Raw genomic sequence first — 57022 nt, 5'->3', positions numbered from 1 at the left:
CAAAAATGACGAACTTGGCGATCCTCTTTTTAACACAGATCATATCGAAGCTCTTGAACTGGCTGTTCCAAAGCAGCTGGAAGACATGAGAGAGCTTGCGCTCCAGGTCAATACAATACTCACAGCATTTTTTACAGAGAAAAAGGTTAGATTAATCGACTTTAAGCTGGAATTCGGGAACAACGCCAAGGGCGAATTGCTTGTGGCGGATGAGATCTCACCGGACACGTGCCGCCTTTGGGACAGCGAAACGAACGAAAAGCTGGATAAAGATGTCTTTCGCCGTGATCTTGGCAGTTTAACAGAAGCCTATGAAAAAATTTTAGAGCGCTTAGGGGGAAATTTGCATGTATAAAGTAAAAGTATTCGTCACGTTGAAGGAAAGCGTATTGGATCCTCAAGGAACAGCTGTAAAAGGCTCGCTTCACCGCATGGAGTACAACGAAGTTCAAGATGTACGCATCGGGAAGTACTTGGAGCTTACGATTGAAGAAGGCGTTGAGAACCTGGACAAGCGCGTTGCGGAAATGTGTGAAAAATTGCTCTCCAACCCGGTCATTGAAGATTATCGCTATGAGGTGGAGGAGGTCGTCGCACAGTGAGATTTGCGGTTATCGTTTTTCCAGGATCCAACTGTGACATTGACATGTTTCATGCAGTAAAAGACGAGCTTGGTGCTGAAGCAGAGTATGTCTGGCATGATGAAAGCAATCTGGATCGCTTTGACGGAATCCTGCTTCCAGGCGGATTCTCATATGGAGACTACTTGCGCACAGGTGCCATCGCCCAGTTTTCAAACGTGATGGATGAAGTGAAGAAAGCCGCTCAAGCCGGCAAGCCTGTTCTTGGCGTATGCAACGGGTTTCAGATTCTCCTTGAAACAGGCCTTCTGCCTGGAGCAATGCGGCGCAACGAATCATTAAAATTCATCTGCAAGCCGGAAACACTTCAAGTTGTGAACGCCGAGACCATGTTCAGCTCTTCCTATGAGCAAGGGGAAGAAATTACGATTCCGATCGCACATGGCGAAGGAAACTACTATTGTGACGAAGAGACGCTAAAGCAGCTGGAAGAAGAGAACCGAATCGTCTTCCGCTATAAAAATAACCCGAACGGATCGATCTCTGATATTGCAGGGATCATGAATGAAAGAGGAAATGTATTGGGCATGATGCCGCATCCGGAGCGTGCGGTCAGCGGCCTATTGGGCAGTGACGACGGTCTGAAATTGTTTCAATCAATCGTAAAAAGCTGGAGGGAAAACCATGTCTTATCTTCATGAACCTACTGCAGAACAAATTCAGGAGCAAAAATTATACCGTGATATGGGCTTGAACGATGATGAGTTTTCACTCGTGCAATCAATCATCGGCCGTCTTCCAAACTGGACGGAAACCGGATTGTTCTCGGTCATGTGGAGTGAGCATTGTTCGTATAAAAACTCCAAGCCTGTACTCCGCAAGTTCCCGGTAGAGGGAGAACGGGTTCTTCAAGGACCAGGAGAAGGAGCCGGGGTTGTAGACATCGGTGACGGCCAGGCGGTTGTTTTTAAAATCGAAAGCCACAACCATCCTTCTGCCATTGAACCGTACCAAGGTGCAGCAACCGGGGTTGGCGGCATCATTCGCGACATCTTTTCCATGGGCGCACGTCCTGTCGCACTATTAAACTCACTTCGTTTCGGGGAGTTAACCTCTTCCCGCGTAAAATATTTATTTGAAGAAGTTGTAGCGGGTATCGCAGGCTATGGCAACTGTATTGGTATCCCAACAGTTGGGGGAGAAGTACAGTTCGACGCTTCTTATGACGGCAATCCGCTCGTGAATGCGATGTGTGTCGGCTTGATCGACCACAAAGACATCCAAAAGGGACTGGCAAAAGGCGCCGGCAACTCTGTGATGTATGTTGGAGCAAGAACCGGACGCGACGGGATTCATGGCGCAACGTTCGCTTCAGAAGAATTGACGGAGGCATCCGAAGAGAAGCGCCCGGCGGTTCAGGTCGGCGATCCCTTCATGGAAAAACTTTTGCTTGAAGCGTGCCTTGAGCTCATCCAAAATTGCGATGCACTTGTGGGTATTCAGGATATGGGTGCAGCAGGTTTAACAAGTTCCTCTGCCGAAATGGCAAGCAAAGCGGGTATGGGTATAGAGATGAACCTGGATCTTGTCCCTCAGCGTGAGCTTCACATGACTCCATACGAAATGATGCTTTCTGAATCTCAGGAACGCATGCTCATCGTCATGGAAAAAGGAAGAGAGCAGGAAGCGGTTGAGATCTTTGAAAAATGGGGCCTTGAAGCGGTCGTCGTCGGAAAAGTCATCGAAGAAAAACAGCTTCGTCTCCTTCACCATGGAGAAGTGGTTGCTGATGTTCCGGTCGATGCTCTGGCAGAAGAAGCACCGGTGTACAACAAGCCGTCAAAAGAACCAGCTTATTTTTCACAGTTCCAGAACGAAGAAGTTTTCGTTCCGAACGTAGAAAACAAGAAGGATACACTGCTGCAGCTTCTTTCTCAGCCGACGATTGCGAGCAAATCATGGGTGTTTGACCAGTACGATTACATGGTCCGCACAAACACGGTCGTTCCTCCGGGATCAGACGCGGCTGTCATCCGTATCCGTGAAACTGATAAAGCACTTGCGATGACAACAGACTGCAACTCGCGCTACATCTATCTTGATCCTGAAACGGGCGGAAAGATCGCAGTCGCCGAAGCAGCAAGAAACCTCGTTTGTTCTGGAGCAGAGCCGCTTGCGGTCACAGACTGCCTGAACTACGGAAACCCTGAAAAGCCGGAAATCTTCTGGCAGCTTGAAAAGTCCGCGGACGGAATGAGCGAAGCGTGCCGAACGCTGAGCACACCGGTCATTGGTGGAAACGTATCACTCTATAACGAAACAAACGGTGTGGCGGTTTATCCGACGCCGGTTATCGGCATGATCGGTCTTGTCCATCACCTTGACCATATTACGACTCAATATTTTAAAACACCTGGTGATCTCATCTATGTGATCGGTGAGACCCATCAGGAATTCGGCGGAAGTGAACTGCAAAAAATGCAGCTCAGCAAGATCTCCGGTAAATCACCGGAGCTCAATCTTGAAACCGAAGCGAAGCGCCAAAAACAATTGCTTGAAGCCATCCAAAACGGACTGGTTGCATCTGCACATGATGTGGCAGAAGGCGGTCTGTCAGTAGCATTAGCTGAGAGCATGATGAACGGCGGACTCGGTGCTTCCGTTGAACTGGGCGGAGATATCGTTTCCGCGCTATACAGTGAAACACAGTCACGTTTTCTCGTTTCGGTAAAACCGGAGAACGCAAAAGCGTTTGAAGCCATGAACGAAGATGCGAAGCCGATCGGTTTTGTAACCGACACACCGATTCTTCGCATCGACAATGAAACAGGCGAAGAAGTGCTGGCAGCGACTCATGAAGAACTTCATTCCGCCTGGAAAGGAGCAATACCATGCTTGCTGACATCAAAGGCTTAAACGAAGAATGCGGGGTATTTGGGATCTGGGGCCACCAGGATGCGGCCCAGTTAACATATTATGGCCTTCACAGTCTTCAGCATAGAGGACAGGAAGGTGCAGGCATTGTGGTTACAGACGGTGCCAAGCTGAAAATGCACAAAGGACACGGTCTTGTGAACGAGGTATTCAGCCGTGGAGAATTGGAAGGATTAACAGGACATGCGGCCATCGGCCATGTCCGTTACTCCACAGCAGGCGGGAACGAATATGCAAATGTTCAGCCCCTGCTTTTCCGTTCACAGACGTCAAGTCTTGCCCTTGCGCATAACGGAAATCTTGTAAATGCCAACGCGCTTAAGCATCAGCTTGAAGCGCAGGGAAGTATTTTCCAAACGACTTCTGACACGGAAGTACTCGCTCATTTAATTAAACGAAGCGGCTATATCGGATTAAAAGATCAAGTGAAAAATGCGTTAACCATGCTTAAGGGAGCGTACGCTTTTGTCATCATGACCGAGGACAAACTAATGGTGGCGCTTGACCCGCACGGCCTTCGTCCACTATCTATCGGAATTCTTGGAGATGCGTATGTTGTCGCGTCCGAAACATGTGCATTTGATGTAGTCGGAGCCGAGTATTTACGCGATGTGAAACCTGGTGAACTATTAATTATTGATAATGACGGCATGACAGCGGACACGTTCTCTTCACCGATGAACCGCTCCATCTGTTCCATGGAATATATTTATTTTTCAAGACCTGACAGCAACATCGATCAGATTAACATCCACAGCGCACGAAAAAATCTTGGTAAAGAGCTTTATAAGGAGTTTCCGGTAGAGGCTGATGTCGTAACAGGGGTTCCTGATTCCAGTATTTCAGCAGCGATCGGATATGCGGAAGAGTCTGGCATACCGTATGAGATCGGTTTGATCAAAAATCGTTATGTCGGCCGTACATTCATCCAGCCTTCTCAGGAATTGCGTGAATTAGGGGTGAAAATGAAGCTTTCTCCGGTTCGAGGGATTGTAGAAGGCAAACGTGTTGTCATGGTGGATGACTCGATCGTTCGCGGAACAACAAGCCGGCGTATCGTTAAAATGCTGCGCGCGGCAGGAGCGACCGAAGTGCACGTAAGAATTACGGCACCGCCAATCGCCCACCCGTGCTACTACGGAATCGATACGTCCGAAAAAGCGGAATTGATCGCTTCCAATCATACGGTGGAGGAGATCAGAGACATTATCGGTGCAGATTCATTAGCCTTTTTATCACCAGAAGGGCTGTTAAAAGGAATCGGCCGTCCGGACAGCGATCCAAACAACGGACAGTGCCTCGCGTGCTTTACAGGAAAGTATCCGACGGAAATCTACCCGGATACGGTGCTGCCGTATGAAAAAGAAATGGTGTAATGGTTTAAAAAAGTTCTTTTCTAAAAGATTGTTGCTCTGTGGACATTTTTTTTAAAACCTTCATTGATCAGTTGATTGGAGTGCAAGGTGCGAGACTCCAGCGGGACGAGCGTGACAGATGAGACCCAAAGGCGCTTGCGCCGTGGGGCTCAGCGCACGCCCCGCGGAAAGCGAGCAGCCTGAAACGGAAATCAACCGCTCCCAAGAGCATCAATGGTTACGAAAACAGCTTTTAAAAAAGGGAGGAAATACAATGGCAGAGGCATACAGACAGGCCGGAGTAGATATTGAAGCAGGCTATGAAGCGGTAGACAGAATTAAGAAACACGCATTGCGTACACGCCGTCCGGAAGTCATGGCTGGCCTTGGCGGATTCGGGGCAATGTTCGATCTGTCCAATCTGTCTTATAAAGAGCCTGTTCTTATTTCAGGAACAGACGGAGTGGGAACGAAGCTTATGGTGGCGATCATGATGGACAAACATGATACCATTGGAGTTGACGCTGTCGCGATGTGTGTGAACGATATCGTGGCTCAAGGAGCCGAGCCGCTGTACTTCCTGGATTACATTGCATGCGGCAGGCTGGAGCCTGCTAAAGTCGAAGACATCGTAAAAGGGATCGCTGACGGCTGCGAACAAGCCGGCTGTGCCCTTATCGGGGGAGAAACAGCAGAAATGCCAGGCATGTACAGCAACGGAGACTATGACCTCGCCGGTTTTTCAGTCGGCGGTGCTGAAAAGTCCAAGCTGATCCATCCCGATCTTGTAAAAGAAGGCGATGTACTAATCGGACTTTCTTCCAACGGCATTCACAGCAATGGCTATTCTTTGGTCCGCAAAGTGCTGCTTGAAACAGGCCAGCTTGATCTGAATGGAGAGTTTGGAAGTGAAGGCCGGACTCTTGGCGAAGAGCTGCTCGTGCCGACCCGAATCTATGTGAAACCACTGCTTAACGTTTATAAAAACTATCATGTTCACGGAGCGGCGCATATTACCGGCGGAGGTTTCAATGAAAACATTCCCCGTATGCTGCCTGAAGGACTTGCGGCAGAAGTTGATTATGGTTCATGGCCGATTCCAGAGATTTTTGATGTCATAGAAGAGACCGGAAACATCGGCAGAAAAGAGATGTTCACGACGTTCAACATGGGAATCGGAATGGTTCTTGCTGTGGATTATGACGAAGCGTTCGATATTATCCAATCCCTTGAACAGGATGGAGAGAAAGCATTTGTGATCGGCCGTGTGAAAAAAGGCGAGGGCGTTGTGTTCGGCGGCGGTGAACTGAAATGAAAAAGATCGCAGTATTTGCATCAGGGAGCGGCTCAAACTTTCAAGCGATTAACGATGCAATAAACGAAAAGAGCCTTGACGCCGAAATTTCACTGCTTGTCTGTGACAAGCCAGGGGCTTATGTCATCGAGCGGGCAGAAGAAGCGGGAGTGGAGTACTTTACGTTTTTTCCGAAGCAGTACGAAACAAAAGTGGAATTTGAAACGGAGATTTTAAAGCAGCTGAAGGCGAGAGACATTGAGTTCATCGTCCTGGCTGGATACATGCGGCTGATCGGCTGCACGCTGCTGGCGGAGTATGACGGCCGGATCGTTAATATCCACCCGTCCCTGCTTCCGGCTTTTCCCGGCAAGGATGCGATCGGCCAAGCGTTAGAAGCACAAGCGGGAGTATCAGGAGTTACTGTACATTACGTGGACAGCGGGATGGATACAGGGCCGATTATCGCCCAAAAAGCAGTAATGATCAAAAAAGAAGATACGAGAGAGACCTTGCAGCAGCGGATTCAGAAGGTTGAGCATGAGTTGTTTCCTCGTGTTTTACAGGATCTATTCAATCAAGAAAAAGTGGGAGGAGTTCAATCTTGACCATTAAACGAGCATTAGTATCAGTATCGAATAAAGCAGGACTGGTTCCTTTTGTAAAAGCGCTGGCCGATAATGGCGTGGAAATCATCTCAACCGGCGGAACGAGCAAAGCATTGCAGGAAGCCGGAGTGAACGTGACCGGCATTTCAGAAGTGACCGGTTTTCCTGAAATCATGGACGGACGCGTTAAAACCTTGCATCCGATGATTCACGGAGGCCTTCTGGCAGTAAGGGAGAACGAAAGTCATGTTCGCCAGATGGAGGAAAACGGCATTTCTCCTATCGATCTTGTTGTCGTTAACCTTTATCCGTTCAAAGAAACCATCTCAAAAGAGGATGTGGCTTTTGCAGATGCAATCGAAAACATCGATATCGGCGGGCCGAGCATGCTACGTTCCGCAGCGAAAAACCATGCGTATGTCACGGTTGTCGTCGACCCATCCGATTACAGCAAGGTGCTTGAAGAAGTAGAGAAAAACAATGAAGTCTCTGTAGAAACCCGCCGTAAGTTGGCGGCGAAAACATTCCGCCATACAGCGGCATATGATGCGCTGATCGCTGAATACTTAACAAACATGGTAGAAGAAGAAAACCCTGAATCTTATACAGTTACGTATGAAAAGAAACAGGATCTTCGCTATGGGGAAAATCCCCACCAAAAAGCGGCTTTCTATAAAGCACCGCTAGGAACAAAAACATCCATCGCTCAAGCTGAACAGCTTCACGGCAAAGAGCTTTCTTACAATAACATTAACGATGCGGATGCGGCCCTTCAGATCGTCCGCGAGTTCCAAGATCCGGCTGTTGTTGCGGTCAAGCACATGAATCCATGCGGTGTTGGAACAGGAAATAGTGTGGAAGATGCTTTCGCGAAAGCATTCGCAGCAGATCCGATCTCCATTTTCGGAGGCATTATCGCATCTAATGTGGAGATTAGCGAAGCGGCTGCACAAAAGATGAGCGAGATCTTCCTGGAGATCATTATTGCACCATCATTTAGTCCGGAAGCGAAAGAGATTTTAACGAAAAAGAAAAATATCCGATTGCTTACACTTGAGCTCGGTGAAGATAAAAAGCAAGAGAAAAGATCAACAACCGTTCGCGGCGGTCTTCTTATTCAGGACGAAGATGCGTACGGTTTGGAGCAAGCCAATATCTCGATCCCGACGAAACGCGAACCCAACGAAAAAGAGTGGGAGGATTTGAAGCTTGCGTGGAAAGTCGTCAAGCATGTGAAATCCAATGCGATCGTTTTAGCGAAAGATCAGATGACGATCGGGGTAGGAGCAGGGCAGATGAACCGTGTTGGTGCTGCTAAAATTGCGATCGAGCAAGCGGGAGAAAAAGCGGAAGGAAGCGCCCTTGGTTCTGATGCGTTTTTCCCGATGGACGATACCGTAGAAGCGGCAGCGAAAGCCGGTGTTACGGCGATCATCCAGCCAGGCGGATCGGTAAAAGACGAAGATTCCATCAAGAAAGCGGACGAATACGGCATCGCGATGGTCTTTACCGGCGTACGCCATTTTAAACATTAAACCTGTGAATAAGGAGGATTCAGCATGAATGTTCTGGTGATAGGAAAAGGCGGCCGCGAGCATGCCATCGTGTGGCGGTTTGCGAACAGCCCGAGTGTAACGAAAGTGTTTGCCGCGCCTGGTAATCCTGGCATGGCTGAAATGGCAGAGTGTGTCAACATCGAGGAAACCGACCACGAGGGGCTAATCGCGTTCGCAAAAGAAAATCAAATCGCTCTTACCTTTGTCGGAGCTGAAGTCCCCTTGTTAAACGGGATTGTGAATGATTTTAAAAATGAAGGCCTCACCATATTCGGGCCGTCTAAGGAAGCAGCATTGATTGAGGGCAGCAAATCGTTTGCGAAAGGCCTGATGGACAAGCATGGCATACCTACAGCAGCGTCTAAAACCTTTACTTCTTTCCGTGAAGCAAAGGACTATCTTCATGAGCAGGGAGCTCCGATCGTTTTGAAGGCAGATGGACTGGCAGCAGGAAAAGGTGTCATCGTCGCCATGACGCTTGAAGAAGCGGAACAGGGCCTTGATGACATGCTGAACAACGCGCGGTTTGGAGAAGCAAGTGCTTCGGTTGTGATGGAAGAGTACCTGGAAGGCGAAGAGTTTTCATTCATGGCTTTTGTTAATGAAGAAAAGGTCTACCCGATGGTCATCGCACAGGATCATAAACGTGCCTACACCGGGGATAAAGGGCCGAATACAGGAGGAATGGGTGCATACTCACCGGTTCCGCAGATTCCACAGCCTGTCGTGGAGGAGGCACTGGAAACAGTCCTGAAACCAGCGGCACAGTCGATGATGAAGGAAGGCAGACCGTTTACGGGAATTCTGTATGCCGGTCTCATGCTGACCGCTCAAGGCCCAAAGGTTATCGAGTTCAATGCACGTTTCGGTGACCCGGAAACACAGGTTGTCCTGCCCAGGCTTCAAGGTGATTTTGCGGAAATCCTGCTGGCTATTTTAGATAAGAAAGAGATTGAACTGTCTTGGTCAAACGAGGCTGTACTTGGTGTGGTTCTTGCTTCCGGCGGTTATCCAGAAGCATATAAAAAGGGAATCAAGATCACAGGACTGAACAAGCTGAATGAAGATACACTGCTTTTCCACGCTGGAACAAAGCAAGCAGAAGAGGGGCTTGTTACGGACGGCGGGCGAATTCTTCTGGCTGCGGTTAAAGGGGCAGACCTCTCCAAAGCGCAGGAAGCGGTGTATGAGGAGATGGCGAAGATACAGTGTGACGCGTCATTTTACCGTACGGACATTGGTTCAAAGGCTATTTCACGCGCCGCTTTTTAACGAAAGCGAACAAAATCGCAATAATGCCGCCGATGAGCGTCGCATAGATAAAAATGGTATCCATTAAATATTCTTTCATTGCTATAAGCCTCCTTATAGAAAACTCCCCGTTGCAGGGGAGTTTTTTTCTTCTTGGCTGTTTTCGTAACCTTTGTTGCTCTTGAGAGTGGCTGATTTCCGTTCCAGGATGCTCGCTTTCCGCGGGGCGTGCGGTGAGCCCCACGGCGCAAGCACCTTTGGGTCTCACCTGTCCCGCTGCTCCCGCAGGACAAGGAAGGCTTCGGCAGCGTTATATCGCACGAAGAAAATGTGAAATTCATTTTCGAGGAGTCTCGCACCTTGCACTCCAATCAACTGATCAATGAAGGTTTTTCACAAAAATATTCCCAAAGCAACAATTTTTTAGAAAAGAGCCTTCTTCTGAATCAGCTCGGATTAATCGCTGAGCCTTCTTTGGAGAGATCGTCTAAATCCATGTCTTTGAGCTCAGATCCTTGTTTTATCATATCCGTAACAGGGCAGTATCGCAGGATGCCTTCTGCCACTTTCATGGAGGCGAGGATCATCATGAAGACGTAAGATCCGCGGTAAGGCCTGCGTGTGTACTTGGCGGTCAGCATCGCCAGCATGGTCAATCCGCACACGATCCGAATCATGGAGTTTAAGATGCCAATGTTCTGTTTCATAACGGGAATGCTCCTTTTTGTGATGATTTTTTGTGTTTTGCGTAAAGACACCCACGAACCAAAATTGTATGGTATCCTTGAGAAAATGTAATTTACAGAGAAAAAGGTGAAACCTATGTCTAACCAGTTCTTGTTTTGGTCGAAGGCGGACCTTCGCCGCCATCAAGCAGTGATCCTGGGCGAATTAGCGCCGTCGATCGTACTGCAGAATGCAACCTACTTAAATGCTGCCCGGCACTGCTGGACAAAAGCTAACATATGGATTTACGATAACCGCATCGTTTATGTTGGGGATAAAATGCCCAGCCATACGAACGGGACAGAGATTTTGGATATTGACGGTAAATATGTCGTCCCTGGTTACATTGAGCCGCATGCCCATCCATTTCAACTATATAATCCCCAGACTCTGGGCCGTTATGCATCGGCAAGGGGCACAACGACATTTATGTGCGATAATCTTATGCTTTTTTTATCATTGCCAGTTACGAAAGCGCTTACTATTATGGAAGACCTGAACCGGCTGCCTTTTACGTACTATTGGTGGTGCCGTTATGATTCCCAGTCAGAGCTCTTGAATGAAGACTCTTTGTTCTCATTGAGCAACATTAAAAAAATGCTAGCATCTCCTTATGTCATACAGGGCGGAGAGCTGACAAGCTGGCCGAAAGTCCTTCAGGGAGATGATCATATTCTTCATCTCATGCGGGAAACACGCAAGGCCGGAAAGCGGATCGAAGGGCATCTGCCTGGTGCCTCTGAAAAAACCTTGACGCAGATGGCGCTGCTCGGTGTGGATTGCGATCATGAGGCGATGACCGGAGAGGAAGCAATGATGAGGCTGAACCTCGGACTTACCACCTCTCTCCGCTATTCATCCATTCGTCCCGATCTTTCACAGATTTTAAAAGAGATGAAAGAGATTGGAGCGGCTCATTTTGACCGTGTCATCTTTACAACGGACGGATCAACACCGGCATTTTATGAAGAAGGCGTCACGGATAAAATGATTTCTATCGCGCTTGAAGAAGGAATTGATCCGATCGATGCTTATAAAATGGCTTCTTATAATATAGCAAGATATTACGGCAAAGAGCATATACTCGGAATGGTCGCACCGGGAAGAGTAGCACATCTCAATATCCTGGATAGTGTGCAGCACCCGAATCCGGAGTCTGTGCTCGCCAAAGGGCAATGGATCAAGCGTGACGGTGAGGTTATGGAAGCTGGTGCACCGTTTCCTTGGAGCGATTATGGAATGGGGCCGCTCGAATTGAACTGGGATCTGTCGCGGAAAGACTTTCAGTTCAGTTCACTGGCAGGCATTGAGATGGTGAACTCCGTCATTACGAAGCCGTATCAGATTCAGCTCAATCCTACTGAGGAAAAATTGAATATGGAACACGATGAATGCTTCTTCATGCTCGTCGACAAAAAAGGCAAGTGGCGGGTAAACACCCTGGTCAAAGGCTTTGCCAAAGGAGTTTCCGGGTTTGCGAGCTCCTATTCGAGCACGGGCGATCTGCTTTTAATCGGAAAAAGCAAGCGGGATATGCTCGCGGCGTTTAACCGTGTAAAAGAGATGAAAGGCGGCATCGTGCTGGTAGAGGACGGAGAAATCATCAGCGAGGTCAAGCTGCCGCTTGGAGGAGGAATGTCTTCTTCATCAGTCGAAGAACTCATACAGGAAGAAAAGGCATTAACGTCAGAACTGCGAAAAAGAGGATATCACTTCGAAGATCCAATCTACAGTCTGCTTTTCTTTTCTTCAACTCATTTGCCATATATCCGCATTACACAGCTAGGAATCTACGATGTGAAGAAGAAAGTCATACTCTTTCCTTCGATTATGCGTTAAACTAAAGAAGTAAAGCGTCTGGAAAGAATTCGGCCGGGGGGGCCAGGGGGGCAGGGGTGCCTGATGAAAAAATGGCTGCTTAGCTTTTGTGCGGCTCTATTGATCCTGGGCGGTGCAGGCTGCCAGAAGGAAGAAACGGCAAGTAACAAAAAGCCTGCGGAACATACGAAAGCTCCTGAAAAGAAAGAAAAGAAGACAGAGCTGAAAAACACGTATCCGCTGACAGGAATCAAAACGAACAAGGACACCGATGCAAGGGTGTTTGCCGTAATGATCAACAATCACTGGAAGGCTCGTCCGCAGTCCGGGCTTCATAAGGCGGATCTCGTTTACGAAGTTTTGGCGGAAGGGGATATTACACGCTTTCTTGCCGTATTTCAGAGCGAGAAACCAGAGGTGGTCGGGCCCGTCCGCAGCGCACGCGATTACTTTATTGAGCTGAGCCAGGGTTTTCATGCTTTTTACGTTCATCATGGCTGGAGTCCGGAAGCGAAGAAAATCCTTTCCGGCAGCAACAGCAAGGTGGATTCGCTGAACGGCCTGTATTATGACGGCACGCTTTTTCACCGGGCATCGTTCCGGCAGGCGCCTCATAACTCGTATATTAAGTACAAAGACATCATGAAAGGTTTAAAGAAGAAAGGCTATGACAATAAAGATAAAATAAAGCCTCTTCCTTTCTTAAAACCATCGGAGGTCAAAACGCTTACTGGTGACAAAGCCGATAAAGTTCTGATAACATACAATCACGGTGAGACTGTCGGCTATACCTACGACTCATCAACGAAACGGTATGCCCGCTTCAGCAACGAGAAGCCGACCACTGACCGCGAAACCAAAACACCGATCGAACTCGATAACGTGCTGATTGTGGAAGCAAGCCATAAAATCATTGATAGTTACGGACGAAGAGAAATTGACCTTACATCCGGAGGCAAAGCCATTTTACTTCAGCGCGGAAAAGCCAGGGAAGTTAGCTGGGAAAACAAAGACGGTAGAATCATCCCGTCTGGCACAGGTTTCGTTCCGGGAAAAACCTGGATCAACATCATCCCGGCGCAGCCAGGAATCAGTAAGAGCGTTTCTATTGAATAGAGCAGAAGGAGTGCAAGTACATGCAAATTGATAAATTAAGAGGAAAGGCGCTTGATCAGCTGTTTGAAGCCGTCCTTTCACTAAAAGATCTGGAAGAATGCTATATGTTCTTCGATGATCTGTGCACGATGAACGAGATCCAGTCACTGGCACAGCGCCTTGAAGTAGCCCGCATGCTTCGTGAAGGAAAGACCTATCATAAAATTGAATCAGAAACCGGCGCCAGCACAGCGACGATTTCCCGTGTGAAGCGATGCCTGAACTTCGGAAACGATGCCTATCAAATGGCACTCGATCGGGTACACGGAAATAAAGAAGAAACGAAGTAAAACCTGTAACGCCTTTGGGCGGTGCAGGTTTTCTGTTTTGTGGAGTTATACGGCGTGACGATTTTATGAAAATGATGTGTTTTGCAAGTAAGTGGTCCATTATCGCAAGTAAAGTCTGCATTTTCGCAAGTAAATGGTGTGGAACCGCAAGTAAACTCACCATTTCCGCAAGTAAAACATGCCGAACCGCAAGTAACGACCCCAGACAATCCATTTGAGGCCGACAAAAAGGCCACCTGGAATCAGATCACTTGGCGGCCTCCACATTTAAAGCTTACGAGTAAACACTTCTTGCTTTTTCACACGTTCGTAGCCGATGTTTTCGTAAAATCGGTGCGCTTCTTTTCGTTCAGCGCCCGAACGGAGCCGGATTTGATCATAGCCGTTTTCCAGCGCCCACGTTTCACATCTTTTCATTAATTCTTTTCCCACACCTAACCGGCGTTGTGACTCATCGACTACCAAACCGCCGATCTCGCAATATTCCATTTGCAGCAATGTTTTTCCATAGACATGAACCCAGCCGGCGATCGTACCGTTCACTTCTTGTACAAAAAGAGCAGCATTTTTCTGGATGATAATTTTTTCCAACCGTGTTATGATTTCAGTAGTATCACCTGTGTAACCGAGCTGTAACGACAGGGAAGCCAAGGCGGATATGTCCTCTAAGGTGGCTTGTCTAATCATAAAATCACCTCTTCAATAAGGAGTAAGGTCAAAAGAATCAGAGTCGGCCGAACACTATGGACAAGAGTATCGAGCATTTTGCACAATCCAGCAAGAGTAACGAAACATTCCAAAACGGGAAGTGAAGAACTTGAAGAAAAGCATCGTAGTTTTTGATTTGCTGTTTTATTTAATACTGCCTTATCTGATCTGGAACCAGGGAAGAGACATTTTGGGCGATTATTACGCCATCCTGCTGTCTTCCGCTCCAGGTTTCATCTATACCATATACCGGTTTGTGAAAGAAAAGCAATTCAATGTTACAGGGATGTTTATTCTGTTCTCCCTGTTTGCCGGAACAACGATCGACCTCCTGTCAGGGGGAGCCGGCCGAATGCTTTGGAACCAGGTGTTCTTCGGTATTTTTATGGCGCTGCTGATATTCACGACCATTCTGATCAAACAGCCGCTTGGCATGCACTTTGCGGTGGATATTGCTTATCTCCAGGGTGAACCGAGGGACAAGACGCAGTCTCTGTACCGTCAGCCTGAATTTTATAAGTATTTTGTTTGGCTTACCGGACTGTTTGCATTCCGCAGTTTGTTCCAGGCCGGATTGAAATCGTATCTCCTGATGGAATACGGCGCGAAGAAGTATGATTTTATTTTATTCTCGATGAAGATTTCAGGCTGGATTTTTGGAGGCCTGATCACAGCAGGCTTTGTATTTATATCTTTAAAAATCTATAACTATCATGAGAAGAACAAAGGGCCTGAGGGTTCGGACAGCCCGATTCAAACGGAACCAAAAATCTGAGTTATTTTTGAAACCGATCCCTCGCCAGCATGCCATAGACCGCAACATCTACAAAGTGGTCGTAAAGCCATTCCGCCTGGCGGAGTTCTCCTTCTTGATGAAAACCAAGCCGTTCTGCAACAGAGCGGCTTCTTTTATTGTCCAGTGCGGCCTTCAGTTCCAGCCGGTTCAGGCCGAGCGTTCCAAACGCATAGTCCACCATCGCATCGCACGACCGGGTCATGATGCCCTGGCCTTCAAAGTCCTTGCCCAGCCAATATCCAATGTTCGCCGAAAAGTTATTCCACTTGATGTCATACAGTGCCAGAGAGCCGGCCGGAATGCCCCGGTACCAGATGAGGGTGACGAGGTCCGTATAGTCGGCATACTTCTGCTGCGCCAGTTTAATGAATGTTTTTGTATCTTTTAAGGTACGTGAATAATCGACCCAGCCAAGCCAATTCCTCAGGTGGTCTCTTGAATAATCGGTCAGCTGGAAGAGGAGCTGGGCATCTCTTTTTTCGAGCATCTTCAAGGAAATTTCCTCATCAACTTGCAAAAAAAACATACACATTCTCCTGTTCATCGCTTTTTGTAAGGTTACCAAAAATTAATCGTAATGTAAGCGTTGTTTCACAGTGTCAAAGATGAGTAGCCCTATAATTTTTGATATAATGGCAAAAGGTATAAAGAGAATAACCGGCCGGGATGATCCCGGTTTAGAAAGTATAGATTGAATTATCCAGCTTCAACGCCCAAAGAGGATGAAAAAAGTTACAATTTTCATCCCAGCTCGGCCGTTTTTAAACAGGCGTTTCAGCATTTACTGGGAGGATCTTATGAATTTTGATTATCGGGTTTGGAAGCATATTTTTAAGCTGGATCCCAATAAGGAAATATCGGATGCCGATTTGGAGGCTGTCTGCGAGTCAGGCACGGATGCGGTCATCGTTGGCGGGAGTGACGGAGTAACACTTGATAATACTCTTGATTTGATGTCGCGGATCCGCAAGTTTGCGGTTCCCTGTGTCCTGGAGGTTTCCAACATTGAATCATTGACTCCCGGTTTTGATTTTTACTATATTCCGACCGTTCTTAACAGCAGGGACGCCAGCTTTATTGTCGGCTTGCAGCATGAGGCGGTGAAGGAATACGGCGATCTCATGAACTGGGAGGAGATTGTGACGGAAGGCTATTGCATCGTGAATCCGGATTGCAAAGCCGCAGAATACTCCAGCGCGAATGCCAGTCTTTCATTAGAAGATGTTGTAGCATATGCGCGCATGGCGGAAAAAATGTTCAGGCTTCCCGTGTTTTATCTTGAATACAGCGGAATGTATGGCGACATTGAGGTCGTGAAGGAAGTTAGGAAAGTGCTGGACCGTACGAAGTTTTATTATGGCGGCGGTATTTCAAATGCAGAACAGGCGAGAGAGATGGCAGTCTTCGCTGACACGGTCATCATCGGCAACATTATTTACGACGATTTGAAGAGTGCACTTGAGACAGTAAAAGCTGTAAAAGGATAATTGAAGTAAGACAGCAAATCATTTACAATAGAAATAAGAACAAACGTTTGGGCAGGTGACGGATAAATGAGTATGCACCAATTGATCGAAAAGCTGCTGACAGGACTCAATCCTGAACAGAGAGCAGCCGTTAAACATACACAGGGACCGCTTTTAATTATGGCGGGAGCGGGAAGCGGTAAGACGAGGGTGCTGACCCACCGCATCGCTTATTTATTGATGGAGAAAGAAGTCGCGCCATGGAACATCCTCGCGATCACGTTTACGAACAAAGCAGCACGCGAGATGAAGGAAAGGGTAGCCAGCATTACTGGACCTGTAGCGGAAGACATCTGGATTTCCACATTCCACTCCATGTGCGTAAGAATTTTGCGGCGTGATATCGACCGGATCGGCATCAGCCGCAACTTCTCGATCCTCGATTCTACGGATCAGCTCTCGGTAATCAAAAATATCTTAAAAGACAAGAACATGGATTCGAAAAAATTTGAGCCGCGGAGCATCTTGGGCTCTATTTCGTCATTGAAAAATGAACTGAAAACGAGTGCTGATTTTGCGAAAACGATGAACGGACCGTATGACAGTGTCGTCCATGAGGTATACCAAGAATATGAAAAACGTTTGAAAAAGAACTCTGCGCTCGATTTTGATGATTTAATTATGACAACCATCCATCTCTTCAAGCGTGTGCCGGAAGTGCTGGAATTCTATCAGCGCAAGTTCCAATACATTCACGTGGATGAGTATCAGGATACAAACCGTGCGCAGTATATGCTCGTACAAATGCTTGCTGACCGTTTCCGCAACCTTTGTGTTGTCGGTGATTCGGATCAGTCGATCTACGGCTGGCGCGGAGCGGACATCGCAAACATCCTTTCTTTTGAAAAAGATTACAATGACGCGAAGGTAGTTTTGCTTGAGCAAAACTACCGTTCTACGAAAACCATTCTGGACGCAGCCAACAAGGTGATCGAGAACAACTTCAACCGCAAGGCGAAAAACCTGTGGACAGATAAAAACGAAGGACAGAATATTATTTATTACCAAGGCGACAGTGAGCATGATGAGGGCCATTATGTAGCAGGAAAGATCCGTGAGATGACCATCGGCGGAAGCCGCAAATGCTCAGAGATCGCCATCCTGTATCGTACGAATGCCCAGTCCCGAGTAATCGAGGAAGTTTTGATGAAGTCGAACATCCCGTATAACATCGTCGGCGGCACCAAGTTCTACGACCGCAAAGAGATCAAGGACATTCTTGCCTATCTTCGCCTCATTGCGAACCCGGATGATGACATCAGCATGATGCGGATCATTAATGTACCGAAGCGCGGAATCGGTGCTTCGACTGTCGATAAGATTCTCCAATATGGAGCGGATAATGATCTTTCCATGTACCAAGCGCTTCAGGAAGTGGAGCAGATCGGATTAACATCCCGGATTACAGGCGTATTGCGCGATTTTTCCGAGCTGATCACGAACTGGACCCGAATGCAGGAGTTCCTTTCGGTGACCGAGCTTGTGGAAGAAGTGATTGATAAGACGGGTTACCGCGACATGCTGAAGGCAGATAAGTCGCTTGAATCGGAAAGCCGTCTGGAGAACATTGACGAGTTCCTTTCTGTAACGCAAGACTTTGAAAAACAGCAGGAAGATAAGAGCCTTGTGGCATTCTTGACCGACTTGGCCCTTGTAGCAGACATTGACCGCCTGGATGAGGATGAAGGCGATAAGCCGAAAGAATCGGTTGTTCTGATGACCTTGCACTCCGCTAAAGGCCTGGAGTTCCCGGTTGTCTTCCTGATTGGTTTGGAGGAGGGTGTATTCCCGCACAGCCGTGCTCTCTTTGAAGAAAGCGAAATGGAAGAAGAACGACGACTGGCTTACGTTGGAATTACACGTGCCGAACAGGAGCTTTATTTAACGAACGCTCGGATGAGAACATTGTTCGGACGTACGAACATGAACCCGGTATCCCGGTTTATCGGCGAGATTCCAGAGGAGTTGCTTGAATCCGTTCAAAAGGAAAAGGAAACTCCGAGCTGGGGAAGATCGTCACGTTCCAATGCTGCTCCTTCCTTCATGAAGCAGCCGGCTGCTGTTAAGAAAACATCTCCTGTTTATACGACTAATGGAGGCGAAAAGCCGGATTGGAAAGTCGGGGACAAAGTAAAACACCGCAAATGGGAGACAGGCGTGGTCGTCAGCATGAAGGGTGAAGGCGACTCACTGGAATTGGACATTGCGTTCCCGCAGCCGGTAGGACTGAAACGGCTGCTTGCGAAGTTTGCTCCGATTGAAAAAATGTAGTTTTTAAACGTGCGTTTAAAGGGGCTGTCCAAGAAGTCTGTAAGCTGTTGATTTCCGTTCCAGGGTGCTCGCTTTTACCGGCGCGAGCTCCTACTTTCGCGGGGCGTGCGGTGAGCCTTACCGGCGTGAACGCCTACTTTTTGGCGCTAGCGCCTGCGGGAGTCTCACCTGTCACGCTAGTCCCGCAGGACAAGGAAGGCTCCGGCAGCTTTTTATCGCACGAAGAAAATGTGAAGTTCATTTTCGAGGAGTCTCGCACCTTCCACTTCAATCAACTTTTCATTGAAGATTTTCAAGACAAAAAGGAGCTGCTGAAGGTCAATTTTCGACTTTCAGGACAGCCCCTTATTCCATTAAAAAGCTGTACAGTTAAGATCGATAAAGGAGTTGGAAAGTTTGAACGAAGAGCATGCGAGTAAAAGGGTACATGAATTGCGTGAACTCCTTGAAAAATACAGCTATGAATATTACGTTCTCGATAAGCCTACAGTTCCCGATTCAGAGTACGACAAACGGCTTCAGGAGCTGATCGAGCTTGAAAACAACCATCCGGAGCTGCGGGATGAGCATTCTCCGACAGTGAGGGTGGGAGGACAAGTCCTCGACTATTTCAGAAAAGTGCAGCACAAGGTTCCAATGCTCAGCCTTGGCAATGCGTTTAACGAGGAAGATCTGCGTGATTTTGACCGCCGGGTACGAAACGGAGTCGGTGACAATGTTTCGTACGTGGCAGAATTAAAAATTGATGGTCTTGCTGTGTCATTAACTTATGAAGAAGGCCGCTTTGTTCTTGGGGCTACCCGCGGTGACGGAACGACCGGTGAAGACATCACGAACAATTTAAAGACGATTCGTGCGATTCCCCTTCGCATCAAGGATAAGAACGTTTCTCTTGAAGTGCGCGGTGAGGCATACATGCCGAAGCGTTCATTTCAAAAGCTGAATGAAGCTCGCCAGGAAGAAGGCCAGGAGCTTTTTGCGAATCCGCGGAATGCGGCGGCCGGTTCCCTGCGCCAGCTCGATCCGAACATCGCCGGCAAGCGAAACCTTTCCATATTCGTGTATGGAATTGGACAGCTTTCCGGGTATTCAGTCGATTCGCACAGCGAAAGCCTGAACTTCCTGAAGGACCTCGGTTTTAAAACGAACCCGGAATGGAAGCATTGCAAAAATATCGATGAAGTCGTAGATTTTGTCAGAGGCTGGGGGGAACGCCGACCGGATCTAGACTACGAGATTGACGGCATCGTCATAAAAGTTGATTCCCTTTATCAGCAGGAAGAGCTTGGTTTTACAGCGAAGAGCCCGCGGTGGGCCATCGCGTATAAGTTCCCGGCAGAAGAGGTCGTCACACGCCTTGAAGGAATTGAACTCAATGTGGGCAGAACGGGTGTTGTAACGCCTACTGCCCTCTTGTCTCCGGTTGTAGTTGCCGGAACGACGGTTAAACGTGCTTCATTACATAATGAAGACTTGATCCGGGAAAAGGACATCAAGATCGGCGATTACGTGATCGTGAAAAAAGCGGGAGACATCATCCCCGAAGTGGTGAACGTGATCGTTGACCGGCGAACTGGCGAGGAAGAAGACTTCCATATGCCGACACACTGCCCGGAATGCGAAAGTGAGCTGGACCGGCTGGATGGAGAAGTAGCTTTGCGCTGTCTGAATCCGCAATGCCCTGCCCAGATCCGTGAAGGGCTCATCCACTTTGTTTCCAGAAATGCCATGAACATTGACGGCCTGGGAGAGAAAGTCATCGCTCAGCTATTCCGGGAAAACCTCATACAGGATGTGGCAGACCTTTATAAACTAAAGAAGGAAGAGCTGCTGAAACTGGAGAGAATGGGTGAAAAGTCGGTTGACAACCTGCTGGACGCTATAGAAAAATCGAAAGAGAATTCTCTGGAACGTCTATTGTTCGGCCTTGGGATCAGGCATGTCGGTGCGAAGGCTGCAAAAACGATCGCCCAGGTATTTGAAACAATGGACCGGCTAAGTTCTGCTGCGAAAGAAGAACTGATCGCCATTGATGAAGTCGGTGAGAAAATGGCCGATTCGGTTGAGCTGTATTTCGATAAGCCGGAAGTGGCAGAGCTCATCACTGACCTGAAAGAATCCGGTGTGAACATGGAATACAAAGGGCCGCGTGTCGTCCGGTCAGAAGATGTGGATTCCTATTTTGCAGGAAAAACCATTGTGCTGACGGGTAAACTTTCGGTGCTGAACAGGAACGAAGCGAAAGAAAAACTGGAAACGCTTGGCGGTAAGGTGACCGGAAGCGTGAGCAAGAATACCGACCTGCTGATCGCAGGGGAGGATGCGGGATCCAAACTGGACAAAGCACAGTCCCTCGGAGTGGAAGTATGGTCTGAACAGCGATTTATCGAGGAGCTTGAAAAATAAAGAATAGCTCTGTTCCATCAAGTTTTATGGAGGAGTGTTACCATGATAAAGCGGATCAGCCTGATCCTGTTAAGCTCCCTTTTGATCCTGAGCGGCTGTATGAACAGAGACAAGCTGCAGAAGGAAGAGGAAGTTGTAAAGAAACAAGGGAAAACCGAAGAAAAAGCCATCATTACCGGGGAGATCAAAACCGGGGAAAAATATTACCGAAGCATTGTACCGTTTGAGCCAGGCGGTGCTCGCGGCTTAATCAAGTACGGTGTAGATAACCGCTTGGATATCAACGAGTTTGAACTCGGCCTCATGCGGATTGCTCAGGATAATTTCAGCACGGACAAGTATTACTACCAGGAGGGCCAATACCTGTCTTCCACGACCGTCAATAACTGGCTGAAGCGTGCGGACGAGAAGACTGAGAAGGATAATAAAACAGACATGGCCCAAAAAGGTCTTAACCCTGCTTTGGGGGTTAAGAAGGATGCTCCTTACAAGCAAGTAATGGCAGCAGAAGATAAACATCCGAAATACTTATCGTATGTACTGGAGCAGAATTACCTTGTACAGAGCGGAAATGATAAAGTTAAACTCGGCGGTGTCGTTGTGGGTTTATCGTTTAACTCTACGTACTATTACAAGGCGACAGACAAGGCTGGCTTGATTTATAACGGCTCCAAGAAGCTTGACTCAAGTGATGTTTCCCGTGAAGCAAGAAAAATGGGACAGCAGGTCATCCAGCGTATTCGCCAAAACCATGCACTGAAAAATGTTCCGATCACCATCGCTCTCTATCAGGAAGCGGAAAAAGAATCGGTCACACCAGGGCACTTTTTTGCATCGGCATCAGCCGGAGCGGGCAGTTCGCAGCTCGGAAGCTGGGATAAGATTGACGACCGTTACTATTTATTCCCTTCAAAAGATGCGACCGCAGCAAAAAGGGATGATGCTGAGAAATTTAATAACTTCAAGACCAAAATTCAGGACTACTTCCCGAACTATGTAGGAGTAATCGGAAAAGCTCAATACCGGGACGGCAACCTGAACCGTCTGGACATCGATATCCCGATGCAGTTCCAAGGCAAAGCTGAAGTCATCTCGTTCACACAGTATGTTACCTCGTCGGTGATGAAGGAGCTTCCAAGCGTGCCGGTTACAATCAACATCCAATCTGCCGTCAATAAACCGGAAGCGCTCATCGTCCGGGATGACGGAAGCAGCGAACCGTTCGTGCATATTTATAGATAGTGCCAAAGACAGACCCATGAACATACAAGGGTCTGTCTTGTTTTATGTGCATAGTTATGAAATCCCTTGAAATAAAAGGGTTTATTGTTTATTTCTTATTATTCTGACTATTTGTCATTGTTTGAACTGTGGCACGAGTTTAGGGTAGAATAGACATGTTGAACAAATGAAAACGCTTAAGGGCATAGGAGGGGACAAAATGATTCGAGAGTATAAACACGAACCATTTACGGATTTTTCAGTTAAAGAAAACAAGAAAGCTTTTGAGGAAGCTTTAGACCTTGTTAATTCACAGCTAGGCAAAGAGTATCCTCTGGTCATTGGCGGAGAACGCATCACCACTGATGAAAAAATCGTTTCTATTAATCCGGCCAATAAAGAAGAAGTTATTGGAACGGTTTCTAAAGCAAATAAAGATCTAGCAGAAAAAGCAATGCAAGTTGCGGTTTCTACGTTCGAAACTTGGAAAAAATGGGCGCCTGAAGCTCGTGCAAATATCCTTTACAGAGCTTCTGCTATTCTACGCCGCCGCAAGCATGAATTCTCTGCTTACCTCGTAAAAGAAGGCGGTAAACCATGGAAAGAAGCAGATGCTGATACAGCTGAAGCAATCGATTTCCTAGAGTTCTATGCTCGTCAAATGGAACTTATGAAAAACGGAGTACCGGTAAAAAGCCGTGAAGGTGAAATCAACCAATTCAACTACATCCCTTTGGGAGTAGGTATCGTGATTTCTCCATTTAACTTCCCGCTTGCGATCATGGCAGGAACAACTGTAGCTGCAATCGTTTCCGGTAACACAGTTCTTCTTAAACCAGCAAACAACACACCGGTTGTTGCAGCTAAGTTTGCTGAAGTGATGGAACAGGCTGGTCTTCCAGCAGGCGTATTGAACTTCATCCCAGGAAGCGGAGCAGAAGTGGGCGACTACCTGGTAGACCACCCGAAAACACGTTTCGTATCCTTCACTGGTTCCCGTGAAGTCGGCTGCCGTATCTACGAACGCGCAGCAAAAGTGCACCCTGGCCAAATCTGGCTTAAGCGTGTTATCGCTGAAATGGGCGGAAAAGACACAATGGTTATCGACAACAACGTAGATACAGATATGGCTGCTTCTGCGATTGTTTACTCTGCATTCGGTTTCTCTGGACAAAAATGTTCTGCAGGATCCCGTGCGGTCATTCACCAGGATGTGTATGATGAAGTTCTTGAAAAAGCAGTGGAGTTAACAAAATCTCTTCGTGTAGGAAATCCTGAAGATCTAGGAAACTACATGGGTCCTGTTATCGACCAAGCGGCTTACAACAAGATCATGAGCTACATCGAAATTGGAAGAACGGAAGGGAAAATCGCAGCTGGAGGAGAAGGCGACGACTCTAAAGGTTATTTCATCCAACCGACAATCGTAGCAGACGTGGAAGAAAAAGCACGTCTTATGCAAGAAGAAATCTTTGGACCGGTTGTAGCGTTCTGTAAAGCTCGCGACTTCGATCACATGATGGAAATTGCAAACAACACAGATTACGGTTTGACTGGAGCTCTAGTTTCCAATAACCGTGAGCACATCGAGCGCGCGAAAGAAGAATTCCACGTGGGTAACCTTTACTTCAACCGCGGATGTACAGGCGCGATCGTTGGATACCAGCCGTTTGGCGGATTCAACATGTCTGGTACGGACTCCAAAGCTGGTGGCCCAGACTACCTTCTTCTTCACATGCAAGCGAAAACAACTTCAGAGTTGCTTTAATAAACAAAAAACCCCTTTCGGCTTTGGCTTGAAGGGGTTTTTACTATATTTCTTTAGTCACTGCCATTACGAATCCTTTGCGTAAAACAGATTCAATGTGCATATAAGGAGTGAGTTTTTTACGAACACGGTAGATCAGGGAGTTTAACTCATCAGAGCCAACATCGGGTACCCTGCCGTCCAGAAGATCTCTTTCACTCCAGGCATGCCGCTTAATTTCTTCTTTCGAAACAAACTGTCCGAGGGAAGAATACAGCAGTTTAAAACACTGAAACTCCTTATGCGAAAAGTGAATATCTTTTTGATGAACCCGTACTTTTTGCAAAAGCTCATGAATGTCAATGAAATCTTCAGTTGGTATACGAAATGGTTTTACGGGATCCCAGTCCATGGTCTCCTGATCGTTTACGGTTATGTATTTCATGGAGATCATGCCATTGACGAGGGTGATCTGGTCACCGTTGCTCAAACCATATTCCTTTTGTGGAAGAAGGCGCATGCCATTTAGCCAGGTGCCATGTTTGCTGCCAAGATCAATCAGCATGGGTGAAGGTTTTTCACAATCGATCACACAATGCTGCCTGGATACGAGCGGGATATGAAATGCGATGCCGGGGGCAGGTTCGGAGCCGAATCTTCCGATGGAAATCTTTCTTTTTAATGGCACAAATTCATTTTCATAAGGCTGTCCACGCTCAATCAATAAGTGGAATTTCTCCAAAACGTCCATAGGTTCACCTTCTAATTATTTGAGTATTCTTGCTTTTGTTAGGGCTTTGTCATTCCTGCTCCATTGAATGGAGGAAAGATAAGGAATACCATCAATAACATAGCAGGAAAATTAAAATTTAGGAAGGTAGGATGGTCATGAAAAAAAGAATCGTATTAAATGCTGCTTTCACCGGAATTATTGGATTAGGTGTAATCACTGCACCATTAATCGTGAACGCTCAAGCTCAGAAGCCATATACCCAAGCTGCTCATGTTCTAAAAACATATTCAAACGAATCAGGAACAGTCACTCTTACCGAAATCCAGCCGCACGTTTGGGTACATACGACGATCGGCGAATTTAACGGAGTGCCTGTTCCTTCGAATGGACTGTTGATGGAAACTTCCAAAGGCCTTCTGCTTGTTGATTCTTCTTGGGACGATTCCCTTACCGGAGAACTGATGGATATGATTTCTCAGCATTTTAAAAAACCTGTGAAAAACGCGATCATCACTCATTCCCATCAAGACCGCATAGGAGGCATTAAAACGCTGAAGGAGCGGGGGGTTCATGTGTATACGACTCCTCAAACAGCAAAGCTTGGTGTTGAAAATGGCTATGAAGCTCCAAATCGTTTGCTGAATCCGGTGCTGACTCATTTGAGGTTTGGGAACGTGAAGGTGGAAGCCTACTATCCAGGGAAGGGACATACCGAAGACAACATTACGGTTTACTTTCCGCAGTACAAGCTCCTGGTCGGTGGCTGCCTGATCAAGTCGCAGGAAGCAAAAGATCTTGGGAATGTAGAGGATGCGGATGTTCAAGCGTGGCCAGTGTCCGTGCAAAACGTGATTGACCGATATTCTCAGGCGAGGACTGTTGTTCCAGGCCATGGAAACATAGGTGGAACCGGGCTTCTGTATCACACGATTGAGCTCCTGGAAAACAACAAGTAACTTTAAACCACAAAAAAACTGGCGGAAGCAGTTTCCGCCAGTTTTTCTTCATAAATTAGAACCAAAGTGCGTCTAAAGAGTAAGCGCCTGCTCCAGTAAGAGCTACACCTAATGCTACTGCGATGAGGATCAAGTTGTACTCATAGCCGCCTGATGTTGCCCAGAAGCCGTTTGGTCCGTGCACTTTTACGATGGCCATGAGCATGGTCACGATAATGGCTGCTGCACCGAGCCAAGTGACCAATCCTGCTGCGAACAATAGACCGCCGCCAAACTCAGCGAGCCCTGCAAACAGTGCCATCGTGTAGCCTGGCTTAATACCGATGGATTCCAGCCAGCCGCCTGTTCCTTTCAGACCATGGCCTCCGAACCAGCCGAACAATTTTTGTGTACCATGTGCCGCGAACGATAATCCGATCACGAGACGAATGATTAATAATCCTAAACTTAACATATAAGAACAACTCCTTGTTGAGATTTAATAACTTACTTTATGTAAGTATAATATAATATATGCTTACTTTTGTAAAGTATTTATCGAAAAAATTTTTCCGCACCCGATTTTGGTGCCTTACTACATAGAATAGCGGCTTAAGGAAAAATTATGACTATATCTTAAGTATGAAGGAGAAAAATAACGTGGCTGATCATAAAAACAATAAAGAAGAAGAGAACTTGGAAAAGCCTTATATTGAAGAAACAATGCCTCATCAAGCGAGTTCGCCGTCATTCAAAGGAACAGGAATGAAAATGCAGCCTCCCTTTGTGAATGATTACGGGGTAGTCATAGGTGACAGCAAATACAATTCCGAAAACTCACCGCTCAATAACTGGAGCGAAGATACGGATCCGGAAATCATGGCAGGCGATCAGTGGGTTCACCCGACAAACGATATCGGCTGGAACACGGCAGAAAACCGTGATCTCATCGAGAAGAATGTTAAACCCAAAGGAGCCCCATTTACGCATCCCACAAAAGACACCAGCTTCCGGAAGGATTAAAATGGTGCCTAAAATGGTGCCAGGCACCTCCATTACACAAGTGTGTAATCGAGGTGCCTGGCACTATATAAAAAAAGGCCTCTTTATAGAAATTACTTCAGCAATTTGAAATCATAAGAATAAATAGATTTTCTTTTACCTTTTCCTACTCTTTAAATTTTATGTCTCAATGGAGTATTGATTTGAAGTTTTCTCATTAAATCTTACTGTGTATAAATAATTATTTCTAAAGAACGTTTCCTCATTGTGTCGAACCCCATCTTTCAATATCCTGTGTTAACAGCAGCACTCCGTCCTGACCCGCTCCAGACGCTAGTATGTAATAATGCTTATGTTGGGAAGAAGGTGCCAGGCACCGGCCTTACATATATGTCAAAACGTGGTGCCTGGCACCGGTTGCTTAGTAACTGCGATTTTTGTTATCATCTATATATTGTGAACGTACTGTTTTGGAGGTGGCAAGCTTGTCTCGAATTTCAAAAGACCAGGTAAAACACGTTGCCCATCTGGCCCGTCTTTCTGTCAGCGAAGAAGAAGTGGACATGTTTACGGAGCAGCTGGATGCAATTATCGGTTTTGCCGAAGAACTGAATGAACTGGATACAGAAAACATTGAACCAACAACCCACGTGCTTGAGCTGAAAAACGTGCTGCGCGAAGATACTGTGAAAGAATCGGTAACGCGAGAAGAAGCGTTGAAGAACGCCCCTGATCAAAGGGATGGACAGTTTAAAGTACCGAAGACGTTTTAGAGTAGGAGGCAGCACATGTCATTATTAGAGAAGAAAGTCTCAGAACTGCACAACCTGTTACATAAAAGAGAAGTAAGCGTGACGGATCTTGTTGATGCTTCATATGCCCGAATCGGCCAAGTGGAGGACAAGGTAAAAGCGTTCCTTACGCTGAATGAAGAGCACGCCCGCATACAGGCGAAGGAACTGGATGATGTTCTAGCTGGTTCTCCAGGAGAACGAATCCTTGCAGGCCTTCCGATTGCCTTGAAAGACAATATCTCTACAAAAGGACTCCGCACTACAAGCGGAAGTAAAATCCTTTCCAACTTTGATCCAATCTATGATGCAACAGTGGCCAGCAGGCTTTATGAGGCAGGCGCTATCACGATTGGCAAGCTGAACATGGATGAGTTTGCGATGGGATCTTCCAACGAAAACTCCGGCTACCATGTGACGAAGAACCCATGGAACACAGACTACGTGCCAGGCGGTTCCAGCGGAGGATCTGCAGCAGCTGTTGCAGCGAGCGAAGTATTATTTTCCCTCGGTTCCGATACCGGCGGATCGATCCGCCAGCCAGCGGCATATTGCGGCGTTGTAGGATTGAAGCCGACATACGGACTTGTTTCCCGCTTCGGCCTAATTGCGTTTGCATCTTCCCTTGACCAGATCGGACCGATCACGCGTACGGTGGAAGATAACGCATACCTTTTACAGGCGATTGCCGGACATGATCACATGGACTCCACGTCAGCAAACGTCGATGTACCGGACTACCTGTCAGCCATTACTGGAGACGTTAAAGGACTTCGTATTGCCGTTCCAAAAGAATACCTGGCAGAAGGCGTTGATCCAGCAGTAAAAGAAAAAGTGCTTGAAGCGCTAAAAGTATTAGAAGGACAAGGTGCTGCGTGGGAGGAAGTATCGCTTCCGCATTCCAAATACGCGCTTGCGACCTACTATCTTCTGTCTTCATCAGAAGCATCCGCCAACTTGTCCCGTTTTGACGGCGTACGATACGGGGTGCGTTCGGATAACACCGAGAACCTCTTGGAGCTTTATAAAAACTCCAGAAGCGAAGGCTTTGGGGACGAAGTGAAGCGCCGGATCATGCTCGGAACGTTCGCCCTCAGCTCGGGATACTATGATGCTTACTATAAAAAAGCGCAAAAGGTCCGTACGCTGATCAAAAATGATTTTGAACAAGTGTTTAATAACTTTGATGTCATCATCGGGCCAACGACTCCGACGACTGCGTTTAAAATCGGAGAGAAAACGAACGATCCGTTAACGATGTATGCCAACGATATTTTAACCATTCCTGTAAACCTTGCGGGTGTGCCAGCCATTTCTGTGCCGTGCGGATTCTCAAACGGATTGCCGGTCGGATTGCAGATCATCGGAAAACACTTTGACGAAAGCACGATTTACCGCGTAGCTTCAGTCTTTGAACAGGCGACGGAACACCATAAAGCGAAACCGCAATTGTAGGAGGTGCAGGGATGAGCAAATTTGAAACAGTCATTGGATTAGAAGTCCACGTTGAACTTAAAACCAACTCTAAAGTATTCTGCGGCTGCTCCACCGATTTCGGAGCGCCGTCCAACAGCCATACATGCCCGATCTGCCTTGGACATCCAGGCGTTCTGCCGGTCCTGAATAAACAGGCGGTCGATTTTTCAATGCGTGCGGCGATGGCATTGAACTGCCAAATTAACCGGGAGCAGCATTTTGACCGAAAGAACTATTTTTATCCGGACAATCCGAAAGCATATCAGATTTCCCAGCTTGATAAGCCGATCGGCGAGCACGGCTGGATTGAGATCGAAGTGAACGGCGAAAAGAAAAAAATTGGTATCACACGTCTTCACTTGGAAGAGGATGCAGGAAAACTAACGCATGCTGATGACGGATCGTCTCTTGTGGACTTGAACCGCCAGGGCACGCCGCTGATGGAAATCGTGTCCGAGCCGGATATCCGTACACCGGAAGAAGCGTATGCGTACTTGGAAAAGCTGAAAGCGATCATCCAATACACGGGCGTTTCCGACTGTAAGATGGAAGAGGGATCATTGCGCTGTGACGCCAACATTTCGATCCGTCCTGTGGGGCAAAAGGAATTCGGTACGAAAACCGAGCTTAAGAACCTGAACTCCTTCGCCTTCGTGCAAAAAGGGCTCGAGTATGAAGAGAAGCGCCAGGAAGAAGAGATTCTGGGTGGCGGCGAAATCCTTCAGGAGACCCGTCGTTTTGATGAAAAATCAAATAAAACAATCCTCATGCGTGTAAAGGAAGGATCAGATGACTATCGTTACTTCCCAGATCCGGATCTTGTGAGTCTGAGTGTTTCTGAAGAATGGATCGAGCGTGTCCGCGCTGAGATTCCTGAGCTTCCGGATGCTCGTAAAGCGCGCTATGTATCAGAGTTCGGTCTTCCTGCTTATGACGCAGGCGTTCTGACAGCATCGATCAAAATGGCTGATTTCTTTGAAGAAGGAATGAGGGAGAAAGCGGATCCAAAATTGCTTTCCAACTGGCTCATGGGCGAAGTGAGTGCCTTCTTGAACACAGAGTCCAAAGAAATCGGCGAAACACCATTAACACCGGGCAACCTCGCTAAAATGATCAAGCTCATTGAAGACGGCACGATCTCATCTAAGATCGCGAAGAAAGTCTTTAAAGAGATGATCGAGAACGGCGGCGATCCCCAAACGATTGTTAAGGAAAAAGGCCTCGTGCAGATTTCCGATGAAGGCGCCATCCGTGAGTTTGTTGTGGCTGTCCTTGACCGCAATCCGCAGTCCATCGAGGACTTTAAGAACGGAAAAGACAAGGCCATCGGCTTCTTAGTCGGCCAGGTCATGAAAGAGACCAAAGGAAAAGCAAATCCACCATTGGTTAACAAATTGATCGCAGAAGAATTGAAGAATCGTTAATTGAAAGGCTGTCGGACGTTGTGTCCGGCAGTTTTTTTGTGTACTGGGGTGTGGAATTGAGCGTTAATGAAGATAATTGAGCGGAACGGAAATTAATTGAGCCTAATTAAATATAATTGAGCCAAACTCTTAATTAATTGATCCATTCTCATTATTCAGACTTTTGCACCTCAATAATTAACTTTTGTTGTATACAAAAAACGTCGAAACTTGCGTCCGAAGCTTGTCCGGCTGACTGTGAAATAATGGTATGATTTGAGTAACAGAATCGGGGGTGGAGTTCATGAGAAGAGCCGGTGTTCTTGCTGTTGGATTGCTTTTGACTGTTTTGACGTCTTGCCAGGGGTCCATGCTGGTTGATGGTGAGCTGAAGCTGGACATGCATTCGAAAGGGCATTACCCACGGTCGTACAAGCCGGTTTCTATTGAAAAAACGGAAGATGTTATTCCTTTTAAAGCACATCTGCCAGAGTTCATTCCGTATAAGTACGAGAAACCGAAAATCGTCATTACGGATTGGGGAAAGAAAAAGAAGCTGCAGCTTGAAACGGAGTACGCAAGAAAAGATCAGAAAACCGAGAAGGGATTCATCGCCCTTAAAATTTTTAACCATAAAAATCTGGTGAGTGAACTCATTAAAAATAAAAAATACGAAGATACCCTCGAGCTTGAAGACGGGACAGAAGCCTATTTCGCTTACTTTGGAAATTACGCCGAACTATTTTGGCTGGCAGATGAGGAAGAATACGATCTCCGGCACATGTTTGCCAATGAATACAGTGAAAAACAGGTCAAAAAAGAGCTGTTGAGGATCGCAAATTCGATGAATTAAAAGGAGTACAGCCTATGAAGATGTTTAAAAGCGTTCCATTATTCATCGCCTGTCTGATGTCTTTCCAATTTATTTTGGCAAGTCCTGCTTCTGCCAAGTGGGCTCATGCGTTTGTCGTCTGGGATCATTATTCTTATGTCATCAGTGACGAATACGTGGATCAGGTGGACAAAGAGATCGGACAGGTAACAAAGTACTCAGATCAGGAAGGAACCTATTCCGGCAACTTTTCCAATGAGTATAAAAAGGGCACAAAATATTTCGCCATCCACGGCATCAGCACCGATAAGGCGATAGCCGTTCAAGAACCGGATGGAAAATACAGAAAAGCTGTTAGAGACCATAAGTACAATACAGACAAAGCAGCAAATGTTATGGAACAAATAGCAGCAAATCAGTGGATCAATTTTGTGGTACTAGTGGCTGGGGCAGCTGTCGTCCTCTATTCTTTCAAATCATTAAAAGGTAAATTTAATAGAGAAGAGTGAAATCACAATTATGATGAGACTGACTCAAATTGAGTCAGTCTTATGTTTTTATAAAGGTATTTTTAACTATGTAAATCCTCTATGAAGTTTAGGTAAAACTTAAAGGAAACACCTATAATTCCTTTCTTATTTACGTTAATGTTGGTCAAGAAAGCTAGTTACATTAATTTTTTTAATTAATGGCATCATCATGCTTAATAGGAGGCTTATTATGAACAAAAAAATAATTACGGCTGCATCCGTATTGCTTATTTCGTCAGGTTTAATGGCTTTTCATCCTTTCAATTCTAAAGATACTGAGGCTTTTGCGGTCTCTAGCAGTGCCAAAGCAACCACCACTTCTTCTGCAAATGATAATGGAAAGCAAAATATATCTGACCAGTTTGAGAAAATCAGCAGAGACACAAAATGGCAACAAAAAGAAAAGATTGATCTGCAATTTAATAACTATCATTCACAAGGTATGGTTAAGGTTGGGGACCTTTTTTATATGTCTGCCGTTCAGATTATCGAAAAGCCTGTTAAATATGGCAAGATCGTGGACGGTTATGACCGTTCTCCAGGTAAAGGGATAGGCCACCTTTTTGTGTTTACGAAAGAAGGAAAGCTTGTAAAAGACATCAAACTGGGTGAAGGGAACATGTATCATCCTGGCGGTATCGATTTTGATGGGAAAAATATCTGGGTATCTGTTGCTGAATACCGCCCCAACAGCCATTCCATCGTCTACAAAGTGGATCCTAAAACAAAGGATGCCAAAGAAGCTTTCCGTGTTCAGGATCATATCGGAGGAATGGTACGAGACGGTCAAAGTGGAAAAATTATAGGAAATAGCTGGGGTTCCCGCAAGTTCTATGAGTGGAATGAACAAGGAAAGCAGCTGGCCAAGAAGGAAAATACCAGTCATTTTATTGATTACCAGGACGGTCATTATGCAGGAAACGGAAAAATGATCTTAAGCGGAATAGCTGAGCTGCCTGATCCAGCAAATAGTAATTCCAAGCCTTATGAATTAGGCGGAGTCGCTTTGGTGGACATGAAAACTCTAAATACCATCCACGAAGCACCAATCACTGAATTTTCTCCACAAGGACATGTGATTACTCGGAATCCTGTATTCATGGAAAATGCCGGTCAAGAGCTTCGCCTATATGCTGTTCCTGATGATGACAACGGCTCCTTGCTGGTTTATGAAACAAACAATCTTAATGAGAACTAATTTGTTTAAAAAAAGAGAGACACTATCCTTTCTGTGATGGTGACTCTCTTTTTTTCTCCTTATTTGCAGGAAAACCATCTTGAAACATTGAAAGATGGAACGACTAACATTTTTGAAGGAGTAATAAAAATGGACAGTGAAATAGTAAGGATATTTGATGAGAATATGAAATGTATCGGAAAGAAAACAAGAGGAGAAGTACATATTTCTGGAGATTGGCATGAAACCTTTCATTGCTGGTTTGCGATAGTAGAAAAGAATGAGTGTTATGTACTCTTCCAAAAAAGAGCTGAAGTAAAGAAAGATTACCCTGGCCTTCTGGATATCACTTCTGCTGGACATTTATTGGCAGAAGAGGAAGTTAGGGAAGGAACAAGGGAAGTAGAGGAAGAATTAGGGATATCTATTAAATTTGAGGACCTGATTTCGCTTGGGATCATCAAAGGTGAGATAAAACTAGATCAAATATGGGATCGGGAAATATGTCATGTGTTTTTGTATGAATGCAGGCTATTACCTGAATTTAAACTTCAAGAAGATGAAGTAGATAGCCTTTATAAAATTAGATTAGATGATGTAATGAATCTGTTTGAAGGCACAGTAACTGAAATAACTGCAACGGAAATAAGCAAACAAAATAGCAAAATAGTTAATAAAGCAAGCTTTGTTGGAATGGATTCATACTATGTAAACGTTTTTGAACGGATAAAAAAAAGATTAAATAAAGTAAAAGGCAGCGTATAGCAGGTAAAGGACTGAATAGATCATCTATCCAGTCCTTTTTACGGCTTTCTGCCCTTTATGGAATAGCTCGGACTGTCCTGTTTCTTTTGGTGGACCTTTCCTTTTTTCTGCCCCATCTTCATCATGGAGTTCTCCATCATTTTGGCCTGGTCGGCTTCCTCCTGCAGGGTCATGCCGCGGCCATAGTTGGCGCCGATGTTCAGCTTGCCTTTGAGATCCTTGATGCCCAGGTTGGCGAAGTTGTTGCTCAGTTCGTATTTATCAATTCTTAGAGTTTCGATGTTGATATGTTCAATGACAACAGGGGGTCCATTGTTGTCTTTTTTCATTTCGGAGAGCTCATTCTGCAGCTGTTTTAAATGCAGGTGGATTTCTTCCATATTCTTATCATGATTTGTAAGGGCGTTGAGTATGGTTTTAAAAAAAGGCATAAGCTACCCCACGCTTCCATTCAGCATTATACGTACCGGCTTGTACTTTATTTTATGAATAAAAAAGGAGAACATGTCTGTTTTCTCCCACTCCATGCACAGAAAGGAAGGAAGTTTGATGAATTTTTCATCATCTGAACTGAATCTTGGATTTCTTGACGTTAACAAGATGGGCAACCAATGCAAGCTTTCGTTCGGCCAGACGGTACGAAGCAGGGTGTTCAATACGACGAAAAAAACGCAGTCCTTTGGCGAAAGCAACGGTGATTTTGGACAGCATAACTGCGAAAGATGCCGGGTGAATGACAATGATTTCGTGGATGGACCAACGGAAAACAAGAGGTGCTAATCGATCCGGATGTTTCGTTCGGGTGTGAGATTTCGCATGATCCGAACCTCCAGCACACCGTTAAAAAAACGGGCGGCAGTGCGAGTTTCATTAATTAGTTCAGGAAGCTGGATGGTCCGCTCAAAATGGCCGTTCGCCCGTTCTGCCCGTATGACGGTGGCATCCTTATACGGAGAGTGAAGCACACCCTTGATCGTCAGGTTATTGGCTGCCATCGAAAGGCTGACATCTTCTTTACGGATACCTGGAAGATCAATGACCACTATCCATTCCCGGTTGTTTGTGTAGATATCAACCTTGGGGAAATCCTCTTGAGGCGATGGTGCGTTCTGGTTAGGCTGAAAATGATTGTAACGCGTACGTGATTCCCGCTGTTCATTCACCTGGCCAGCCATCTGCTGTCCCGGTGAACCATCGAAAATGCTGTTCCAAAAATCATTTCCCTGTACCTTTTGCGCAAGCTCCAGCCACTGTTTCAATTTATCGACGTCCATGCATTGCCACCTCCGGTATTCAAGCAAACATAATTACAGGGAACAAACATATATTTAGGGGAAAAGGAGGGAGAAATTAGTGGGTTCACCTTCTATAGTTATAAATATTTTTCTTTTTAAAATTAATTCCTTTGAAAATGCGTCGGCGGTGAATATCGGAGAGAATTACTTGTCTGACTGGCATAACTCCGACAAAAAAAATCAGGGATTCGGCCAAAGTTTTGGGGATGATGCGCGGTTTTTTGGAAATGAAAATTCGGTTGATGACAGAGATGCGGTCGATTCGCCGGTCACACAGTCTTCCTATGGCCGGGAGATTCCTTCGCTAATTGAGAAGATATAAAACGGCAGCAGGAGGTTCACCATGCTCTTTTCACCTATGGTCGTCAACATGCTTGGATTTAAAGTGAACACGATGGACCGGTCAGCTACGCTGAGCTTTGGGCCGATCCAGCAGCTCGACCTGTTCAGCTCCAATAAAATCAACCAGGGATTCGGGGAGGACAACGGTGATCTTACAGTCGTTAACCTGCCGATCATCTGGGTAGCTGATCAGGATGTCATCGATGCACCATCCGTTAAGAACAGTGTGCTTTGATTTTTGAGGGCGTGCGGGCCTGGAGAGCTTGCATGCTTTTTTTTATTTGGTTATTTGGTGCCAGGCACCAGCATTACACAGATGTCAAAAGTCGGTGCCAGGCACCAAAAAAGAACATCAATTCCCCTCCTCTCTTAGCATAATTTGTCTTTTTCTGCCTGAAGTTAAAGGAATCTCCATAGAAGAGGAGAATGTAAGAAGGGGGAATAACGTGGTGTCAGGCACCGCAATAACGACGGCGCCTGACACCACCAAGAAAAGGGGGGATGTTCAATGAACATTACACTCGAAAGAATTACGTTAGAGAAGAAGCCTGTGCTCAGGCAGATGCTTGAGCTGTATCGCTACGACTTCAGTGAATTTGATGGATCAGACCTCAGTAAGGAAGGCCGATACGGATACACTTATCTGGATGCGTACTGGGAGGAAGAGGGCCGTTATCCGTTCTTTATTAAAGCGGGTGAACATTATGCAGGTTTTATCCTGGTCCGCAAAAACCAGGGCATCTACCACATGTCCGAATTCTTCATTCTAAAGAAGTACCGCAAGCAAGGACTCGGGAAAGCGGCGGCATTTACCGTATTTAATCAGTTCCCGGGGGACTGGGACATTGCCCAGATTCCCCAGAACAAACCGGCGCAGGCCTTTTGGACGAGCATCATCCATGATTACACCAACGGCAATTTTACTGATCAGTTTTCAGATAAAGACAATGTGCGTTTTCAAACATTTACGTCAGTCCCGCAACAAATACGAATGAAGGAGGCAACACAATGAATGCGAAGGAACTTTTGCTGAACCAGTTTGAAGCTTTTCATAATAATCACTGGTTTGTTTCACTGGAAAACTCTCTCGTCGGCTTGACCGATGAACAGGCTGCCTGGAAAGAAACGCAGGAAAGCAACTCCATCCGTGAGATCGTCAACCATCTGATCTATTGGAATCAGCGCTACCTGGACCGTTTCACCGGAGAAAGTCCATCTACGGCCAAAGCAGAAAACAATCAAACGTTTGAAGACATGAACGGAGAATGGGACTGGAAGAAGACGGTCGACCGTTTAAAAGAGGTCATGGCCCAGTGGCGTACAGCGATTGAAGAAAGTGAAGAAGAACGCTTTGATGAAGGTGCTTATGAAGACAGGCATGAAGAGTGGGGAAGCGTCATCGCCAACCTTACGATCCATACCGCCTATCATACGGGCCAGATCCTTTACGCACGGAAAAAGCAGGGCAGCTGGAATGTGGAGAACGGCGTCCACTAAAAACGAAACTTTTTACGAAATGTTATCGTATATAGTGTAAATGAAAACATAAGGAGAGTAAGAGGATATGTTAAAACGCTTAGCTTCAGATGCACTCGGATTAAGTGATGTAGGGAGCGTCATCAAACCTGCAGACTATGACAAGGTGGATGCCGACGATTACGTGTTCCATGAAGATAACGAGAAAATCTACTTTCTTATTAAATCGAAAACCGATGAGTACTGCTTTACGAACCGTGCGCTGATCCATTTGGATGGAACGAGCGCGATCAGCAAAAAACGCTTGCTCCACCGATACAGCTACAGCGAGAACACCATTTCCAACGTTTCATTGGAAACCGCAGGAACCGTGGATCTCGACGTTGAAATCAAGTTTGTCATCGGCTCTGTCCCTTTTTCCATCGATGTTCACAAAAAGCATATCGAAGAGCTGAAGGATCTCTACAAGTCTCTTAGCAAAATCGCTGAGATTGCTCACGAGAACGAATTCGCCCTGCAGTATGCCCAGCAGAGCATCAACCTTGCTTCGACCACACTCAGCCGCATCACAAGCAAGGAAGACCAGCTCGTGGATAACTTCAACCAGTTGAACGATGCTGCCTTCACATGGCTCATGGAAAGCAGAAAAGAGTATCATGTAAAAGATTATGGCAATGTTTTTGAGAAGTATATTAATAATTAATAGATCACTAAAGGGGCTGTCCAGAAAGTCGAAAATTGACCTTCAGGCAGCCCCTTTTTGGCTTGAAAAATCTTCAATGAAAAGTTAATTGAAGTGGAAGATGCGAGACTCCTCGAAAATGAACTTCACATTTTCTTCGTGCGATAAAACGCTGCCGGAGCCTTCCTTGTCCTGCGGGACTAGCGTGACAGGTGAGACTCCCGCAGGCGCTAGCGCCAAAAAGTAGGCGTTCACGCCGGTAAGGCTCACCGCACGCCCGCGGAAAGCGAGCAGCCTGGAACGCAACAGCTTACAGACTTCTTGGACACCCCCTTTTCTATGAAAAAAGACATAAAATATTTCAAAAATATGCTTTTTTATTGTCAGAAGTGTGGATCTGATCTCAATGGTTTCGAAAAAACCTATTGACACTCCCTCAATAATTCAATAAAATGAAAACGATATTGATAATCATTTTCAATTAAGTCGCAAAACAGCTTTATATAAATTGATAAATTGTATAAAAGGAGGGTGAATATGTCCAGGCTGTATGCTGAGAATTTGAAGATTGCGTATGGTGAGCGAGACATCGTCAAAAATCTGAACATCTCGATTCCGGATGGGAAAATTACGACGATTATCGGTCCAAACGGCTGCGGAAAATCAACGGTTTTGAAAACGTTGTCGCGTATATTGAATCCGAAATCCGGCGTTGTTTATCTTGATGGTAAAGGCATCAGTAAAGAATCAACGAAGAAAATCGCTCAAAAGATGGCAATTTTGCCGCAGTCTCCAGATTCACCAGAAGGACTTACGGTTGGTGAGCTCGTTTCTTACGGAAGATTTCCTTACCAAAAAGGTCTTGGAAAACTTACGAAAAGAGATTTTGAGGTGATCGACTGGGCTCTTAAGGTTACAGGAATTTATAAGTTTAAGGATCGCCCGGTAGATGCACTCTCAGGCGGCCAACGCCAGCGTGTATGGATTGCAATGGCATTAGCCCAAGAAACAGATATTATTTTGCTGGATGAGCCGACTACATATTTGGATCTGTCACATCAGTTAGAGGTACTCGAGCTGTTAGAGCAGCTGAATCGTGATGAAAAGAGAACCATTGTGATGGTCATTCATGATTTGAATCATGCTGCACGGTTTGCTCACCATATGGTTGCGATGAAAGACGGTGCTATCCTAAAAGAGGGAACTGCTGAAGATGTAATGACACGTCAGGTCCTTCGAAATGTTTTCAATATCGATGCGGAGATTGGTGTGGATCCGAGAACAAGGAAGCCCGTATGTCTAACTTATGATCTCATCAAAAGTGTTCAATTAGTAGAGAACTTGGCGTAATTGATCGCCTTTCTTTTTTACAGTTAATTGAGAATGATTTTTATTTTCAAATATAGGGGGATACAAAATTGAATAAACGTACAAAGAAACTTTTAGTTAGCTTTATGACAATGCTTTTAGTAATTGCACTTGCAGCATGTGGTAATAAATCAGAAGAAAACGCGAGCTCTGGAGAAAAAGATTCAAAAAAAGAAACAAGGATTTATAAAGGCGAAAAAGGTGACGTTGAAGTTCCTGCAAAGCCAAAACGCGTTGCAATGATGGCTGCTACATATGCAGGCAACTTGCTGGAGTTGGGGATTACACCAATAGCAGTAAATGAATATCCGAAACAAAATAAATTTTACGGCAACAAACTGGACAAAGCAGAAGTTGTTACGGCTGATTCTTATGAAAAGCTTCTAGAACTAAATCCTGACCTGATCATTACATATTCTGATGATAAGAACATTAAGAAATATAAAGAAATAGCTCCAACCGTAACCATGACGTACGACAAGTACGACTACTTGGAACAGCATGTTGAAATCGGAAAAATGGTTGGGAAAGAAAAAGAAGCAAAAGCATGGGTAGAAGAGTGGAAGAAAAAAGCTGCAGATGCACGTGAAAAAGTTAAATCCGTTATTGGAGAAGACAAAACGTTTATGGTTATGGAAGCTTACGGTAAAGATATGTATGTCTATGGCAAAAACTGGGGTCGTGGAACAGAAGTCATCTACCAGGCTCTTCAACTAAAAGCGCCTGCGAAATTAGAAAAGGATGTTTTCGGGCCTGGCTGGAAAGCGATCTCTACTGAAGTGATCCCAACATACGCTGGAGACTATATTTTTGTCGGAACAGGTGCAGGCAACCCGGACAACTCATTCATGAAGTCAAATGTATGGAAAGAGCTTCCAGCGGTTAAAAACGGTCATGTGATTAAGTTCGATTCTGAATCATTCTACTTCAATGACCCGATTTCTCTTGAAAAAGAACTGGACTTTATTGTTAACGAGTTAACGAAAAAGAAATAAGAAAGCTTTTATAAAAAGGAAATCCGCCATGTTCAAAACAAAAATCAAGCAGATAAAAGATAATAAAGTGTATTCGAGGCCGGCAGTGGGTACAGCCATTTTACTGATGGGATTCGCTCTTCTGATGGTGAGTATTGGTCTTGCGATTTCAGTTGGTGCCGCTAAGATTAATTTTCTTACCGTATGGAATTCTATATTAAACTATGATCCTGGCAGGGAAGCTGATCGCATTATTGTCAGTCTCCGGTTACCAAGAGAGCTGGGTGCGGCTGTTGTTGGTGCGGCATTTGCTGTCAGCGGGGCAATCATGCAGGGGATGACACGAAATCCCCTTGCAGATCCTGGTTTATTGGGTTTGAACGCTGGTGCAAGCTTAGCTCTTGCTTGTGTGTTTGCTTTCGGTACCGGTGCAAACTATGTAACAGTGATGATTATTTCCTTTATCGGTGCGGGAATTGGTGCAGGACTTGTATTCGGATTAGGCTCCATGAGCAGAGGGGGGCTATCCCCAATCCGAATTACGCTGGCAGGTGCTGCTGTTTCTGCACTGCTTTCTTCGTTAGGAGAAGGCATAGCTCTATACTTTAAGCTTTCTCAAGATCTTGCTTTTTGGACAGCAGGCGGGGTTTCAGGAACAAATTGGACTCAGCTGAAAATCATCGTACCGGTCGTCATAATTGGTATTGTGGTCGCTGTTATGTTTTCAAGGCAGCTAACCATTCTGAGCTTTGGTGAAGAAGTGGCGAGGGGTCTTGGACAGCGTACGCTGGTAACGAAGGCTGTACTGATGACTGTTGTGCTGATCCTTGCTGGTGCGGCAGTATCGCTTGTAGGAGCAATAGCATTTGTCGGTTTGATGGTTCCACACATTGTACGCTTCCTGGTTGGAACGGATTATCGCTGGATCATACCATGCTCGGCAATATTTGGAAGTGTGCTGATGGTTTTGGCAGATACATTGGGCCGAACGGTAAATGCTCCATATGAAACGCCAGTTGGGGCGATCGTTGCTATAGTCGGCGTACCGTTCTTCCTTTACCTTGCGAGAAGGGGAGGAAGAAAACTTTCATGATGAACGCGAGACAGATCAAGAAGATAAGAATGACGACGATTGCAGCGATTGTTTTATTAATAGCCATGTTTATCATCAGTGTCGCTGCAGGATTTGCTTCATTAACTCCTGCAGAGCTCTTTCGGACGATCATCGGCCAAGGTACACCGAGGGAGAACCTTATTTTGTTTGAGTTCAGGCTGCCGCGAATATTTGTTGCTATCCTTGCGGGGATGGGACTCGCGGTGTCTGGTGCTATTCTGCAAAGTATTACAAAAAACCCGCTTTCAGATCCTGGTATCTTGGGTATTAATGCTGGTGCCGGTCTGATGGTCGTTGTCTATATCATGTTCTTTACGGTGGAAACATCGAGTTCCCTGTACATACTGCCTCTTTTTGCATTGGCGGGTGGAATGGCAACAGCAGCTGTCATCTATAGTATGTCTTACATAAAAGGTGAGGGCGTTGAACCAACAAGGCTAGTATTAGTGGGGGTTGGTTTGGCTGCGGCCCTTTATGGCGCGACGTTGACACTGTCGACGCGATTGGATATGGAAGACTACTCGTTCATGGCCAATTGGATGGCCGGCAGAATATGGGGTGATGACTGGACGTTTGTACTGTCATTACTGCCGTGGATTCTGATTCTCATTCCTCTCACGATGTATAAATCCAATGTGCTGAACATGCTGAACTTTCATGAGAATGTTTCAATTGGCGTTGGAGTGAACACGGGCAGAGAACGAATTGTCCTAATCTTGATTGCTGTTTCGCTTGCTTCGGCATCCGTGGCTGTCAGCGGGGGAATTGCCTTTGTTGGGCTTTTGGCTCCTCATATTGCAAGATCACTCGTCGGGCCTCGCCATCAAGCCTTTCTTCCGGTTGCGGCATTGATCGGATCAATCTTGCTTCTTACGGCAGACACCATTGGCCGAGTAATACTGGATCCAAGTGGTATTCCAGCTGGAATTATCGTAACCATTATCGGTGCCCCATATTTCATGTATTTATTGGCGAAAAAATAGTAATAAGAGTATTGAAATAAAAAAGGAGCCTTGCTGGGCTCCTTTTTTAATGGATCATCTGTTTGACTAGATCACGGTTGCGTTTTTTGAATACTTCATTATGAGAAGAAACCATTGCCACTTTTTGAGCTTCAGGTTCGATGAATTGTTTTGCTTTGTTCACAGCGTTAGCTGCGTCTTGAAAGGCTCCGGAAATCAGGTTCAATTTACCGTCATGTTTGAGTATATCTCCAGCAGCATACAACCCCGGGACTGAGGATTCGCTGTTTGAATTGCCTGCGATATAAAAATTTTCTTCAAGTTCAATTTTCAGGCTGCTATTTCCAAGAAGTGATGTATCCTGTTCATAGCCATGATTGATGACCACTTCATCTATGGGCAGATAGGTAACTTCACCAGTTTCATGGTTCGTTAACTCGATCTGTTCAATTACTTCATGGTTCGGGCATGCGAATAGTTTAGAGATTGATGTGTTAAAGATGCAGTCTGCACAACTGTTCATAAGCTGTGTCACTTGAGCTTCATGGCCGGCAAGTGTTCCTTTTCTATACGTTAAGTATACTTTTTTAGCGATATTCACTAATTCATTCGCCCAATCGATCGCTGTATTTCCTCCGCCGGAAATAATTACCGTTTTATCCTTAAAATGCTGAAGTGACTTCACCGTGTAGTTTAAGTTAGACACTTCAAATCTTTCGGCACCCTCAATCTCCAGCTTCTGCGGGTTTAAGATACCGCTCCCAACAGCAACGATTACCGTTTTGGAATAATGCACTGCACCATTAGCGCCTTTCAGGATAAAGATACCATCTACATTCTGCGTAATCGATTCTACTTTTTCATTCAAAACGACTTCAGGGTCGAACGTCAGTCCTTGCTCAACAAGTTTTTCGATAAGCTTTGCTCCTGGAAGTGGTGTGTGGCCGCCTACATCCCAGATCATCTTCTCAGGATACACATGAATTTTTCCGCCTAACTGGGGCTGGAATTCAATGATCTTTGTCTTCATTTCCCGAAGTCCGCTATAAAAGGCAGAGTAAAGCCCTGCTGGCCCACCGCCAATAATCGTTACATCATAAATTTCTTTTTCCACATGCGTTCTCTCCTCAGAAAGAAATTAATATTGATTATCATTCTCAATTAAAATATATATCGAATCGTCCATTTTTACAATAAGTATTTTTCCTGAAGAAAGTAAAAAATTTTAAAATGCATGTTCTCAAGTTATAGGGTATTATGATTTCAGACCCATATACGAATCCTTGGAGGAGAATATGATGAAGAACGATATACAGCTGCTAGGGGAATTATTGATTAAACGAAGACATAAGATTGCCGAATCGGTTCACGCTGATCGAATGGAAGGCGTGGCCATGACTCAGGCGGAGAAAAATGAATTCCAGAAAATTGAGCCGCGAATCATGGAAATACGAGCTGAATTTATCACCCTGTTTGGAGAAGCATTAACTGAGCACGATAATCGAAATAAAACCATTGAAAAGATGAAGCAATGGGGAAAAGAAACGGGTGACTATTTCTTTAAACTGGGAGCCCCCCTTGATGAGGCATTAAAAGATACAAGCTATTATCGTAATTACATTTGGAAATCCATCAAAGAAGAGGCGACCATTCAGGGAATGTCCGCTGAAACGATTTTTGATGTTATTGAGATCATCGATCCTCTGCTGGATCATGCAGTATATTATTTCAGTCTGACCTATGTTCAATCTCATCAAAATATGCTTGAACAGGCAAAATCAGCCTTTTTGGAGTTATCGGTTCCCATCGTTCCCTTGATTAAAGGGACAGGGGTGCTGCCGTTAATCGGGAACATTGATACAGAAAGAGCTCGTTTACTGATGGAAGAAACATTGAGTCAGGCCGTAAAATTAAAATTGGAGCACCTAATCATGGATGTTTCAGGTGTAATGATAGTCGATACGATGGTGGCCGACCAGTTATTTAAAGTGATCGATGCTTTAACCTTGTTGGGCGTTACGACGATCCTTACAGGCATTCGCCCTGAGGTGGCACAAACGATGGTTGCCCTGGGATTAAACCTCGATAAAATAAAAGTTAAAGGTAATTTGCATCAAGCCTTTATGGATATACAAGCGTTGTAGATGAAAAGGGGCTGTCCAAGAAGTCTGTAAGCTGTTGATTTCCGTTCCAGGCTGCTCGCTTTCCGCGGGGCGTGCGGTGAGCCTCTTGGTGCAAGCACCGGCGGGAGTCTCACCTGTCACGCTAGCCCCGCAGGAGTCTCGCATCTTCCACTTCAATTAACTTTTCATTGAAGATTTTTCAAGCCAAGGGGCTGCCTGAAGGTCAATTTTCGACTTTCTGGACAGCCCCTTTTCTTGCTTATGAATCACATAGTGATTACAACTTTTCCTTGGGAGTGTCCTTCTGCAAAATACCTGAATGCTTCGGGAACTTCACTCAGCTTATAACTTCTATCAATAACTGGTTTTACTTTGCCGGACTCAAGAAGTTCTTTCATAAAAACCAGATCCTTTTGGTTTTGCCTTTGTAAGATGTTACCCATTTTCTTACTTCCGGCCATTGAAATCCAAGGCCCAAATGCCATGGCTTGGAACATTTGAGCACCGGAGCCTCCAACCATAACATAATTTCCATTGGGACTTAATAAACGCTTATAAGCTGAAATCGGCTGATATCCGTTAGCGGCAAGAATCAGGTCATAACTTTCCGCTTTCCGGGTAAAATCCTCCTTTGTATAATCAATGGCATGGTCTGCGCCAATCGACCGGACAATCGTTAGATTTCTTGTACTGCACACAGCCGTTACCTCAGCCCCGAACGATTTGGCGATCTGTACTGCGAAAGTCCCCACACCACCAGAGGCACCATTAATCAAAATCTTTTGCCCCGGCTGAATCTTGCCTTTATCCCGCAGAGCCTGCAGGGCCGTTACTGCCGCCATAGGCACCGCAGCCGCTTCCTCGAAAGATAGATTGGCTGGTTTTAGTGCCAATGCATTTTCGGGAACAGAAACATATTCGGCAAAACCACCCCAGCCACAACGGGATAAATCACCGAACACCTCATCGCCAGGTTGAAACTGCTTAACATCTTTGCCAACCGCTTCAACCCGGCCTGCTATGTCACCACCGGGTATGGAGTATTTAGGTTTTAGAAGACCGAAAGCAAAGCGGGCCAAGAACGGTTCCCCTTTCAAAAGAACCAGGTTCCCATAATTCACAGACGCAGCATGAATTTTCACCAGTACTTGGTTGTCCTCAGGAATAGGCTTTTCCACCTCTGTTAATTCAAGAACATCCGGCGGACCATATTTGTGATAAACAATAGCTTTCATAACATTCCTCCCTACTAAACTTTGATTTGTTCATTTTTTCTCATGAATAAATAAAAATATCGCTTAAAAAACCTACAAAAGACCCATTAATCTAAAGATATTCGAACTAAGAAGAAGGTAGTCATGCGTGCCAAATTCTTTTGAGGTAAAATAAAAACGATTGTATGAAAAAAATCAAACGTTGTATTAAGTATAATCCTGAAAAATCGGTATTGAAGTACAATGCCTGAGATGCCATTCATTTAAATGAAAAAGATTTCGAATTATTATCGAAGGCTTTTTTTGCTGAAATGGAAAGTGCCTTTATTAATTAATGGACCAAAAATCAAGGAGTGTTCTTTTTCATGGAGATCAAAGCAGATAATCTAACAGGACCTGAAATAGCCAGATTAATAGGGGAGCATCTTCAGGGGATGGAGCTTCATTCTCCGCCAGAAAGCAGGCATGCCCTTAACCTTGAAGGACTAAGGAAACCGGATATTACGTTCTGGAGTGCTTGGGAGGATGGAGAATTATTGGGCTGCGGGGCACTGAAAGAACTGGACCGCCAGCATGGAGAGATCAAATCCATGCGAACGTCGGCTGCCCATTTGAGAAAGGGAGTTGCGAAGCGGATGCTGCAGCACATCATGGAGGAAGCGAAGCGGCGCGGCTATCGGAGGCTCAGTTTGGAAACGGGCTCCATGAAAGCCTTTGAACCGGCCAGGAGTCTTTATGCCAGCTTCGGGTTTCAAACCTGTAAGCCGTTTGCAGAATACATAGAGGATCCCAATAGTGTATTTATGACAAAGGATCTATAAAACCATATCGTTTCTTAACGGTTGCTTCAATAAGGATTTATAAAGTCTCTTTATACTTTAAACGTAAACCAATTTAAAGTTTTGAGGAGATGAGCAAATGAAAAGGAAAAAGAAGAAGGCATTACTTGCTGCGATTGCAGCTGTCATAGTAAGCTCACTGAGTTTAGGGAATGGACCATCCGCTTCTGCAGCAGAACAAAATGCAAACCACTTTGGTCCAAAGGATTTTGATCTGCAGGCTCACCGCGGCGGGATGGGACTTACTGTTGAATCGACGATCGCATCGTTTTCCCATGCACTTGAGCTGGGAGTCAGCACACTTGAACTGGATGTCCAAATTACGCAGGATCATAAAGCGGTTGTTACGCATGACCGTAAAATTTCAAGCGGGAACTGTAAGGATACCAAGCCTGCGTATCCAGGGGATCCGGAGTATCCTTATGTCGGCAAATACATAAAAGATCTGACGCTCAAACAGATACGTACCCTTGATTGCGGCTCAACCACCAAGCCGCAGTTTCCAGGGCAGGTGACAAGTCCGGGAGCGAAGATGCCATTGCTGACGGAAATCTTCGACCTGGTCAAACGCTATAAAGCAGATAACGTTTGGATGAACATCGAAACAAAGGTGGAAGCAGGTGCTCCCGAGGAGACCGCACCCCGCGAAGAATTTGTCCAAACCGTAGCCCGCCAGGTCCGTGAGGCAGGTATGCTGAATCGGGTATCGATCCAAAGCTTTGACTGGGGTTCACTCATGCGCATGGGTGAAATAGAGCCGAGATTGCCTTTAGTGGCACTTACCAATGGACCGCAGTTTCTTCAGCCTGGCCAGCCGGGTGCCTCTCCGTGGTTAGGCGGAATTGACATTGACGACTTTAACGGGGATTTGGTTGCAGCTGCCCACTCTTTCGGTGCAAACGCAATATCTCCAGTGCATGGCTTCCCGCAGGATGGCAAAATAACTGATGACAACTATGAGCCTTACGTAACGAAACAAATGGTGGATGAAGCACATAAAGCAGGGATGAAGGTCATTCCATGGACAGTTGACGACAAGCCAACCATGAACAAACTCATGGACGACGGCGTTGACGGAATGATTACCGATTATCCGGACCGTCTGCGTGAAGTGATGGCAGAGCATGGCTTGGAGCTGCCTAAGCAATATCCTGCACCAACCAAATAGTTTGCCAGAAAGAAAGAGCGGCACTGCTGAAAAAGTATGCCGCTTTTTTGTTGTGATCAAAAAGCCCATAGGGAGCTTGTATCGTTCTTACTTTAAGTTGAAAATACCCTTCCCGGTTTCCATATTTATTGGCAATGATGAATGTTCATGTGTGATGGTCCAGGATTCGTTTTCTTTTCTTAAACCGAATGTGAATCGATTTGTCAGCTGACGAAGTTTCTCTCCAGATTCGTTGTGAGCAGCGAACGTAACAGCACAATGAACGAAAGCGAGATTCGTATTTTCTTCAACTACTAAATCATTAAAATCTATTTTGAGTACAACACCTTCCTCACGTAAACCATTAAACCAGCCATTCACCATTTCCTTCCATTGGGAAATGCCGATACTCTCCCAGTTTTCCCAACAATCATACACATGTATGTCAGAATCGTATGCAGATAAAAATCTCTCAACATCTTTCTCATATACTGCAGACCGGTAATTTTCCAGAACGTCCTGAACTTTATTAAAACCAACCCTCATGAATTCATCTCCTTTACTTATAAATTTAAGTTTATTTATAACCATTACTATATTCGATATCCCCAACATTCTTCCTTCTTCAACGATCGAAGGACGCCATTCCTCCACATACTTTTTTACGTACATTCCTTTCAGTTTCTTTAATCCTCTGTAACTTGATTTTTACAATCAAAGAGTAACGTTGAATTGGTGCGGATTATGCATTAACGAGACTTAACAACAAAGGAAGGTATGTTTTTAAATGAATAGATTCATTGAAGGAACGATGAAACGGTCTATCCTTATTTTAACTTGTGTGGTCCTTATATTAGTGTGGGGCGGATTCTCCGCCTTTCAAATGCAGCGCGATTACCTTCCGCCGATAAACAATACAGCACTGATGATCACCATCCAGGCAGACCACTATCAGGCCGATCAGGTCAAGCCTATTACGGGAAAAGTGGAAAAAGCCGTCCATTCCGTGGATAATCTGGATTACATGGAGATGAACTCGTTTGACGGAGGATTGATGGGAAGCTTTTATTTTCCCGGCCACACCGATATGGAAAAGGCAGAAAAGGAAGTAAAGGCGGCTGTTGATAAAATCAGCCTGCCAGCAGGTGTAAAAACACCTTTGGTGACACGGGTCAGCACGAACTCCTTTCCTGTGATGCGATTAAGTTTGACCAGCGCTTCAAAAAACATCGATGAAAATGAGCTCCGTTCTTCGATTCAGAAAAAAGTAGCAACTGAAATTGAACGGATTCCAGGTGTTCGTGAAGTGCGTGTAACAGGTGGCGGAAACGATGGCTACATGCTGACGCTGAAACAAGGTGCCCTCGAAAAATACGGTGTAACAGGAAAAGATATCAAACAAGCTCTTTCTTCCATCCATCCCGTATGGCCTCAAGGAACGATCGAACAAAACAATGGGTCAAACCGGCAAGTAACGATGGCCATCAGAGTAACAGATTGGACGATTGATAAGAGGGACCTCAGCAGCATAAAACTTCCTACAAAAGGGGGCAAGACGGTTGCCTTGCAGGAAGTGGCCAAGATCGATAAAGGCATTGTCGATCACCAGTCCCTTTCCCGGACGAAAGGGGATCCCAGTGTCCTTCTGGACGTTTTGAAAACCCCTTCGTCCAACATTACCGATGTAACACAACGGATAAACGATCGGTTGAGAACCATTCCGGAAATACAGTCCAAAAAGGCTCATCTCACCGTTTTATCCGATCAGGGGAAAGAGATTGACTCCGCCTTGCAAGGATTGATCAAAGAAGGACTGTTAGGCATTCTATTTACGGTTTTATGTGTCTTCTTCTTTTTCAGGAATGTCCGGTCCACATTGATCATCGCATTGTCATTGCCAATCTGTCTTCTTACCGCTACAGCTATATTGAAAGCCATGGGCATCAGTTTGAATTTTTTAACGATATCCGGTTTGATTGTTGCGATGGGCCGTGTGGTCGATGATTCGATCGTTGTCATCGATAATATGTACCGAAAACAGATGAAAAAGAACGGACAACCGTTACGGACCACACAACTGGCGAGCGGGGTGGTGGAAATGATTCCAGCCATCGTGTCGTCCACGGCGACAACCGTTGCTGTGTTCATTCCCATCTCCATTATCGGGGGAATGATCAGTTCTGCCTTTTCAGGATTCGCATGGTCTGTCGTTATTGCCCTTATCACATCACTTGCAGTGTCCATCCTGGTCGTTCCAGCCTTAGCTCATAAGCTATGGAGCAAACAGGACATGGGCAAGACACCTGAGATCGAAAGGCCGGCACTTAACATTCTGCAATGGGCCTTTCATAAGAAAAAATGGGTGGTGAGCGCAGCACTTGTTCTCTTAAGCATTACCATTGCCGTTGCTGCCTTCCTTCCCGTCAACTTTTTTCCTAGAGGAAATTCGAAGGACGTGGCGATCCAGATTGAACTTCCCGAGGACGCACAGCTTACTGATGTTGACGCAGAGGTGAAAAATGTTGAATCGATCTTAAAGAACAACTCAAACGTAGAAACGTATTCTTCAACCCTTGGATCGAACTTTACACCCATTTTTGATGATGTATTTGATGAAGGCGGAGGGTGGATGCAAAAACATAACATCGCCAATGTTACTGTTGGAATTAAGCCGGAAACCGATCCGGATGCTTTCATAAAGCAATTGCGGCAGCAGTTTACTTTGTTATCAACATCTGCCGTTTATACCGTTTCCAATCAGGCCATTTCGGGGGACGATTCGAGATTAAAGGTCATCTTAACTGGTGCTGATCACATAGATTTGAATAAAGCGGCGATTCTGGTGCGAAACAAACTCCAGATGATTCCAGGTCTGAGCGTGGAAGGAACGGCGAGTGATTCAGATGAATCGATGAAATATCAGCTGTCACTGAATCAGGCAAAAATCGAGCAGATGGGCATCAACGTTGACGATGTCCTGAACCGGATCAATCAATATCTCCCGCAGGACGATAAGGTGACCTTGTCAGCAGGCGATAAGAAAATACCGATTGAGATTCATTCCAGTGCTGAAGAAATTCCGATACAAAAGAACGATCCGGATCCGCAAAAAACGATTCTTTCCAAAATTGGCCATGAAATGTTCACGGCAAAAGACGGTTCAAAGGTATCACTTGCGGAAATCACCACCTTGAAAATGGACACCCAGTCGGTGATCAGCGAAAAGGATGGACGCCCATTCACTGCGGTTTCCGGAAATATCGTGACGAGAGACATCGGCAGTGTCACGAAGCAGGTAAAAGAAACCATGAACAGTCTCGATCTTCCTGCAGGAATGGAGTATACGATCGGGGGAATCTCAAAACAGGTGAAGCAAATGATAGTGGAGATGGGAATGGCATTATCTCTTTCTGTCCTCCTCGTACTGCTGATCGTAAGTGCCGTTTTCCGCGGCTGGTACGCGCCGGCTGCTGTGATCCTATGTATCCCGCTGGCGCTGATCGGTTCGGTTTGGAGCATGGTCATATTTAAGCTGGAATGGAACCTTGCTGCATTGATCGGCATGCTCATGCTCGGAGGGATCGTCGTCACAAACGGAATTGTGCTCGTCGATAAAATTGAACGAAACCTTGCAGAAGGGTTGGAGACGAAACAAGCCATTCTGCAAGGAACGGCAACCAGAGTACGGCCGGTGTTGATGACGGCGGGAGCGACCATATTCACTCTTCTCCCATTGGCACTTTCTGGCGGCGGCAATGTCATTATTTCAAAAACGCTGGGAGCCGTCGTCATCGGAGGGATGATCAGTTCAACGCTCATCAGCCTTCTGGTTATACCTATCATGTATCAATGGCTCTTTTCGAAAGCGAAAAAAACAAAAATGGACCAACGAAAGAAGCTGCCGGCATAATACTGAACAGAAAAAAGAGCTGTCCAACAAGCAAAGAGGGACAGCTCTTTTTTTACGTGCTTTTATTAGTTTTGAGGCTTTACGGTTGGATAATATCCTTTAATCTTCTTCCAGTTTTCCCTGTTCAGGCGCTGCCTGTCCACGGTATCTGGCTTCGAGAAGTCCATATCTTTCGGATAAAGGCTTGCTCCTGAAGTTGAAGCAGTACTTGCAGTGCCCGTGTTTTTCAACTGGCCATCTGAAGTCCAATACTTCGTTTCCTGAAAGTTATATGGAGCGAAATTTGGGCGCGATGTAAAGGAATTGAACATCGGGATCGCGGCCGATTCGTTTTGTGTCATCGGCTGTAAGCCAAGGATCAGCTCCATCGTTCGGAGTACGGCCGGTGTGTCATAGAATGTGCTGTCCACTTTTCCGAGCTGCGTATACGGGCTTATCGCAAGTGCAACACTTCGATGGGCATCCACATGGTCAACACCGCCCTGGGCATCATCTTCAACCACAAAAATCGCCGTGTCTTTCCAATACTTCGAATGGCTGATAGTGTCAACCAGCTTTCCTAGGGCATGGTCATTCTGGGCAACGATTTCCTGAGGGCCCCACTTCGATCCGCCCGTGTGGTCATTCGGCAAATAGACGGTTTCAAAATTAGGGAGATTACCGTTCTGTTCATATTGTTTGAATTCCTTATTCCATTCGTCGTAACGCGTAATATCCGAAATGTCCAGATCCCAGCTCGGATAGTTCGGATCGTAGTTCCCTCCGAAATCGGTCGTATCCGGATTGTTCGGCAAATAGGTTTTCGTCTCGGGATCGTACCGGTAGGCGAACTCGCCGTAGTTTCTAAACGACTTACCTGCTTTCATGGCCACATCCCAAATATAACCATCTTTTGAACGGGTATAAGGAGCTTCATCCAATTGGCTGCCACCGCCGCCGCCATCAAAGTCGTAATCGCGGTTTTTGCCGGAGTAGTTGGCCAGCCAGTTTTTTTGTACATAATCATTGGCTTTTCCTTGCGTCGTCCAGTTGTGGCCGTCAGCACTTACCTCCGCATCCGCATAAAAATTGTCCAGCGTCACAAACTGTTTCGCAAGCTTATGGTGGTTTGGAGTCACATCCTTGCCATAGATCGCCAAGCTTGGATCGCCATTGGTATTCTCTGCGTCTCCAAATACCTGATCGTATGTTTGATTCTCTTTAATCACATATATGACATGCTTGATCGGAGACTTCCCTTGTTCCGGATAGCGGGGAATAGGGAATGCCTCACTATTATCCTTATTCATATCCCACCAGCTATTTTTGGAGGCTTGAGAAACATTGTTGTTTTTGTTCGTCTGATCGGAATACTTCTTCAGCTGCTCCTCATCAGGAACGTTCAGGATGGACAGCGATCCATTAATCATATTTCCGAGCCATTGTTTTGATTTGTCATTTGGTCCGGCTCCGAGTCCCTTCGCATTGATCGCGTAAATCTCCTTATCATCCTTGCCAAGGTAAACTCCTGTCGGATACCAGCCGGTTGGAATCAAGCCTTTCACCCGAGCCTGATCTTGCTGTGCAACATCAATTACCGCAACATCATTGTTGCCTGCGTTCGCAGCGAGCAGTGTTTTTCCGTCTTTGCTTACGGTTAAGGAATCCGGCTGGCTCCCGGTCGGTGCACCTTTATACGGAGCGAGGGAGACCTTATTCGTTGCCTTTAGCTGTTTTGCATCAATGATGGAAATGTCATCGCTGTCTGAATTTGCGGCATAAATGGTGCCATTCACGGGGTTCACGGTGATCGCATTTGGATGGAGTCCTACCGGAATGGTCTTTTTAACCGACATATCCTTCGTATTTAACGCTGTAACGCTGCTTTCTCCCCAATTGCTCACATAAAGCGTGCTTCCATCTTTGCTCAGCTCAGCCGCATATGGTCTCTTGCCAACAGGAGTAGTGGCAGTGATCTGGTTGTTTTCAAGATTGACTTTGGATACAGAGTGATGCACATTATTTGCCACATAAAGAGAATTGCCATCAGGTGCTACCGAAATTCCCGCAGGATAAAATTCTGAGTTTTTATCATCCTTCATGAGAATCGGATCTTTTTCCGTCAATTTGCCGCGGTTGAAATCAAACACGCGCACTTTGTTGTTGCCGCCGGCAGATGCGTACATTTTTTTGCCGTCAGGACTGAAGGCTACACCAAAATACAAGGCTTCAGGCCATTCATACGGGATCGTCTGTACTACCGTTTTCGTTACGGTATCGATCACTTGCAGGGACTGTGTGCCCGCCCCGGCATTCGAGACGACGAGATATTTTCCATCCGGGGAAAGGGCACCGCCAATTGGGAAACTCCCCAAATTCACCTGTTTTCCAGCCGGAGTGAGGTGCCACCCGTTTGGTGTAACAGAAGTGCCGTCACCCTTAGGCCCTGCCAAAAGGGTATAGGCTGCAGATGCGCTCGACCCGATAAAAAGAGAAGCTAACGCCACACCGGCGATCGTTTTCTTGTATTTCCCTATCAACTTCATACACATTTCGCTCCTATTTATTGAATTTGCAATCATATAGAAGCATAGCTTTTTCATATAAAGTTACCGTGTTAGAGAAGTGAAGAAAATGTAAAGGGTTCATGAAATTTCCGGTCGTGATTTTTGTTATAATTTACCTGTTACTATTGAAACCGGAATGGGACGTTTTCAATGTTTAAGGATAAAAGATTACTATATTTAAGAGAATTACGAATTAGGAGGTTTTGAAATTGTATATCGTAAACGTACAAGGTGCCATTTTAAAAGGCATGCACCTGGCATTCTATCATTGGTCGGGAGAAGGCATTGCCTATGACGTGTTGGAAAGAACGCTGAAAAGAGAAATAGAGGAAGAAAAAGGAGTTCAAGTGAAAGATCAATTGAAATATGTACATAGTTCGTGCTTTGTTTCTAATCGAGGAAATCCTGTTCTTGATGTCGTTTTCCTTTGTAAATACGGGGAAGGGTTAGCATATGCAAAAAGCTGTGAAGAGGTTGATGATGTGTTATGGATGACTTCTGAGGAAGTAATGAACCACCCAAAATCGCCTTCATGGTTAAAAGAAAGCTTTAAACGGATAGAGGGTTTATTGACAGGTAATGCGGACTAATGAAATTTTATATCGCCTCAAGCTTTAACAATATACCCAGTGTGACTTATGTTAGTGAAAAGCTGAAAATCAAGGGCTTTATACAAACCTATGATTGGACGAAAGAAAGAGCCTCAACGATTGAAGATTTAAAGGATATCGGGCAAAAGGAAAGGGAGGCTGTGATCGAAGCTGATTTTTTAGTCGTGCTGCTCCCCGCAGGAAAAGGAAGCCATATTGAACTTGGGATTGCGCTGGGTTCGGGCAAAACCATCTATCTTTATTCTCAGAATGAAGAGATCTATAACTTTGAAACAACCAGTACGTTTTATCACTTGCCTGAAGTGGAGCATGTAATGGGGACGCTCGATGATTTAGTTTTTATTCTTACAGGTTCTTCTTAAAAATCGGGGGGTCATTTGATGTTTTTTGTGCAAATGTCAGGTTTTCCGGGTTCCGGCAAGTCCACACTTGCTCGAGAAATAGCAAAAAGATCGGGAGCAGTCATTATTGATCATGACATCGTTAAATCTGCTTTATTGTATAGTATGGAAGAAATCCAAATAGATTCAAGGGCAGCAGGCAGGGTTTCCTATGAAATTGAATGGGCGTTGATTGACTTTCACTTATCCCAAGGACATGCTGTTATATTGGATAGTCCTTGCTTGTATGATGAAATGGTTGATAAGGGAACAGCACTTGCTGAAAAATATCATGTGAAATACAAGTACGTGGAGTGCTGCCTTGATGATCTAAGTAAAATAAACGCCAGGCTGAAAAACCGTAAACAAATGATCAGCCAAATAAAAGATATTAAGTCTGAAGCTGCCTTTGAAGAAACGATGGGAAACAGCAAAAAACCAGCCAATCATCAGTGTCTTGTTGTTGACACTGGACAGCCTTTAGAAAGTTACATAGCCGAGGTTATGAACTACATTAACGAGTGAAAAAGGGGATGGAAATAGAGGCGGCTCGGTTGTTCGGGAGAAAATTCGATCAGTTCTACATGTAATTTGAACGCAGGCTTTAAAAATATGGAGCACCTAGTGATTTAATGATCAAGTGGCCTTTTTGGCGACCCTCAAATGGCTTGTGCAAAACCGTTACTTGCGGTTCGACACATGTTACTTGCGAAAATGATGAGTTTACTTGCGAGATTTGGGACTTTACTTGCAGAAATCCTCCATTTACTTGCGAAAACCCAGCTTTTACTTGCAGAACGCATCATTTTCATAAAAAATCGATCTGCCATACGCGTGGACCCATTGCGAGAGGGAGGCTAAACAGTATAGGACTTAGATTACGAAAACTAATTCGAAGGACCTGGGGGCGGAGGATTGTTTTATTAATATTGACGCTAAGGATCAGCTGCATGCTTGTTTAGAGAGTATGTATTGTCTTCAAAGAGAACTCAAAATTCAAAGGTATTCATTGCCCATACAAGATAGACATATACTGAATGGATACTTGTGATCGGATGAGAAAGGAGCTATCACCTTTGACAAAATATCGGATCATGACCTTTGATGGAGGCGGTACCCTAGGTGCTTTAAGTTTACAGCTTTTGAATAGACTGGCTCAGCAAAATCCAAAATTAATTAGTCGGACCCATGTTTTCGCGGGAAATTCAATCGGTTCATTTACTGCCCTTGCGTTGGCAAGTGGAAGATCACCGAAGGAGACTTTCCAGTTCTTTAAGGAAAAAATCCTGCCGGCATTCAGCATTTCCCGACCAGGTGGGCCTGTTTTTAACCAACAATTACCCTATTCTGGTTTCATTAAAGCGGTACGAACATTTTTTCCATCAGATCTTCGTCTCAAAGACTTAAAAAGACGAATTGTTGTCCCTTCATTTCAATTATTCTCACCGGAGCTGAATCGTTGGACTCCTGTGTTATTCCACAACTTTCCTGGCTCTCCCTATTTAAATGAAAAAGCGAGTGATGTGATACTGCGGAGCAGCGGTGCCCCCGCGACGCAACGAGCCTATCAAAACTACGTGGATGGGTATACAGTAGCAACTAACCCAAGTACAGCCAGTATCGCATTTGCAGTGGGTAAAGCCAAAGTACCGTTGGATCAAATTGCGGTATTATCCATTGGAACAGGTGAAGCCCCGACTCAGTTAAGAAGAGATACGAAGGGGTGGGGAATGGTGAGTGCAGATAACATACGCCCCGAAAATCTGAAGAACCTTCCTCCAAATTGGGGAGTCCTTTTGGACCGATCGCCCAATGAACCCTTACTGCCATTTCTTCAGATTGTCGCGGGTGGAAATGGTTACTATGAATCCATGGTCAGTTCTAATCTTCTGGGAAATCGTTTTTTTCGGTTAGATCCACGGATCCCTAACTTCTCCAAAACGGACCCTGCCGTGGTTCCGGCTGTCATTGAAATTGCGAACAAAACCAATTTACAGCCTGCCGTTCAATTTATAGAGAAAAACTGGAACTAATAGTACTTACATCTCCTTAACTTTCAACTTTCCCCCACGAAAAACAGCTAAAAGCAGTGTGATTTCACCTCCGAAATCCACTGCTTTTAGCTGTTTTTATGCAATACCTACTGCGGGAG

Annotated in this window: 61 protein-coding genes (1 of these 61 running past the window's edge); 47 read left to right on the top strand and 14 right to left on the bottom strand. The window is 45.5% G+C overall.

Annotated elements, in window-relative coordinates; translation table 11 throughout:
• The 5 genes in view from purC to purF are tightly spaced (each overlapping or abutting the next) and all read left to right on the top strand, a layout consistent with a single transcriptional unit that may run on beyond the window.
• Nucleotides 1-355, top strand: partial view of a phosphoribosylaminoimidazolesuccinocarboxamide synthase gene (gene purC, locus AR335_RS20095; protein WP_062239217.1) — the 3' portion only. 365 nt of this gene lie to the left of the window's left edge; only the last 355 of its 720 coding nucleotides appear in the window; the start codon falls outside the window, past its left edge; its stop codon occupies nt 353-355.
• Nucleotides 348-602: a phosphoribosylformylglycinamidine synthase subunit PurS gene (purS, locus tag AR335_RS20090; RefSeq protein WP_062239215.1), complete on the top strand. Its 255-nt coding sequence runs from the start codon at nt 348-350 to the stop codon at nt 600-602. Before purC ends, purS begins: the two co-directional genes overlap by 8 nt.
• Complete coding sequence (gene purQ, locus AR335_RS20085) at nt 599-1282, top strand: phosphoribosylformylglycinamidine synthase subunit PurQ (RefSeq protein WP_062239212.1); 684 nt, start codon at nt 599-601, stop codon at nt 1280-1282. The genes purS and purQ overlap by 4 nt, the downstream gene beginning before the upstream one ends.
• Nucleotides 1266-3497 carry a phosphoribosylformylglycinamidine synthase subunit PurL gene (purL, locus tag AR335_RS20080; protein ID WP_062239209.1) on the top strand — a complete coding sequence of 744 codons (2232 nt, stop codon included), beginning with the start codon at nt 1266-1268 and terminating at the stop codon, nt 3495-3497. The genes purQ and purL overlap by 17 nt, the downstream gene beginning before the upstream one ends.
• A complete protein-coding gene (purF, locus tag AR335_RS20075) occupies nt 3473-4891 on the top strand; it encodes an amidophosphoribosyltransferase (RefSeq protein WP_062239205.1) in 1419 nt (472 codons plus the stop codon). The genes purL and purF overlap by 25 nt, the downstream gene beginning before the upstream one ends.
• 60 nt (nt 4892-4951) lie before the next feature.
• Here purF and AR335_RS25290 read toward each other — a convergent pair whose 3' ends face one another.
• A complete protein-coding gene (locus AR335_RS25290; RefSeq protein WP_255357611.1) occupies nt 4952-5086 on the bottom strand; it encodes a hypothetical protein in 135 nt (44 codons plus the stop codon).
• Between the two features lie 58 nt (nt 5087-5144).
• Here AR335_RS25290 and purM point away from each other — a divergent pair, with 58 nt between their 5' ends.
• The 4 genes from purM to purD are packed head-to-tail and all read left to right on the top strand — an operon-like array spanning nt 5145 to nt 9600.
• Nucleotides 5145-6185, top strand: coding sequence for a phosphoribosylformylglycinamidine cyclo-ligase (gene purM, locus AR335_RS20070; protein ID WP_062239316.1), 1041 nt, complete (start codon nt 5145-5147; stop codon nt 6183-6185).
• Nucleotides 6182-6772 (top strand): phosphoribosylglycinamide formyltransferase, encoded by a 591-nt coding sequence (gene purN / locus AR335_RS20065; protein WP_062239201.1) that lies wholly within the window; start codon nt 6182-6184, stop codon nt 6770-6772. Before purM ends, purN begins: the two co-directional genes overlap by 4 nt.
• A complete protein-coding gene (purH, locus tag AR335_RS20060; protein WP_062239198.1) occupies nt 6769-8307 on the top strand; it encodes a bifunctional phosphoribosylaminoimidazolecarboxamide formyltransferase/IMP cyclohydrolase in 1539 nt (512 codons plus the stop codon). Before purN ends, purH begins: the two co-directional genes overlap by 4 nt.
• A gap of 24 nt (nt 8308-8331) precedes the next feature.
• Nucleotides 8332-9600 carry a phosphoribosylamine--glycine ligase gene (purD, locus tag AR335_RS20055; RefSeq protein WP_062239195.1) on the top strand — a complete coding sequence of 423 codons (1269 nt, stop codon included), beginning with the start codon at nt 8332-8334 and terminating at the stop codon, nt 9598-9600.
• Here the strand turns inward: purD and AR335_RS25570 are convergent.
• Together AR335_RS25570 and AR335_RS20050 are read right to left on the bottom strand one after the other, a co-directional pair.
• Nucleotides 9578-9679, bottom strand: coding sequence for an EYxxD motif small membrane protein (locus tag AR335_RS25570; RefSeq protein ID WP_328090834.1), 102 nt, complete (start codon nt 9677-9679; stop codon nt 9578-9580). The genes purD and AR335_RS25570 overlap by 23 nt on opposite strands.
• 346 nt (nt 9680-10025) lie before the next feature.
• A complete protein-coding gene (locus tag AR335_RS20050; RefSeq protein WP_053355999.1) occupies nt 10026-10286 on the bottom strand; it encodes a YgaP family membrane protein in 261 nt (86 codons plus the stop codon).
• 115 nt (nt 10287-10401) lie between these two features.
• Here AR335_RS20050 and AR335_RS20045 point away from each other — a divergent pair, with 115 nt between their 5' ends.
• From AR335_RS20045 to AR335_RS20035, 3 genes are read left to right on the top strand one after another with little or no spacing between them, the layout of a single operon-like run.
• Complete coding sequence (locus tag AR335_RS20045; RefSeq protein WP_062239192.1) at nt 10402-12144, top strand: adenine deaminase C-terminal domain-containing protein; 1743 nt, start codon at nt 10402-10404, stop codon at nt 12142-12144.
• A gap of 60 nt (nt 12145-12204) precedes the next feature.
• Complete coding sequence (locus AR335_RS20040; protein WP_369795861.1) at nt 12205-13239, top strand: DUF3048 domain-containing protein; 1035 nt, start codon at nt 12205-12207, stop codon at nt 13237-13239.
• 20 nt (nt 13240-13259) lie between these two features.
• Nucleotides 13260-13568 (top strand): YerC/YecD family TrpR-related protein, encoded by a 309-nt coding sequence (locus tag AR335_RS20035; RefSeq protein ID WP_053355996.1) that lies wholly within the window; start codon nt 13260-13262, stop codon nt 13566-13568.
• 267 nt (nt 13569-13835) lie between these two features.
• On the opposite strand, the gene AR335_RS20030 is transcribed toward AR335_RS20035, so the two are convergent.
• The gene (locus AR335_RS20030; RefSeq protein WP_062239186.1) at nt 13836-14255 is read right to left on the bottom strand and encodes a GNAT family N-acetyltransferase; all 420 of its coding nucleotides are present in this window, start codon (nt 14253-14255) and stop codon (nt 13836-13838) included.
• Nucleotides 14256-14376: 121 nt separating this feature from the next.
• Between AR335_RS20030 and AR335_RS20025 the strand changes: the two genes are divergently transcribed.
• On the top strand, nt 14377-15051 hold the full coding sequence (locus tag AR335_RS20025; RefSeq protein ID WP_082316060.1) for a VC0807 family protein: 675 nt from the start codon (nt 14377-14379) through the stop codon (nt 15049-15051).
• Between the two features lies 1 nt (nt 15052).
• On the opposite strand, the gene AR335_RS20020 is transcribed toward AR335_RS20025, so the two are convergent.
• Complete coding sequence (locus AR335_RS20020; RefSeq protein WP_062239184.1) at nt 15053-15598, bottom strand: GNAT family N-acetyltransferase; 546 nt, start codon at nt 15596-15598, stop codon at nt 15053-15055.
• A 271-nt stretch (nt 15599-15869) separates the two neighbouring features.
• On the opposite strand from AR335_RS20020, the gene AR335_RS20015 reads away from it, so the two are divergent.
• The 6 genes from AR335_RS20015 (at nt 15870) to pruA (ending at nt 24264) form a co-directional block, all read left to right on the top strand.
• A complete protein-coding gene (locus tag AR335_RS20015) occupies nt 15870-16559 on the top strand; it encodes a heptaprenylglyceryl phosphate synthase (protein WP_062239181.1) in 690 nt (229 codons plus the stop codon).
• 72 nt (nt 16560-16631) lie between these two features.
• A complete protein-coding gene (gene pcrA, locus AR335_RS20010; RefSeq protein WP_082683631.1) occupies nt 16632-18869 on the top strand; it encodes a DNA helicase PcrA in 2238 nt (745 codons plus the stop codon).
• 47 nt (nt 18870-18916) lie between these two features.
• Nucleotides 18917-19288 (top strand): hypothetical protein, encoded by a 372-nt coding sequence (locus tag AR335_RS20005; protein ID WP_062239175.1) that lies wholly within the window; start codon nt 18917-18919, stop codon nt 19286-19288.
• Entirely contained in the window at nt 19266-21275 is a 2010-nt protein-coding gene (ligA, locus tag AR335_RS20000; protein WP_062239170.1) for an NAD-dependent DNA ligase LigA, read from the top strand. Before AR335_RS20005 ends, ligA begins: the two co-directional genes overlap by 23 nt.
• Nucleotides 21276-21317: 42 nt before the next feature.
• The gene (locus AR335_RS19995; protein WP_062239167.1) at nt 21318-22517 is read left to right on the top strand and encodes a CamS family sex pheromone protein; all 1200 of its coding nucleotides are present in this window, start codon (nt 21318-21320) and stop codon (nt 22515-22517) included.
• Nucleotides 22518-22716: 199 nt separating this feature from the next.
• Nucleotides 22717-24264: an L-glutamate gamma-semialdehyde dehydrogenase gene (pruA, locus tag AR335_RS19990; protein WP_053355989.1), complete on the top strand. Its 1548-nt coding sequence runs from the start codon at nt 22717-22719 to the stop codon at nt 24262-24264.
• A 43-nt stretch (nt 24265-24307) separates the two neighbouring features.
• Here pruA and AR335_RS19985 read toward each other — a convergent pair whose 3' ends face one another.
• The gene (locus AR335_RS19985; RefSeq protein WP_062239164.1) at nt 24308-24994 is read right to left on the bottom strand and encodes an FHA domain-containing protein; all 687 of its coding nucleotides are present in this window, start codon (nt 24992-24994) and stop codon (nt 24308-24310) included.
• A 137-nt stretch (nt 24995-25131) separates the two neighbouring features.
• Between AR335_RS19985 and bla the strand changes: the two genes are divergently transcribed.
• Nucleotides 25132-25932, top strand: coding sequence for a subclass B1 metallo-beta-lactamase (bla, locus tag AR335_RS19980; protein ID WP_062239313.1), 801 nt, complete (start codon nt 25132-25134; stop codon nt 25930-25932).
• 55 nt (nt 25933-25987) lie between these two features.
• Here the strand turns inward: bla and AR335_RS19975 are convergent, their stop codons facing one another.
• Nucleotides 25988-26386: a DoxX family protein gene (locus tag AR335_RS19975; RefSeq protein ID WP_062239161.1), complete on the bottom strand. Its 399-nt coding sequence runs from the start codon at nt 26384-26386 to the stop codon at nt 25988-25990.
• 185 nt (nt 26387-26571) lie between these two features.
• Here AR335_RS19975 and AR335_RS19970 point away from each other — a divergent pair, with 185 nt between their 5' ends.
• The 8 genes from AR335_RS19970 (at nt 26572) to AR335_RS19935 (ending at nt 33887) form a co-directional block, all read left to right on the top strand.
• Nucleotides 26572-26934: a DUF3905 domain-containing protein gene (locus tag AR335_RS19970; RefSeq protein ID WP_255357610.1), complete on the top strand. Its 363-nt coding sequence runs from the start codon at nt 26572-26574 to the stop codon at nt 26932-26934.
• Nucleotides 26935-27398: 464 nt separating this feature from the next.
• Nucleotides 27399-27686 carry an Asp-tRNA(Asn)/Glu-tRNA(Gln) amidotransferase subunit GatC gene (gatC, locus tag AR335_RS19965; RefSeq protein ID WP_062239158.1) on the top strand — a complete coding sequence of 96 codons (288 nt, stop codon included), beginning with the start codon at nt 27399-27401 and terminating at the stop codon, nt 27684-27686.
• Between the two features lie 15 nt (nt 27687-27701).
• The gene (gene gatA / locus AR335_RS19960) at nt 27702-29159 is read left to right on the top strand and encodes an Asp-tRNA(Asn)/Glu-tRNA(Gln) amidotransferase subunit GatA (RefSeq protein WP_062239155.1); all 1458 of its coding nucleotides are present in this window, start codon (nt 27702-27704) and stop codon (nt 29157-29159) included.
• 11 nt (nt 29160-29170) lie between these two features.
• Entirely contained in the window at nt 29171-30604 is a 1434-nt protein-coding gene (gene gatB, locus AR335_RS19955; protein WP_062239152.1) for an Asp-tRNA(Asn)/Glu-tRNA(Gln) amidotransferase subunit GatB, read from the top strand.
• 283 nt (nt 30605-30887) lie between these two features.
• Nucleotides 30888-31436 carry a hypothetical protein gene (locus AR335_RS19950; protein ID WP_062239149.1) on the top strand — a complete coding sequence of 183 codons (549 nt, stop codon included), beginning with the start codon at nt 30888-30890 and terminating at the stop codon, nt 31434-31436.
• Between the two features lie 14 nt (nt 31437-31450).
• Nucleotides 31451-31924: a hypothetical protein gene (locus AR335_RS24750; protein WP_199805117.1), complete on the top strand. Its 474-nt coding sequence runs from the start codon at nt 31451-31453 to the stop codon at nt 31922-31924.
• Between the two features lie 211 nt (nt 31925-32135).
• Entirely contained in the window at nt 32136-33143 is a 1008-nt protein-coding gene (locus AR335_RS19940; protein WP_082683619.1) for a DUF6454 family protein, read from the top strand.
• Nucleotides 33144-33272: 129 nt separating this feature from the next.
• Nucleotides 33273-33887: an NUDIX hydrolase gene (locus AR335_RS19935; RefSeq protein ID WP_199805116.1), complete on the top strand. Its 615-nt coding sequence runs from the start codon at nt 33273-33275 to the stop codon at nt 33885-33887.
• 38 nt (nt 33888-33925) lie between these two features.
• Here the strand turns inward: AR335_RS19935 and AR335_RS19930 are convergent, their stop codons facing one another.
• Nucleotides 33926-34318: a hypothetical protein gene (locus AR335_RS19930; protein WP_062239143.1), complete on the bottom strand. Its 393-nt coding sequence runs from the start codon at nt 34316-34318 to the stop codon at nt 33926-33928.
• 118 nt (nt 34319-34436) lie between these two features.
• Between AR335_RS19930 and AR335_RS19925 the strand changes: the two genes are divergently transcribed.
• Entirely contained in the window at nt 34437-34667 is a 231-nt protein-coding gene (locus tag AR335_RS19925) for a hypothetical protein (protein ID WP_156419107.1), read from the top strand.
• Here the strand turns inward: AR335_RS19925 and AR335_RS19920 are convergent.
• Nucleotides 34664-35161, bottom strand: coding sequence for an Hsp20/alpha crystallin family protein (locus AR335_RS19920; RefSeq protein WP_062239137.1), 498 nt, complete (start codon nt 35159-35161; stop codon nt 34664-34666). The two genes, AR335_RS19925 and AR335_RS19920, sit on opposite strands and share 4 nt — an antisense overlap.
• A gap of 79 nt (nt 35162-35240) precedes the next feature.
• Here AR335_RS19920 and AR335_RS19915 point away from each other — a divergent pair, with 79 nt between their 5' ends.
• From AR335_RS19915 to AR335_RS19895, 5 genes are all read left to right on the top strand, one after another.
• Entirely contained in the window at nt 35241-35504 is a 264-nt protein-coding gene (locus AR335_RS19915; RefSeq protein ID WP_053355977.1) for a hypothetical protein, read from the top strand.
• Between the two features lie 21 nt (nt 35505-35525).
• Nucleotides 35526-35759, top strand: a complete 234-nt coding sequence (locus AR335_RS19910) for a hypothetical protein (protein WP_062239134.1) — start codon at nt 35526-35528, stop codon at nt 35757-35759.
• 273 nt (nt 35760-36032) lie between these two features.
• Entirely contained in the window at nt 36033-36536 is a 504-nt protein-coding gene (locus AR335_RS19905) for a GNAT family N-acetyltransferase (protein ID WP_062239130.1), read from the top strand.
• On the top strand, nt 36533-37021 hold the full coding sequence (locus AR335_RS19900; protein ID WP_062239127.1) for a DinB family protein: 489 nt from the start codon (nt 36533-36535) through the stop codon (nt 37019-37021). The genes AR335_RS19905 and AR335_RS19900 overlap by 4 nt, the downstream gene beginning before the upstream one ends.
• 67 nt (nt 37022-37088) lie before the next feature.
• Nucleotides 37089-37703: a PH domain-containing protein gene (locus tag AR335_RS19895; protein WP_053355973.1), complete on the top strand. Its 615-nt coding sequence runs from the start codon at nt 37089-37091 to the stop codon at nt 37701-37703.
• An 84-nt stretch (nt 37704-37787) separates the two neighbouring features.
• On the opposite strand, the gene AR335_RS24500 is transcribed toward AR335_RS19895, so the two are convergent.
• Nucleotides 37788-37988, bottom strand: coding sequence for a hypothetical protein (locus AR335_RS24500; protein WP_156419106.1), 201 nt, complete (start codon nt 37986-37988; stop codon nt 37788-37790).
• Between the two features lie 231 nt (nt 37989-38219).
• On the opposite strand from AR335_RS24500, the gene AR335_RS19885 reads away from it, so the two are divergent.
• From AR335_RS19885 to AR335_RS19870, 4 genes are all read left to right on the top strand, one after another.
• Complete coding sequence (locus AR335_RS19885; RefSeq protein ID WP_062239121.1) at nt 38220-39032, top strand: ABC transporter ATP-binding protein; 813 nt, start codon at nt 38220-38222, stop codon at nt 39030-39032.
• A gap of 68 nt (nt 39033-39100) precedes the next feature.
• On the top strand, nt 39101-40045 hold the full coding sequence (locus AR335_RS19880) for an iron-hydroxamate ABC transporter substrate-binding protein (RefSeq protein ID WP_234293365.1): 945 nt from the start codon (nt 39101-39103) through the stop codon (nt 40043-40045).
• 28 nt (nt 40046-40073) lie between these two features.
• Nucleotides 40074-41117 (top strand): FecCD family ABC transporter permease, encoded by a 1044-nt coding sequence (locus AR335_RS19875; RefSeq protein WP_062239118.1) that lies wholly within the window; start codon nt 40074-40076, stop codon nt 41115-41117.
• Nucleotides 41114-42121 (top strand): FecCD family ABC transporter permease, encoded by a 1008-nt coding sequence (locus tag AR335_RS19870; RefSeq protein WP_053355970.1) that lies wholly within the window; start codon nt 41114-41116, stop codon nt 42119-42121. Before AR335_RS19875 ends, AR335_RS19870 begins: the two co-directional genes overlap by 4 nt.
• A 46-nt stretch (nt 42122-42167) precedes the next feature.
• Here AR335_RS19870 and AR335_RS19865 read toward each other — a convergent pair whose 3' ends face one another.
• Nucleotides 42168-43214 carry an NAD(P)/FAD-dependent oxidoreductase gene (locus AR335_RS19865; RefSeq protein ID WP_062239115.1) on the bottom strand — a complete coding sequence of 349 codons (1047 nt, stop codon included), beginning with the start codon at nt 43212-43214 and terminating at the stop codon, nt 42168-42170.
• Between the two features lie 184 nt (nt 43215-43398).
• On the opposite strand from AR335_RS19865, the gene AR335_RS19860 reads away from it, so the two are divergent.
• Both AR335_RS19860 and AR335_RS25285 read left to right on the top strand, forming a co-directional pair.
• The gene (locus AR335_RS19860) at nt 43399-44244 is read left to right on the top strand and encodes an STAS domain-containing protein (RefSeq protein WP_062239112.1); all 846 of its coding nucleotides are present in this window, start codon (nt 43399-43401) and stop codon (nt 44242-44244) included.
• Between the two features lie 34 nt (nt 44245-44278).
• Nucleotides 44279-44404 (top strand): hypothetical protein, encoded by a 126-nt coding sequence (locus AR335_RS25285; protein ID WP_255357609.1) that lies wholly within the window; start codon nt 44279-44281, stop codon nt 44402-44404.
• A gap of 85 nt (nt 44405-44489) precedes the next feature.
• Here the strand turns inward: AR335_RS25285 and AR335_RS19855 are convergent, their stop codons facing one another.
• Nucleotides 44490-45458 carry an NAD(P)-dependent alcohol dehydrogenase gene (locus AR335_RS19855; RefSeq protein ID WP_062239109.1) on the bottom strand — a complete coding sequence of 323 codons (969 nt, stop codon included), beginning with the start codon at nt 45456-45458 and terminating at the stop codon, nt 44490-44492.
• 344 nt (nt 45459-45802) lie between these two features.
• Between AR335_RS19855 and AR335_RS19850 the strand changes: the two genes are divergently transcribed.
• Together AR335_RS19850 and AR335_RS19845 are read left to right on the top strand one after the other, a co-directional pair.
• Entirely contained in the window at nt 45803-46258 is a 456-nt protein-coding gene (locus AR335_RS19850) for a GNAT family N-acetyltransferase (protein WP_062239106.1), read from the top strand.
• Between the two features lie 97 nt (nt 46259-46355).
• Entirely contained in the window at nt 46356-47444 is a 1089-nt protein-coding gene (locus AR335_RS19845) for a glycerophosphodiester phosphodiesterase (RefSeq protein WP_062239103.1), read from the top strand.
• A gap of 87 nt (nt 47445-47531) precedes the next feature.
• Here the strand turns inward: AR335_RS19845 and AR335_RS19840 are convergent, their stop codons facing one another.
• Nucleotides 47532-47969 (bottom strand): YybH family protein, encoded by a 438-nt coding sequence (locus AR335_RS19840; RefSeq protein WP_199805115.1) that lies wholly within the window; start codon nt 47967-47969, stop codon nt 47532-47534.
• A 241-nt stretch (nt 47970-48210) separates the two neighbouring features.
• On the opposite strand from AR335_RS19840, the gene AR335_RS19835 reads away from it, so the two are divergent.
• The gene (locus tag AR335_RS19835; RefSeq protein ID WP_062239096.1) at nt 48211-51333 is read left to right on the top strand and encodes an efflux RND transporter permease subunit; all 3123 of its coding nucleotides are present in this window, start codon (nt 48211-48213) and stop codon (nt 51331-51333) included.
• A 65-nt stretch (nt 51334-51398) separates the two neighbouring features.
• Here AR335_RS19835 and AR335_RS19830 read toward each other — a convergent pair whose 3' ends face one another.
• The gene (locus AR335_RS19830; protein WP_062239093.1) at nt 51399-53858 is read right to left on the bottom strand and encodes a bifunctional YncE family protein/alkaline phosphatase family protein; all 2460 of its coding nucleotides are present in this window, start codon (nt 53856-53858) and stop codon (nt 51399-51401) included.
• A gap of 230 nt (nt 53859-54088) precedes the next feature.
• On the opposite strand from AR335_RS19830, the gene AR335_RS19825 reads away from it, so the two are divergent.
• From AR335_RS19825 to AR335_RS19805, 4 genes are all read left to right on the top strand, one after another.
• A complete protein-coding gene (locus AR335_RS19825) occupies nt 54089-54469 on the top strand; it encodes an NUDIX hydrolase (RefSeq protein ID WP_062239090.1) in 381 nt (126 codons plus the stop codon).
• Nucleotides 54469-54852 (top strand): hypothetical protein, encoded by a 384-nt coding sequence (locus tag AR335_RS19820; protein ID WP_062239087.1) that lies wholly within the window; start codon nt 54469-54471, stop codon nt 54850-54852. Before AR335_RS19825 ends, AR335_RS19820 begins: the two co-directional genes overlap by 1 nt.
• Nucleotides 54853-54870: 18 nt before the next feature.
• A complete protein-coding gene (locus AR335_RS19815; RefSeq protein ID WP_053355960.1) occupies nt 54871-55395 on the top strand; it encodes an AAA family ATPase in 525 nt (174 codons plus the stop codon).
• A 551-nt stretch (nt 55396-55946) separates the two neighbouring features.
• On the top strand, nt 55947-56903 hold the full coding sequence (locus tag AR335_RS19805) for a patatin-like phospholipase family protein (RefSeq protein ID WP_062239081.1): 957 nt from the start codon (nt 55947-55949) through the stop codon (nt 56901-56903).
• Nucleotides 56904-57022 lie beyond the last annotated feature (119 nt).

It is taken from the genome of Fictibacillus sp. FJAT-27399, assembly GCF_001510655.1.
GTDB lineage: Bacteria > Bacillota > Bacilli > Bacillales > Fictibacillaceae > Fictibacillus_C > Fictibacillus_C marinisediminis.
The sequence above is the reverse complement of the archived record's forward strand: the minus strand, read 5'-3'. Positions and strand labels throughout refer to the sequence as shown.

What these genes read in the sequence shown, in the direction of transcription:
- purS (WP_062239215.1), top strand. Translation starts at nt 348, where the DNA reads ATGTATAAAGTAAAAGTATTCGTCACGTTGAAGGAAAGCGTATTGGAT.
- purL (WP_062239209.1), top strand. Translation starts at nt 1,266, where the DNA reads ATGTCTTATCTTCATGAACCTACTGCAGAACAAATTCAGGAGCAAAAA.
- purF (WP_062239205.1), top strand. Translation starts at nt 3,473, where the DNA reads ATGCTTGCTGACATCAAAGGCTTAAACGAAGAATGCGGGGTATTTGGG.
- purM (WP_062239316.1), top strand. Translation starts at nt 5,145, where the DNA reads ATGGCAGAGGCATACAGACAGGCCGGAGTAGATATTGAAGCAGGCTAT.
- purN (WP_062239201.1), top strand. Translation starts at nt 6,182, where the DNA reads ATGAAAAAGATCGCAGTATTTGCATCAGGGAGCGGCTCAAACTTTCAA.
- purD (WP_062239195.1), top strand. Translation starts at nt 8,332, where the DNA reads ATGAATGTTCTGGTGATAGGAAAAGGCGGCCGCGAGCATGCCATCGTG.
- AR335_RS25570 (WP_328090834.1), bottom strand. Translation starts at nt 9,679, where the DNA reads ATGAAAGAATATTTAATGGATACCATTTTTATCTATGCGACGCTCATC.
- AR335_RS20050 (WP_053355999.1), bottom strand. Translation starts at nt 10,286, where the DNA reads ATGAAACAGAACATTGGCATCTTAAACTCCATGATTCGGATCGTGTGC.
- AR335_RS20045 (WP_062239192.1), top strand. Translation starts at nt 10,402, where the DNA reads ATGTCTAACCAGTTCTTGTTTTGGTCGAAGGCGGACCTTCGCCGCCAT.
- AR335_RS20035 (WP_053355996.1), top strand. Translation starts at nt 13,260, where the DNA reads ATGCAAATTGATAAATTAAGAGGAAAGGCGCTTGATCAGCTGTTTGAA.
- AR335_RS20030 (WP_062239186.1), bottom strand. Translation starts at nt 14,255, where the DNA reads ATGATTAGACAAGCCACCTTAGAGGACATATCCGCCTTGGCTTCCCTG.
- AR335_RS20020 (WP_062239184.1), bottom strand. Translation starts at nt 15,598, where the DNA reads ATGTTTTTTTTGCAAGTTGATGAGGAAATTTCCTTGAAGATGCTCGAA.
- AR335_RS20015 (WP_062239181.1), top strand. Translation starts at nt 15,870, where the DNA reads ATGAATTTTGATTATCGGGTTTGGAAGCATATTTTTAAGCTGGATCCC.
- pcrA (WP_082683631.1), top strand. Translation starts at nt 16,632, where the DNA reads ATGCACCAATTGATCGAAAAGCTGCTGACAGGACTCAATCCTGAACAG.
- AR335_RS19995 (WP_062239167.1), top strand. Translation starts at nt 21,318, where the DNA reads ATGATAAAGCGGATCAGCCTGATCCTGTTAAGCTCCCTTTTGATCCTG.
- pruA (WP_053355989.1), top strand. Translation starts at nt 22,717, where the DNA reads ATGATTCGAGAGTATAAACACGAACCATTTACGGATTTTTCAGTTAAA.
- AR335_RS19985 (WP_062239164.1), bottom strand. Translation starts at nt 24,994, where the DNA reads ATGGACGTTTTGGAGAAATTCCACTTATTGATTGAGCGTGGACAGCCT.
- bla (WP_062239313.1), top strand. Translation starts at nt 25,132, where the DNA reads ATGAAAAAAAGAATCGTATTAAATGCTGCTTTCACCGGAATTATTGGA.
- AR335_RS19975 (WP_062239161.1), bottom strand. Translation starts at nt 26,386, where the DNA reads ATGTTAAGTTTAGGATTATTAATCATTCGTCTCGTGATCGGATTATCG.
- gatA (WP_062239155.1), top strand. Translation starts at nt 27,702, where the DNA reads ATGTCATTATTAGAGAAGAAAGTCTCAGAACTGCACAACCTGTTACAT.
- gatB (WP_062239152.1), top strand. Translation starts at nt 29,171, where the DNA reads ATGAGCAAATTTGAAACAGTCATTGGATTAGAAGTCCACGTTGAACTT.
- AR335_RS19950 (WP_062239149.1), top strand. Translation starts at nt 30,888, where the DNA reads ATGAGAAGAGCCGGTGTTCTTGCTGTTGGATTGCTTTTGACTGTTTTG.
- AR335_RS24750 (WP_199805117.1), top strand. Translation starts at nt 31,451, where the DNA reads ATGAAGATGTTTAAAAGCGTTCCATTATTCATCGCCTGTCTGATGTCT.
- AR335_RS19940 (WP_082683619.1), top strand. Translation starts at nt 32,136, where the DNA reads ATGAACAAAAAAATAATTACGGCTGCATCCGTATTGCTTATTTCGTCA.
- AR335_RS19935 (WP_199805116.1), top strand. Translation starts at nt 33,273, where the DNA reads ATGGACAGTGAAATAGTAAGGATATTTGATGAGAATATGAAATGTATC.
- AR335_RS19930 (WP_062239143.1), bottom strand. Translation starts at nt 34,318, where the DNA reads ATGCCTTTTTTTAAAACCATACTCAACGCCCTTACAAATCATGATAAG.
- AR335_RS19925 (WP_156419107.1), top strand. Translation starts at nt 34,437, where the DNA reads ATGAATTTTTCATCATCTGAACTGAATCTTGGATTTCTTGACGTTAAC.
- AR335_RS19920 (WP_062239137.1), bottom strand. Translation starts at nt 35,161, where the DNA reads ATGGACGTCGATAAATTGAAACAGTGGCTGGAGCTTGCGCAAAAGGTA.
- AR335_RS19910 (WP_062239134.1), top strand. Translation starts at nt 35,526, where the DNA reads ATGCTCTTTTCACCTATGGTCGTCAACATGCTTGGATTTAAAGTGAAC.
- AR335_RS19905 (WP_062239130.1), top strand. Translation starts at nt 36,033, where the DNA reads ATGAACATTACACTCGAAAGAATTACGTTAGAGAAGAAGCCTGTGCTC.
- AR335_RS19900 (WP_062239127.1), top strand. Translation starts at nt 36,533, where the DNA reads ATGAATGCGAAGGAACTTTTGCTGAACCAGTTTGAAGCTTTTCATAAT.
- AR335_RS19895 (WP_053355973.1), top strand. Translation starts at nt 37,089, where the DNA reads ATGTTAAAACGCTTAGCTTCAGATGCACTCGGATTAAGTGATGTAGGG.
- AR335_RS19885 (WP_062239121.1), top strand. Translation starts at nt 38,220, where the DNA reads ATGTCCAGGCTGTATGCTGAGAATTTGAAGATTGCGTATGGTGAGCGA.
- AR335_RS19875 (WP_062239118.1), top strand. Translation starts at nt 40,074, where the DNA reads ATGTTCAAAACAAAAATCAAGCAGATAAAAGATAATAAAGTGTATTCG.
- AR335_RS19870 (WP_053355970.1), top strand. Translation starts at nt 41,114, where the DNA reads ATGATGAACGCGAGACAGATCAAGAAGATAAGAATGACGACGATTGCA.
- AR335_RS19860 (WP_062239112.1), top strand. Translation starts at nt 43,399, where the DNA reads ATGAAGAACGATATACAGCTGCTAGGGGAATTATTGATTAAACGAAGA.
- AR335_RS19855 (WP_062239109.1), bottom strand. Translation starts at nt 45,458, where the DNA reads ATGAAAGCTATTGTTTATCACAAATATGGTCCGCCGGATGTTCTTGAA.
- AR335_RS19850 (WP_062239106.1), top strand. Translation starts at nt 45,803, where the DNA reads ATGGAGATCAAAGCAGATAATCTAACAGGACCTGAAATAGCCAGATTA.
- AR335_RS19845 (WP_062239103.1), top strand. Translation starts at nt 46,356, where the DNA reads ATGAAAAGGAAAAAGAAGAAGGCATTACTTGCTGCGATTGCAGCTGTC.
- AR335_RS19840 (WP_199805115.1), bottom strand. Translation starts at nt 47,969, where the DNA reads ATGAGGGTTGGTTTTAATAAAGTTCAGGACGTTCTGGAAAATTACCGG.
- AR335_RS19835 (WP_062239096.1), top strand. Translation starts at nt 48,211, where the DNA reads ATGAATAGATTCATTGAAGGAACGATGAAACGGTCTATCCTTATTTTA.
- AR335_RS19830 (WP_062239093.1), bottom strand. Translation starts at nt 53,858, where the DNA reads ATGAAGTTGATAGGGAAATACAAGAAAACGATCGCCGGTGTGGCGTTA.
- AR335_RS19820 (WP_062239087.1), top strand. Translation starts at nt 54,469, where the DNA reads ATGAAATTTTATATCGCCTCAAGCTTTAACAATATACCCAGTGTGACT.
- AR335_RS19815 (WP_053355960.1), top strand. Translation starts at nt 54,871, where the DNA reads ATGTTTTTTGTGCAAATGTCAGGTTTTCCGGGTTCCGGCAAGTCCACA.